Below are 47,970 nucleotides of genomic sequence, written 5' to 3' on the forward strand. Positions count from 1 at the left end.
TCGCCCCGCACTGCCCGACCACCTGTCCATCGACCCGCGCAGCCCGCACCATGTGGCCGCCGTGTTCGAGCACGACATCGGCATCCGCTTCAACGGCAACGAGCGCTTCGATGTGGAGGAGTACTGCGTGAGCGAGGGATGGATCAAGGTGCCGGCCGGCAAGACGGTGGACCGCAAGGGAAAGCCCCTGCTGATCAAGCTCAAGGGCGCCGTGGAAGCTTTCTACCGCTGATTTCCTGCGCCTGTGCCGCCACAGGCTTGACCGGCCGGTCGCAAGGCCGGCCGCAACCTCTTCAGGAATCAGCGGGCTTCAGCTCGCATCGGCCCGCGGCGCCGGCGGATTCCTGAACTTCTCCCGCAGCTCGGCGCAGTGGTCCTTGGCCGGCAGGGCATCCGTCTTCTGCAGCCAATCCACATCCGAGGCCTGCGCCACCGATGTCTCCCCCGCCTGCGCCACGGCCACCTTGGCGCCTGCGGCCTCGGGCAGCCAGGTGGGAATGCCCACGCCGCGCAGCACGTGGCCGCGTCCGGCCACCAGCAGCACGGTCTTGCCGGGCTTGACAGCGGCCCTGGCCACCTCGGCCATGCTGGCATCGCGGGCCAGCTGGATGCGGGCCATGGGCGCCAGCTGGGTGTCGGGCAGCAGGCCGCAGTGGCCTTCGCGGATGGCGTCGAGCTGGCGCTGCCAGCCCTCGGGCGGCAGGTGGGTGTCCAGGTTCTCGTTGCGCATGGCCTGCTTCATGTCGGCGCGCGGCAGGTTGCCGCCCAGCACGGGCACGCCCGCGCGCACGGCGGCCATGACCACGCCGCGGTAGCGCGGCCAGGGCCAGGCCGCGTCCTGCCATTGCAGGGCCTGCTGCACCGCGTCCTCGGAGGCATCGCGTGCCAGGCTGGCCGTGGAGCCCGTGCGCGGCGCCATCTCGATCACCAGCGCGGCCAGGCGCTCCTGTTTTGCCAACTGCTCCACCGTGGCCTGCTGCCAGGCCTGGTGGGCGACCGCATCGTGCTGCTCGCCCAGCAGCACGATGGGCGCGTCGGACCAGCGCTGCAACTGCTGCGTCCAGTCCCGCGCCGGGGCGGAGGAGCTGGCGCAGCCGGCAAGGGCTGCCGCCAGCAATGCGGCCGCAGCCAGGCCGGCAAGGCGCGGGGTGCGGATGAAGGGGCGGGGGATGGAGCGGACTTGCATGGCCCCATGCTAAACACTGGCCTCGCCCGGGGACGCCATAGGCCCTGTGGGCATTGGGGGCAGTTGAAAGGATCCTAGGAATCGGGGCGGGGCACGGCGCAAACGGGTGGCGCTTGATTCAGGTCAAGACGCGCAAATGTGCCGTGGCTACAGTGCAACCATGCATGGCAAGCCCTCGCTTTCGACCAAGCTGCTGCTCATGGGCGCAGCCTGCCTGCTCGCGGCCGTGGCCTCCATTGGTTTCACGCTGTGGGTGGCCTGGCAGCTGGAAGGCGGCGCGGCGGCGGTGAACGAGGCCGGGCGGCTGCGCATGAGCATGGTGCGCATGGCCATGGCGCGCCAGAACGAGGCGCCTGCGCAGTGGCAGGAGCGCGCACGACAGTTCGACGCCAGCCTGGACCTGCTGCGCAGCGGCGACATGTCGCGGCCGCTGTTCGTGCCCTGGAGCGATGCGGTCAGCGCGCGCTACGAGCGCATACGCGGCGACTGGAGTGCGCTGCGCACGCAGTGGCAGGCCGAGGACCATGTCGATGCGCAGGCCATCATGGGCAGCGCCGACGCCTTCGTGCGCGAGGTGGACGACTTTGTCGAGGCCATCGAGGACCGGCTCTCGCGCTGGACGGCCATCCTGCACCTGTTTCAGATGTGTCTGATGGCGCTGGCCATCATCGCGGCCGTGAGTTTCATGGCCACCAGCTACTGGCTGGTGCTGCATCCCGTGGGCCAGCTGCGCTCGGCGCTGGAGCGCATGCGCCGCGGACACCTGGACACGCGCATGAGCGTGGAGGTGGACGACGAGTTCGGCCAGCTGGCCGCAGGCTTCAACCTCATGGCCCAGTCGCTGCAAAGCTCGCACGCCGAGCTGGAGGACAAGGTGCGCGAGAAGACCGCCAGCCTCAACGTGCAGCACCAGCAGCTGCAGGCGCTGTACGCGGTCAGCGTGCAGGCGTCGGAGGCCGCCAGCCTGCAGTCCCTGGCCGAAGGCTTTGTGCGCCAGGTCCGCCTGGCGGCCCAGGCCGATGCGGCCACGGTGCGCTGGTCCGACGAGGCCAACGAGCGCTACGTGCTGCTGGCCGGCGACGGCCTGCCCCAGTCCATGTCGGTGCAGGAGCACTGCCTGCACACGGGCGCCTGCCTGTGCGGCCAGCCGCGCGAGCAGGCGCGGCTGCGCGTGATCCCCATCACGCCGGCCAGCGACCTGCAGCTGCCGCACTGCCGCGAGGCCGGCTTCCAGACCGTGGTCAGCATCCCCGTGCAACTGCAGCAGCGCCTGCTGGGTGAGGTCAACCTGTTCTTTCGCTCCACCGTGGTGCTCACGGACGACATGCGCGACCTGCTGTCCGCCATGGCGCGCCACCTGGCCAGCGCCATGGAAAGCCTGCGCGCCACGGCGCTGGAGCGCGAGGCCGCCGTGGCCGAGGAGCGCGGCCTGATCGCGCGCGAGCTGCATGACTCCATTGCCCAGTCGCTGGCCTTTCTCAAGATACAGACCCAGTTGCTGCGCGACGCCGTGGCCAAGGGCCGCGACGAGGCGCGCGACCGCAGCCTGGGCGAGCTGGAAGTGGGCGTGCGCGAATGCTATGCCGACGTGCGCGAGCTGCTGGTGCATTTCCGCACGCGCACCAGCGCCGAGGACATCGAGGCCGCGCTGCGCGCCACGCTGTCCAAGTTCGAGCACCAGACGGGCATTGCCACCTCGCTGAGCATGACGGGCCAGGGCCTGCCGCTGGCGCCCGACGTGCAGATCCAGGTGCTGCACATGGTGCAGGAGGCGCTGTCCAACGTGCGCAAGCACGCGGGTGCCAGGCATGTGGAGCTGCGCGTGGGACGCCACCCCTGGCGCTTCGAAGTCTGCGACGACGGCTGCGGCTTCGTCCCCGCCACCGTTGCGCCGGACTCGCTGCATGTGGGCCTGGGCATCATGCGCGAGCGCGCCCTGCTGGCCCAGGCGCTGGTCCATGTCCACTCCCGCCCCGGCGAGGGCACGCGCGTGCTGATCGAGCTGCCGCCGTCGGCCTCGGCCGGCGCGCCGGCGCAGGCCCTCCCCTCGAACGCGTGACACGCTCCCGGAAGAAAAAAGCCGCCCCATGTCCTTCTCCAGCCCCATCTCCGTCTTCGTCATCGACGACCACACGCTGTTCCGCCGCGGCCTGATCGCCCTCATCGCCCAGGACGCAGGCCTGCGCGTGGTCGGCGAGGCCGGCGACGCGGGCGAGGCCCTGCGCCTGGTGCCCGCGCTGGCGCCCCAGGTCATCCTGCTGGACAACCACCTGCCGGGCGTGCTGGGCGTCGATGCCATCGCAGGCCTGCGCGCGGCCTCGCCCGGCAGCCGCGTCGTCATGCTCACCGTGAGCGAGGACGGCCAGGACCTGGCGGCCGCGCTGCGCAACGGTGCCCAGGGCTATCTGCTCAAGACCATCGACGGCGACCTGCTGTCCGAGGCCCTGCGCCGCGCCGCGCGCGGCGAGCCCGTGGTCAGCCCCGAGATGATGGGCAAGCTGGTGGCGGCCTTCCAGTCCCAGGGCGCGCCCGAGCCCCAGGCGCCCGAGCCGGACGAGGCCCCGGCCTCGCCGCTGTCCCCGCGCGAGGAAGAGGTGCTGGTCCAGATCGCCCGAGGCGCCAGCAACAAGGAAATCGCCCGCACGCTGGACATTGCCGAGACCACGGTCAAGATCCACGTCCAGCACATCCTGCGCAAGCTGGGCCTGAGCTCGCGCGTGCAGGCGGCGGTGTATGCGTCGGAGCGGCAGCGGGATTAGCGGGCTACGCTGTGGCCGAAGCCCAACCATCCCCCGCACACCGCAGCGCCCACACCCAGGCCAGCGCGGCCGCCACCGTCAGCCCGGTGAGCATGGCTGCCGCGCCCATGGCGTCCAGTGCCATGCCGGCGGCCAGCGGCACCAGCATGCGGCTGGCGGCGAAGAGGCTGGCCTGCAGGCCGTAGTCGAAGGCCTGCCAGCGCGGGCGGGCGAATTGCATCATCAGTCCGAAGACGCAGGCCGAGGAGGCGCCCATGGCTGCTGCCACGCAGGCCACGGCCGCGACCAGGCCCGGGGCCGGGGCGCCGGCTGCGATGACGGCCGCCAGCAGCGCCAGCGCCGCCACATTGCAGCCCGCATACAGGGGCAGGGCGCGCCGGGTGCCCAGGCGGCGCGTGAGCAGGGGCGAGGCCGCGCCCGCCAGCGCGGCCACCACGCCGCCGCCCATGCCGGCCAGCAGGGCGGCCTGGGCGGGCGCGAAGCCGTGGTCCAACATCAGCGGCTTCAGGTAGAACCAGGCCGCGCCGATGAAGGGGAAGTAGCTGACCAGCACCAGGGTCCAGCGCCAGGCGCCGGGCTGGGCGCCATAGCCGCGGACCATGGCGGCCAGTCCAGCTTTGGGCGCAGGCAGCAGCACAGGCGAGGGCGCCTCCCCGGGCTCATGGCGCACCACCCAGGCCAGCAGCAGGGCGCCCAGGGCCAGCGCGCCGGCCAGGCAGAGGAAGGGCGCGCGCCAGCCCCATTTCGCCTGCATGAGCAGCATCATCCCGCCGCCCACGATGGCGCCCAGCGACAGCGCCGCTGCGCGCACGCCACCGGCGCGCATGCGCTCGGACGCGGGCAGCAGGCGGATGGCCAGGGCGCTGACGGGAATGTCGGCCCAGGTGGCGGCCAGCGCGGCCGCGAAGGCCAGGCCGAACAGCCACAGGCGCTCGGCCAGCAACTGCTGCCAGCCCAGGGCCAGCAGCACGGCCGCATAAGCCAGGCACAGGGCCAGCGCCCAGGCGCGGTAGCGCGGCTGGCCGTTCGCGCTGCGCGCTTCCACGGGCGCGGCCAGCGCGAACTTGATCAGCGCGGGCAGCCCCGCCAGCTGGAAGAGGCCGATGGCCGTGCCCGACCAGCCATGCTGGCGCATGACCAGGGGCAGGCCCAGCCACAGGTAGACGCTGGGCGCCGTGAGCGCCAGGTGCAGCCAGCCGAACAGGGCCTGGAGCAGCCAGACAGGGCGGGGAGCTGCGGCCTTCATGGCGCGGCCTTGCGGGCCACGAGCACGGCCAGCGGCGCCATCGGAAACTCGCGCGACTCGATGCGTTCGATGCGCTCGAAACCCGCGTGCGCCAGCAGCGCCTGCAGCTCGCCGCGCCGGGTTACGCTGCGGCCCAGCAGGCGCATGGGCAGGTAGTAGGGCAGGGTGCGCAGGGCCGATTCGGGCGCGTCGTCCACCTCCGCATGGGCGCAGACGAAGACGCCGCCGGGCGCCAGCGCGTCGAACACCTTGGCGACCACGGCTGCCGCATCGGGCACGAAATGCAGCACGGACGAGCACCAGACCAGGTCGTAGCCGCTGCCTATGCCGTCCGTGGCCAGGTTGCCGCCCAGGGCGGTGAAGCGGTCGGACAGGCGGGACTGGCGGGCGTTGTCCGCCGCCACGGCCACGGCCTCGGGCCAGTCGAAGACGCTGGCCTGCAGCGCGGGCTGCTGGCGCAGCAGGGCCAGCGCGATCCAGCCGGGGCCGCCGCCCAGGTCCAGCATGCGGCGCGCGGCGCCGGCCTCGGCAACCTGCTGCAGCAGGTTCAGCGCGGCAGGCACGCTGACGGCGCGCTGCTCCTGGCCGATCTGGGCGCGCGCGGCGGCGGCCCAGCCTTCGGCATTGCCCGTGGCCAAGGGGGCGCTGCAGGCCGAGCCGTCCCCGGCAGGGCCGTGCTCGACCAGGCCGCGCAGCAGCGTGGCGGAGTGGCGCAGCGAGCGCAGGCGGAACAGCCAGGCCGCGCCGCAGGACTCGGGCGATGCGCTGTGCAGGTAGCGCAGCGCATCGGTGGCCAGCAGGTAGCTCACGGGCTCGTGCTGGCCGCGCCGCAGGAGGCCCATGCTCCACAGCAATTCCAGCCAGTGGGAGGTATTGGCCTCGTTCCAGCCCTGGGCCTGGGCCAGCTCGGCCGGCGTCTGGGGCGTGGCCAGCCGGTCCAGAGCGCCCGATTCGAGTGCCAGCACCAGGGCCTCGGCCTGCACCTGGGCGGCGGCCAGGTCCCACAGCGGTTGCAGGGCGTGAGAGGGGGTGTGGGTAGGGGATTCACGGCGGGGTGTATTCATCGGAAGGTCCTTTTCACGAAAGGGAGTCACATGCGCCAGGTCAGCCGCACGCCGAACTCGCGCGGCGGGCTGTAGACCACGACCTGACCATTCAGGTAGCCCACGGCGTCGTAGCGGCGGTTGGCGGCATTGCGCAGGTAGGCGGCGATTTCCCAGGACCCCTGGGCATAGCCGGCCGACAGGTTGAGCAGCCCGTAGCCGGGGCGGCGGTAGGCGTTGGCGGCGTCCAGGTAGACCTTGCCCGTGCCCTGCACGGCGGCCTGCGCCCACCAGCGGCCGGGCGCGTCGTAGCGCAGCGCCACATGGGCCGTCATGTCGGGCGCAAACGGGTTGCGGTGGCCGTCGTAGACGGCGGCGCCGTCGCGGAACGTGCCGAATCGCGTGCGGTTCAGGCCCAGGGCGGTCTGCAGCTGCCAGCCGCCGCCGAACACATAGTCCAGCTCGAAGTCCGCACCCGTGGAGCGCGCCCGCGCCGCATTGGTGATGTAGACCACGCCCGGCAGGCCCATCTGCTGCACCTGCATGTCGCGCACCTGCTGGGTGTAGACCGAGGCCGCATAGCGCAGGCGCTGCCCCAGCAGCCGGCCCTTGGCGCCGATCTCCCAGGCGCGCACGGTCTCTGGCTCGTAGGCCGCATAGCCCATGGCCGGAGAGAACACGTTGAAGCCGCCCGCGCGGTAGCCCTCGCTGAGGCTGGTGTAGACCTGGCCCTGGGGCGACCACTGGTATTGCAGCGAGAGCTTGGGGCTCAAGCGCGACCAGTCGTCGCTGCGCGCCGCCGCGCCCATGGGGGCCAGTTCCACGCGGTTGCGCTCCGCGCGCGCGCCGGCCGCCAGCGTCCAGCGCTCGGACAGCGGGACGGTCCAGTGCGTGAACAGCGCCGCCGTGCTGCCCTTGAGTCCGGCCGTGGGCCGCATCAGCGCGGCGGGCAGCTTTTGCTCGTAGCGCAGGTCATGGTCGTCGCGGTCCAGGTACAGGCCGGCCAGCCAGCGCGCGTTCCACAGGCCTGCGGCCTCGCCTTCCAGGCGCAGTTCCTGCGAGGTCGTGGCCAGGCGGTAGTCGCGCCGCACGTGGAGCAGGTCGGCGCGCTGGAAGTCCGTGTCCTGCAGCACGCGGTCGTCGAAGACATTGCGTGCGGTGATGGAGCGCAGCCGCAGCCCCGAGGCAAAGCGGTGCGAGACATCGAGCGACAGCGTCTGCCCGCGCGAGCGGTTCCAGCTGTCCGTGCCCGAGTTCACCGTGGCGCGCGGCGCGGCAATGCTGCCCCATTGCGCGGCGCCGTCGTCCCAGCGCTGCTGGGCGTAGCGCAGCGTGGCCTCGGTCTCGGCCGTGGGCGTCCAGCGCACGGCCAGGCGGCCGCTGGCGCGCTCGCGGTCGTCCACGCGCGCTCCCGTCGCCTGCTGGCGAATGAAGCCGTCCTGCGCGCGCCACTCGCCCGACAGGCCGATGTAGAGCTGGCCCGGCACCAGCGCGCGGCCCAGCTCGAAGCTGCCCGCGCGCTGGCCGTGGTGGCCGGCCTCGGCGCTGATCGATGCATAGGGCGTGTCGCCGGGCTGGCGCGTGACGATGCTGACCACGCCCGCTTCGGCATTGCGGCCGTACAAGGTCGATTGCGGGCCGCGCAGCACCTCCACGCGGTCCACGCCCTGCAGGTTGTGCTCGAAGCCCTGGGCCATCAGCGTGGGCACGCCATCGACCAGCAGCAGCGTGGACGAGGAGAACGACACGAAGTTGGCCGTCAGCCCGCGCATCACGGGCGGCTGCACGCCCGACTGGCCGAAGGCCTGGAACACAAAGCCCGGCACCTGGGCGGACAGCGCGTCCAGCCCGCGCACGCCAGCCGCCTCCAGCGCCGCGCCGTCGAAGACGGAGACGCTGGCGGGCACGGCGTCCAGGCTCTCGGCCTGCTTGTTCACCGTGACCGTGATCTCGGGCAGGGTGGCTTCGGGCGCCTGGCCCTGGGCCGCCACCGTGAAGGGGGCCAGGGCCAGCGCGGCCGGCCAGCGAAGGGGGAATGCCATGGTTTTCTCGTCCTCTCCAAAAGGGAATCTCGTTGGAGACCGATGCTAGGGAAGATGAGAATCGCTATCATTTGAAAACGTATGCGCGCCGGAGCATTTCCTATGCGAAGCGCGCATCCATTCCTCTCCCATGACCTCCCGCATCCCTTCCTCGCTTGCCTTGCCCCAGCCCTGTGCGCCGGGCTGGACGCGGCATGCCCTGCCCGCCGAGCTGGGCGACTGCCATGCGGAGCGCTTCACGCTGGGCGACGGCATCGTGCTGGCGCGCTCGCACTACTGCCCGCTGCGCGACCTGGTGGAGGACAGCGTGCAGGCCGATGCCTCGGACCAGGGCCGCACCCTGGTCATCACGCTGGGGCTGGCGGGCGAATCGGGCTTTGTGGCGCGTACGGGTGCGGCGCTGCGCTTCGGCGCGGGGCAGACCACGCTGGCAGCCTTTCGCGGCAGCCAGGGCGAGCGCCGCTATGCGGCAGGCCAGACCGTGCGCCAGCTGCGCCTGCTGCTGTCGGGCTCGGCGCTGGACCGCTACCTGGGGGCCGAGCTTTCGCGGCGGCTGACCCAGGTGGACGGCGCGGCCGGTGTGCGGGCGCTGGACCACCGTGCCAGCCTGCCGGCCAGCCTGGCGCTGGCGCGGCGCCTGGCCCAGCCGCCCGGGCACCAGCCCACCGATGCGCTGGACCGCCACATCGCCATGCTGAGCCTGGCCGCGCTGGAGCTGCGGCACCTGGCGCCTGCGCCGCAGCCGGCCAAGGCGGCACTGCGCTGGTCGGCAGACGAACTGGCCCGGCTGGAGCAGGCGCGCGGACTGCTGTCCACCCAGATGGACCGAGCGCTGACCATGGCCTACCTGAGCGCCGCCGTGGGCCTGGGCGAGCACCGGCTCAAGCAGGGCTTTCGCGCCGTCTTCGGCACCACGCCCCAGGCCCTGCTGCTGGAGCTGCGCATGCGCCGCGCCTGGGCGTTGCTGGAGACCGGCTGCCAGGTCGCCCAGGCCGGCTGGCAGGTGGGCTATGCCCATCCGTCGAACTTCAGTGCCGCGTTCACGCGGTTCTATGGGCGCAGCCCGAAATCGGTCTTCGGCCGCCGCTCCTGATCTGCGTCAAGCCTTTTTGTCCCCGATAGTTCTTTGGAACTAGGCCCGCCTGCGCGCTCCTAGTTCTTCCGCCTTGTCCGAGCGTACGGCTGGCGGATGTGCGGCGCGGCCCTCGCGCGGGACCATGGATGCCATAGCCCCCACGAGGAAAACAAAATGGCAAACACAGCGCCCACCGCACAGGGCGACCCCCGAAAGAGCACCAGCACAGGCACACGCCACGACCGCCAGGCCTGGTCGGTCCTGGCCGTCAGCACCCTGGCCTTCACGGTCTGCTTCATGGTCTGGATGATGTTCGGCATCATCGGCATCCCCATCAAGAAGATGCTGGATCTGAACGCCACGCAGTTCGGCCTGCTCACGGCCATGCCCGTGCTCACGGGCTCGCTGGTGCGCGTGCCGCTGGGCATCTGGACCGACCGCTTCGGCGGGCGCATCGTGATGGCGGTGCTGATGGCCGTCACCGTGCCCGCGATCTGGGTGATGGGCTATGCCACCGAGTACTGGCACTTCCTGACCATCGGCCTGTTCGTGGGCCTGGCGGGCGGCTCGTTCTCGGTGGGCACGCCCTATGTGGCGCGCTGGTTTCCCAAGGAGCGCCAGGGCATGGCCATGGGCATCTATGGCGCGGGCAACTCGGGCGCGGCGGTCAACAAGTTCGTGGCGCCGGTGATCCTGGTGGCCTTCGGCTGGGCCGCCGTGCCGCATGCCTATGCGGCCATCATGCTGGGCGCGCTGGTGCTGTTCTGGCTGTTCAGCCACAGCGACCCGGCCCACCTGGTGCCCAGCAACGTGCGCTTCAGCGACCAGTTGAAGGCGCTCAAGGACCCGCGCGTGCTCAAGTACTGCCAGTACTACAGCATCGTCTTCGGCGGCTATGTGGCGCTGAGCCTGTGGATGGTGCAGTACTACGTGGGCGAGTACGGCCTGGACATCCGCGTGGCGGCCCTGCTGGCGGCCTGCTTTTCGCTGCCGGGAGGCGTGCTGCGCGCCATCGGCGGCTGGCTGTCGGACAAGTACGGCGCACACAGCGTGACCTGGTGGGTGCTGTGGGTGTGCTGGATCTGCCTGTTCCTGCTGTCCTATCCGCAGACGGATTTCACGGTGCTCACCACCGAGGGCAGCACCCGCTTTCACCTGGGTCTGAACGTCTATGCCTTCACCGCGCTGATGTTCGTGCTGGGCATTGCCATGGCCTTCGGCAAGGCCAGCGTCTTCAAGTACATCAGCGACGACTACCCCGGAAACATCGGCGCCATCAGCGGCATCGTGGGCCTGGCCGGCGGCATGGGCGGCTTCATCCTGCCCATCCTGTTCGGCGTGCTGCTGGACTGGACGGGCATCCGCTCCAGCGCCTTCATGCTGCTGTACGGCGTGGTCTGGGTGTCGCTGATCTGGATGTATTTCACCGAGGTGCGCCGCACCGACGTGCTCAACAGCCACGGCGGCCACAGCGATGTGCAGCCGGCCGCGCGCTGAACCGCAGGAGTTGCACATGCATGCGAACACCAAGACCGCCGCAAAGGCATCCGCGCGCAGCCGCCCCGGCAGCGTGCTGACCCTCTGGCGCCCCGAGGACAGGCAGTTCTGGGAGCGCGAGGGCGAGGCCATCGCCAGGATCAACCTCTGGATCTCGGTGCCCGCCCTGTTCCTGGCCTTTGCCATCTGGCAGGTCTGGAGCGTGGTGGCCGTGAACCTGCCCGCGCTGGGCTTCACCTACTCCACCAACCAGCTGTTCTGGCTGGCGGCGGCGCCCGCGCTGTCGGGCGCCACGCTGCGCATCTTCTATTCCTTCATGGTGCCGCTGATGGGCGGGCGCCGGTGGACGGCGCTGTCCACGGCCTCGCTGCTGATCCCGGCCATCGGCATCGGCTACGCCGTGCAGGACGCCAGCACCGGCTATCCGACCATGCTGATCCTGGCCCTGCTGTGCGGCCTGGGCGGGGGCAACTTCAGCTCCAGCATGGCCAACATCAGCTTCTTCTTTCCCAAGGAGCGCAAGGGCTCGGCCCTGGGCGTGAACGCGGGCCTGGGCAACCTGGGCGTGTCGGTGGTGCAGTTCCTGAGCCCGCTGGTGATCACGGCCGGCATCTTCGGCGTCTTCGGCGGCGATGCGCAGACCATCACCAAGGCCGGCGAGACCACCCGGGTCTGGGCGCAGAACGCGGCCTTCATCTGGGTGCCGTGGATCGCCATCGCCTCGCTGGCCGCCTGGTTCGGCATGAACGACATCGCCGACGCCAAGGCCAGCTTCGCGGCCCAGGCCGCCATCTTCCGGCGCAAGCACAACTGGGTGATGTGCCTGCTGTACCTGGGCACCTTCGGCTCGTTCATCGGCTTTGCCGCCGGCTTTCCACTGCTGATCAAGAGCCAGTTCCCGGCGGTCAATCCGCTGGCCTATGCCTGGCTGGGCCCGCTGCTGGGCGCGCTGTCGCGGCCCTTTGGCGGCTGGCTGGCCGACAAGGCGGGCGGCGCGCGCGTGACGTTCTGGAACTTCCTCGTCATGGCCGTGGCCGTGGTGGGCGTGCTGTATTTCCTGCCCAAGGGCAGCGGCGGCTACGCGCTGGGCTTCGGCCCTGCCGAGGGCAGCTTCATGGGCTTCTTCCTGATGTTCCTGGTGCTGTTCCTGACCACGGGCATCGGCAACGGATCGACCTTCAGCATGATCCCGGCAATTTTCCTGGCCCTCAAGCAGCGCGAGCTCGGCGCCCATCCCAGCGAGCAAGCGCAGGCCCATGCCCTCAAGGAGGGCAATACCGAAGGCGCGGCCGCCCTGGGCTTTGCGGGCGCGCTGGGAGCCTACGGCGGCTTCTTCATCCCCAAGAGCTACGGCAGCTCCATCGCCGCCACGGGCGGGCCCGAACTGGCGCTGTGGGTGTTTGCCGCCTTCTATGTGCTGTGCGTGGGCGTGACCTGGTGGTACTACGCGCGCAGGAACGCCGAGATGCCCTGCTGAGCCCCGGGCCGCAGGCACCAATGCACCGAACAGCAACGCACCGCAACGAACAACAAGGAGTCCCGCGATGAGCCATTTTCTGGACAAGCTTTCCTACTTCTCCCTGCCCCGGCAGGAATTCTCCAACGGCCATGGCCAGGTGACGGGCGAGGACCGCACCTGGGAAGACGCCTACCGCGACCGCTGGGCGCATGACAAGGTGGTGCGCTCCACGCACGGCGTGAACTGCACGGGCTCGTGCTCGTGGAAGATCTACGTCAAGGGCGGCATCGTGACCTGGGAGACCCAGCAGACCGACTACCCGCGCACGCGCGCCGACCTGCCCAACCACGAGCCGCGCGGCTGCGCGCGCGGCGCCAGCTACAGCTGGTACCTGTACAGCGCCAACCGCGTCAAATACCCCATGGTGCGCGGCCGGCTGCTCAAGCACTGGCGCGCTGCACTGGCCGTGGCCAGGAGCCCGGTCGATGCCTGGGCCGCCATCGTCGAGAACGCGGATGCGCGCAGCGAGTGGCAAAAGCAGCGCGGCCTGGGCGGCTTCGTGCGCAGCAGTTGGGACGAGGTCAACCGCATGATCGCGGCGGCCAACGTCTACACCATCAAGAAGCACGGGCCGGACCGCATCATCGGCTTCTCGCCGATTCCGGCCATGTCCATGATCTCGTATGCCGCAGGCAGCCGCTACCTGAGCCTGATCGGCGGCGTGTGCATGAGCTTCTACGACTGGTACTGCGACCTGCCGCCGGCCAGCCCCCAGACCTGGGGCGAGCAGACCGACGTGCCGGAGAGCGCGGACTGGTACAACTCCAACTTCATCATCGCCTGGGGCTCCAACGTGCCCCAGACGCGCACCCCCGACGCCCACTTCTTCACCGAGGTCCGCTACAAGGGCGCCAAGGTCGTGGCCGTCACGCCCGACTACTCCGAGGTCGCCAAGCTGGCCGACCTGTGGATGCACCCCAAGCAGGGCACGGACGCGGCCGTGGCCATGGCCATGGGCCACGTCATCCTCAAGGAGTTCTACTTCGGCGAGCGCGGCCGCCCGGCCTATTTCGAGGACTATGCGCGCCGCTACACCGACCTGCCGCTGCTGATCCGCCTCAAGCGCCAGCAACTGCCCGACGGCCGCACGGCCCTGGTGCCCGAGCGCTATGTGCGCGCCAGCGACTTCGACGGCCACCTGGGCCAGGACAGCAACCCCGAATGGAAGACCGTGGCCTACGGCGAGGACGGCGGCGTGGCCCTGCCCAACGGCTCCATCGGCTTTCGCTGGGGCGAGGCCGGCCGTGCCGACGAGGGCCTGTGGAACCTCGAATCCAAGGAGGCGCGCACGGGCAACGACGTGCAGCTCAAGCTCTCGGTGCTGGACGGCCAGGGCGTGGACAGTGAAGTGGCCGACGTGGCCTTCCCCTACTTCGGCGGCCTGCAGTCGCCGGGCTTTGATGCCAACGAGCAGGGCACGGATGTGCTGCTGCGCCGCGTGCCCGTCTCGCGCATGGTGCTGGACGGCGAGGAGGCCATCGTGGCCACCGTGTTCGACCTGCTGGCGGGCAACTACGGCATCCACCGCGGTCTGGAACGCGAGGGCGCTGATGGTGGCTATGACGCCGATGCGCCCTACACCCCGGCCTGGCAGGAAAAGATCACCGGCGTGCCGCGTGACCAGGTGATCGCCATTGCGCGCCAGTTCGCCGACAACGCCGAGAAGACGCGCGGCAAGTCCATGGTCATCATCGGCGCGGCCATGAACCACTGGTACCACTGCGACATGAACTACCGCGGCATCATCAACATGCTGATGCTGTGCGGCTGCATAGGCCAGAGCGGCGGCGGCTGGGCGCACTACGTGGGCCAGGAAAAGCTGCGCCCGCAGACCGGCTGGACCGCGCTGGCCTTTGCGCTGGACTGGCTGCGCCCGCCGCGCCAGATGAACTCCACCAGCTTCTTCTACGCCCACACCGACCAGTGGCGCTACGAGAAGCTGGGCGTGGAAGAGGTGCTGTCCCCGCTGGCCGACCGCAGCCAGTACGGCGGCGCCATGATCGACTACAACGTGCGCGCCGAGCGCATGGGCTGGCTGCCCAGCGCACCGCAGCTGCAGGCCAACCCGCTGCAGCTGGTGCGCGACGCCCAGGCCCAGGGCCTGGACGTGAAGGACCACGTGGTGCAGTCCCTGCAGGACGGCTCGCTGTCCATGAGCTGCGAGGACCCCGACCACCCGGCCAACTGGCCGCGCAACATGTTCGTGTGGCGCTCCAACATCCTGGGCAGCTCGGGCAAGGGCCACGAGTACTTCCTCAAGCACCTGCTGGGCACCACGCACGGCGTGCAAGGAAAAGACCTGGGCCACGATGAAGCCAAGCCGCAGGAAGTGCGCTGGCACGACAAGGCGCCCGAAGGCAAGCTGGACCTGCTGGTCACGCTGGACTTCCGCATGAGCACCACCTGCCTGTACTCGGACATCGTCCTGCCCACGGCCACCTGGTATGAGAAGAACGACCTCAACACCAGCGACATGCACCCCTTCATCCATCCGCTGTCGGCGGCCGTGGACCCGGCCTGGCAGGCCAGGAGCGACTGGGAGATCTACAAGGGTTTCGCCAAGTCCTTCAGCGAGGTCTGCGTGGGCCACCTGGGCGTGGAAAAGGACGTGGTGCTGACGCCGCTGATGCACGACACCCCCGCCGAGCTGGCCCAGCCCGATGGCGTGCGCGACTGGAAGAAGGGCGAGTGCGCCCTGATCCCCGGCAAGACCGCGCCGCAGATTGCCGTGGTCGAGCGCGACTATCCCAACCTCTACAAGCGCTTCACGGCCCTGGGCCCGCTGATGGACAGGCTGGGCAACGGCGGCAAGGGCATCGGCTGGAACACCGAGACCGAGGTGGAGCAGCTGGGCGAGCTCAACGGCCTGGTGCGCGAGGAAGGCGTGAGCCAGGGCCGCCCGCGCATCGTCACCGACATCGACGCCACCGAGGTGGTGATGATGCTGGCGCCCGAGACCAACGGCCACGTGGCCGTCAAGGCCTGGGAGGCGCTGTCGAAGCAGACGGGGCGCGAGCACGCCCACCTGGCCCTGCACCGCGAGGACGAGAAGATCCGCTTTCGCGACATCCAGGCCCAGCCGCGCAAGATCATCAGCTCGCCCACCTGGTCGGGCCTGGAAAGCGAGAAGGTCAGCTACAACGCCTGCTACACCAACGTGCATGAGCTGATCCCATGGCGCACCCTCACCGGCCGCCAGCAGTTCTACCAGGACCATCCGTGGATGCGCGACTTCGGCGAAGGCTTCGTCAGCTACCGCCCGCCCGTGCACATGAAGGCGCTGCAGGAAGTGCAGGGCCAAAAGCCCAACGGCCACCCCGAGATCGCGCTGAACTTCATCACGCCGCACCAGAAGTGGGGCATCCACTCCACCTATGGCGACAACCTGATGATGCTCACGCTGGCGCGTGGCGGCCCCATCGTCTGGCTCAGCGAGGACGACGCCAAGAGCGCCGGCATCGCCGACAACGACTGGGTGGAGCTGTACAACGCCAACGGCGCCATCGCGGCGCGGGCCGTGGTCAGCCAGCGCGTTAAGCCGGGCATGGTGATGATGTACCACGCGCAGGAGAAGACCATCAACACGCCGGGCTCGGAGATCACCGGCACGCGCGGCGGCATCCACAACTCGGTCACGCGCATCGTGCTCAAGCCCACCCACATGATCGGCGGCTACGCGCAGTACAGCTACGGCTTCAACTACTACGGAACCATCGGCACCAACCGCGACGAGTTCGTGCTGGTCCGAAAGATGCGCCGCATAGATTGGCTTGACGACGAAGCCGAGGCGGGCGCAGCCGCCCATGCCTGAACAACAAGGAGAAACACGATGAAAATCCGCGCACAGATCGGCATGGTGCTGAACCTGGACAAGTGCATCGGCTGCCACACCTGCTCCGTCACCTGCAAGAACGTCTGGACCAGCCGCCCGGGCGTCGAATACGCCTGGTTCAACAACGTCGAGACCAAGCCCGGCATCGGCTACCCGCGCGAGTGGGAAAACCAGGCCAAGTGGAACGGCGGCTGGATGCGCCGCACGGACGGCTCCATCGCGCCCCGCCAGGGTGGCAAGTGGAGCCTGTTGATGCGCATCTTCGCCAACCCCAACCTGCCCCAGATCGACGACTACTACGAACCCTTCACCTACGACTACGAGCACCTGCAGTCGGCCAGGGAAAGCAAGGCCGCGCCCACGGCGCGCGCACGCAGCCTGATCTCGGGCCAGCGCATGGAGAAGATCGAATGGGGTCCGAACTGGGAGGAAATCCTGGGCGGCGAATTCAGCAAGCGCAGCCATGACGTGAACTTCGAGCAGATCCAGAAGGACATCTACGGCCAGTTCGAGAACACCTTCATGATGTACCTGCCGCGCCTGTGCGAGCACTGCCTGAACCCGGCCTGCGTGGCGTCCTGCCCCTCGGGCTCGATCTACAAGCGCGAGGAGGACGGCATCGTCCTCATCGACCAGGACAAGTGCCGCGGCTGGCGCATGTGCGTCTCCGGCTGCCCCTACAAGAAGATCTACTACAACTGGCAAAGCGGCAAGGCCGAAAAATGCATCTTCTGCTACCCGCGCATCGAGGCCGGCCAGCCCACCGTCTGCTCCGAAACCTGCGTGGGCCGCATCCGCTACCTGGGCGTGCTGCTGTACGACGCCGACCGCATCGAGGAAGCGGCCAGCGTGGAGCGCGACCGCGACCTCTACCAGGCGCAGCTCGACATTTTCCTGGACCCCAATGACCCCGAGGTCATCCGCCAGGCCCGCATCGACGGCATCCCCGACGCCTGGATCGAGGCTGCCCAGTCCAGCCCCGTCTACAAGATGGCCGTGGACTGGAAGGTGGCCCTGCCGCTGCACCCCGAGTACCGCACCCTGCCCATGGTCTGGTATGTGCCGCCGCTGTCGCCCATCACCTCGGCGGCGAACGCCGGGCATCTCGACAGTGTTGGCCGCAGCCCCATCAATGGCGACCTGCCCGATGTCTCGCAGCTGCGCATCCCCGTGCAGTACCTGGCCAACCTGCTCACCGCCGGCGACACCACGCCCGTGGTGCGCGCGCTGGAGCGCATGCTGGCCATGCGCGCGTACCAGCGCAGCAAGCACGTGGACCAGGAACAGAACCTGGCCGTGCTCCAGTACGCGGGACTGACGGTGGACGAGGTCGAGGACATGTACCAGACCATGGCGATCGCCAACTACGAGGACCGCTTCGTCATCCCCTCGGCCCACCGCGAATACGCCGAAAGCGCGTTCGATTTGCGCGGCGGCTGCGGCTTCTCGTTCGGCAACGGCTGCTCCGACGGCAGCACCGACGCCAGCCTGTTCGGCGGCAAGAAGCCGCGCACCATCCCCATCCGCGCGCAAATGTGAGGACTGCCGCCATGTTCAATCACAACACCTCCACCCCCGTGCGCCTGACGCTGCGCGCGCTGGCCTGCCTCATCGGCTACCCCGGCGCCGAGCTGCGCGCCCTGCTGCCGGGCCTGATCGACGCCCTGCGCCTGGAGCAATCCGTGGCGCCCGCGCGGCTGCGCGAGTTGCAGCAGCTGGCCGAGCAGCTGCAGGCCATGGACCCCTTCGAGGCCGAGGCCCGCTACGTGGACACCTTCGACCGGGGCCACCAGACCTCGCTGCACCTGTTCGAGCATGTGCACGGCGACTCGGCCGACCGGGGCCCGGCGCTGATCGACCTGCAGCAGACCTACGAGCGCGCGGGCCTGGCCTTCGAGGCCGACGAGCTGCCCGACCACCTGGCCGTGGTGCTGGAGTTCGCCTCCACCCAGCCGCCGGCCATCGCCCGTGAATTCCTGGGCGAGATGGCCCACATCCTCAACGCCCTGTTCACGGCGCTGGCGCGGCGCGACAGCCCCTACGCCAGCGTGATCGCGGCCGTGCTGGAGATCACCGGCCACAGGGCCGAGCGCGTGGAAATCCGCCCCGAGCCCGCCATGGACGAGGCCTGGGCCGAACCCGCCGCCTTCGACGGCTGCAGCAGCCAGGGCAAATCCCGCCCCGGCGCCGAGCAGCCCGTGCATTTCGTGCGCCGCACGGCGGCGCCCCAAGCCCAAGGACCCCGCCAAAGGAGCCTGACATGACCCCCTCCTGGATAGACCACCTGCTCTTCGGCCTCTACCCCTACATCTGCCTGGCCGTGTTCTTCATCGGCAGCTGGCTGCGCTTCGACCGCGACCAGTACACCTGGAAGAGCGATTCATCGCAGCTGCTGCGCAGCGGCAGCCTGCGCTGGGGCAGCAACCTGTTCCACATCGGCGTGCTGTTCCTGTTCTTCGGCCACACCGTGGGCATGCTCACGCCGCACTTCGTCTACGAGCCCTTCATGGCCGCAGGCGCCAAGCAGCTGCTGGCCATGGTCAGCGGCGGCATCGCGGGCACGCTGGGCTTCATCGGCCTCACCATCTTGCTGCACCGCCGGCTGTCGGACGTGCGCATCCGCGCCAACTCCAGGTTCAGCGACATCGCCATCCTCTGGCTGCTGTGGCTGCAGCTGCTGCTGGGTCTGGCCACCATCCCGCTGTCGGCAAAGCACATGGACGGCTCCATGATGATGGCCCTGGCCGAATGGGCGCAGCGCATCGTCACCTTCCGTGGCGGCGCGGCCCAACTGCTGGCCGATGCCGGCTGGGTGTTCAAGGCCCACATGTTCCTGGGCATGAGCATCTTCCTGGTCTTCCCCTTCACGCGCCTGGTCCACGTCTGGAGCGGCTTCGGCACCCTGGTCTACCTGCTGCGCCCCTACCAGCTGGTGCGCTCGCGCCGCCTGGGCCTGCCCGCATCAGCGGCACGCCGTGACGCCAAGCCCGGCCATTGAGGAGATCGACATGGAACATGGATGCAACGGATCGGGCGGCGGCCACTGCGGCTGCGCGTCTTCAACCCCTTCTTCTTCTTCTACTTCTTCTACTTCTTCTACTTCTTCTACTTCTTCTGCCCCGATGGGGGATCTCCCGGCGATTCCCGAAGTGCCGGCCTTCCAGCCCGTGGGCGAGGCCGGTGCCGAGGTGGCCCGCATCAACAACACGCCGCTGCACGCACCCGGACAGCGCCCGCCCGAGCGCGAACTGCGCCAGCGCGCCTGCACCGAGCTGCTGCGCCAGGCGGCCCAGCGCGAAGGCCTGCTGGGCGCCGATGATGCGGCCGGCGACGACGGCGTCATCAGCGAGCGCGCCTCCCAGGCCATAGAGCAGCTGCTGGAGCAATCGCTGCACCTGCCCGAGCCCGGCGAGGACGCCTGCCGCCGCCACTTCGATGCCAACCCCGCGCGCTTCGCCCAGGGCGAGCGCGTGCGCCTGCGCCACGTGCTGTTTGCCGTCACGCCCGGCGTGGACGTGCGCGCCCTCACCCAGCGGGCCGAGGCCCTGCTGATCGAGCTGCGCTGCGCCGACGACGGCGGCCTGCGCTTTGCCGAGGCCGCGCGCCAATGGTCCAACTGCCCCAGCGGCCAGCATGGCGGCGAACTGGGCTGGCTGGGCCGCAGCGACTGCGCACCCGAATTCGCGCGCGATGTCTTTGCCTCCCAGGAAATCGGCGTGCTGCCGCGCCTGGTGCACAGCCGCTTCGGCCTGCACGTGGTCGAGGTCTGCGCGCGCGAGGCGGGCGTTCTGCCCGACTGGCAGCAGGCGCGCCCGGCCGTCGCCCAGGCCCTGCACCAGCAGACCTGGGTGAGCGCGCTCCACCAGTACCTGCAACTGCTGGCCGGCCAGTCCGAGGTGGTGGGCGTGCGCATCGCTGCGGCCGACTCGCCGCTGGTGCAATAGCCGGGGACGTGCCCATGCCCGACGATGAACTGCTGCTGCGCCTGCGGCGCTTCCACGAGCACGCCTTCCCGCAGTACCGCGCGCAGTTCCGCACCCTGGTCGACGAGGGCCAGCACCCGACCACGCTGTTCATCGGCTGCTCGGACTCGCGCCTCGTGCCCTACCTGCTCACGGGGGCGCCGCCGGGCGAGCTGTTCCTGGTGCGCAACGTGGGCGCCTTCGTGCCGCCGTACGATGGATCGCACGGCCACCACGGCACGGCGGCGGCCATCGAATTCGCCGTGCTCAACCTGCAGGTCAGCCGCATCGTGGTCTGCGGCCACAGCCACTGCGGGGCCATCAAGGCCCTGTATGGAGAAGTCTCGCCCGAGGCGCGCAACCTGCAGCGCTGGCTGGACCTGGGCCGCGAGGCCGTGCTGCCCGTGCAGGCCGGCCCCGAGGCGCTGCGCCGCACCGAGCAGCGCGCCGTCGTGCTGCAGCTCGAACGGCTGATGGACTATCCCATGGTGCGATCGCGGGTAGAGGCCGGGCAGCTCAGCCTGCACGGATGGCACTATGTCATCGAAGACGGCGAAGTCCACGTCTTCGATGTCCAGACCGGCCGCTTTGTTGCGGCATCTCAAGCTCCGCACAGCGGCACCGGGCCGTACCCGCCCTACGTGGAGCATGATGGACAAGTGCTTGTCGACTGAGGCCCGAGCAAGTGCCAGGGACGGCGGCAGGCAAGTCAACACGGGAGCCATGCCAATGCATCGCGAAAACCTGGGCCGCGCGCAGGACGCGGCGGATCTGCAGCCCATCAGCCTCGATGTGCTGCGCGAGAAATACCTCAAGGACGGCGAGACCGGCGTGGGCGAGCTCTACGCCCGCGTGGCCCGCGCCCTGGCCTCGGTCGAGCCCGAGGCGCGCCGCGCCGAATGCGAGGCCCTGTTCCTGGCCAACCTGCAGGCCGGCGCCATAGGCGCGGGGCGCATCATGAGCGCGGCCGGCACCGACCTGCAGGCCACGCTGATCAACTGCTTCGTGCAGCCCGTGGGCGACTGCATCCAGGGCGTGGACGACGGCGGCTACCCCGGCATCTACGAAGCCCTGCGCGAAGCCGCCGAAACCATGCGCCGCGGCGGCGGCGTGGGCTACGACTTCTCGCGCATCCGCCCCCGTGGCGCCGAGGTGCGCGCCACCGCCTCGCTGGCCTCGGGCCCGTGCAGCTACATCAACGTCTTCGACCAGTCCTGCGCCACCGTGGAAAGCGCGGGCGCGCGGCGCGGCGCCCAGATGGGCGTGCTGCGCATCGACCACCCCGACGTGCTCGAATTCATCACCGCCAAGCGCACGCCGGGCCGCTGGAACAACTTCAACGTCTCGGTCGGCGTCAGCGACGCCTTCATGCAAGCCGTGGCCGAAGACCAGCCCTGGCACCTGGTGCACCGCGCCCGCCCCGGCACCGCCCTGCTGGAGCAGGGTGCCCACCAGCGCGCCGACGGCCAGTGGGTCTACCAGACCCTGCCCGCCCGCACGCTGTGGGACACCATCATGCGCTCGGCCTACGACTTCGCCGAGCCCGGCATCCTCTTCCTGGACCACATCAACGACGACAACAACCTGCGCTACTGCGAGGAGATCGCGGCGACGAATCCTTGCGGTGAAGAACCCTTGCCGCCCTACGGCTGCTGCGACCTCGGCCCCGTCATCCTCACGCGCTTCGTGAGCCATCCGTTCGGCTTCGCGGGCGAGCCTGTGTTCGACTTCGAGGCCTTCGAGCGTGCCGTGGCCGTGCAGGTGCGTGCGCTGGACAACGTGCTGGAGCTGACCTGGTGGCCGCTGCCGCAGCAGCGCGAGGAAAGCGAGGCCAAGCGGCGCATCGGCGTGGGCTTCACCGGCATGGGCAATGCGCTGGCCATGCTGCGCCTGCGCTACGACGCGCCCGAGGGCCGGGCCATGGCCGCGCGCATTGCCGAGCGCATGCGCGATGCGGCCTACGGCGCCTCGGTGGAGCTGGCGCGCGAGAAGGGGGCCTTCCCCAAGTTCGACGCCGATGGCTACCTGGCCGAAGGCACCTTCGCCAGCCGCCTGCCCGAGGCGCTGCGCCAGCGCATACGCACGCACGGCATACGCAACAGCCACCTGCTGTCCATCGCGCCCACGGGCACGGTCAGCCTGGCCTTTGCCGACAACGCCTCCAACGGCATAGAGCCGCCGTTCTCCTGGACCTACAAGCGCAAGAAACGCACGGCCGATGGCGGCAGCGCCGAGTACGCGGTCGAGGACCATGCCTGGCGCCTGTACCGCTCGCTGGGCGGCGACGTGCAGCAGCTGCCCGACTACTTCGTCAGCGCGCTGCAGATGCCTGCGGCCGGCCACATCGCCATGATGCAGGCCGTGCAACCCTTCGTGGACACGGCGATCTCCAAGACCGTCAACGTGGCCGCCGACTATCCCTACGAGGACTTCAAGGACCTGTACCGCCAGGCCTGGAAGGCCGGCCTCAAGGGCCTGGCCACCTACCGGCCCAACACCATCCTGGGCGCCGTGCTCGAGACCCATGCGCCCGAATCTGCTGAAAAGCCGGCCTCCCCCGCGCCGGCAGGGGTAGCGGCTTCCGCACCCGACCCGCTGCGCACCGTGATAGAAAGCCGCCCCCAGGGCGCGCTGGACGCCGTGGCCGAGAAGATCGAATACTGGACCCAGCAAGGTCCCAAGCGCCTGTACCTGGTCGTCTCCTTCCTGCCCGTGGTCCTGCCCGATGGCCGCACGGTGGACCGCGCCATCGAATTCTTCATGCCCGTGGGCCAGAGCGGCGAGTCCCAGCAATGGGTGACCTCCAGCATGCGCCTGCTGTCACTGGCTGCGCGCGGCGGCTTCCTGGAGCGCGCCCTCAGCGACATGCGCAAGGTGGCCTGGGACCGGGGTCCCGTGCGCCTGGGCACCCACCAGCGCGACGACGGCACGCGCGTGCCCATGTGGCACGACTCCGAGGTGGCCGCCATCGCCTATGCGGTGCAGAACATCCTGGCCCGGCGCGGCAGCGGCGCACCGCCCGCGCCATCGCCGCTGCCCGAGCCCGAAGCTCTGGCCACCGACCCCATGGTCATGGCCGGCCGCAAATGCGAGGAATGCGGCGCCCATGCCGTGATCCGCAAGGACGGCTGCGAGTACTGCACGGCCTGCGGCCATCTGGGGAGCTGTGGGTGAAAGTTACCGGGTCCCCGCGCCCGCAGGGCGATGCCGTGCCCGGCTGGCGCGCGCCCGGCACGGGCTTCGACCAGCCCTTCGAGATGCTCGAAGCCTGCCACGAGCGCGTGCTGCGCATGCTGGCGCTGCTGGACCGGCTGCGTGTGCATCTCCAGACCAAAGGTTGCGACGACAGCGCACGCCAGGCGGCGCGCGACATCCTGCGCTACTTCGACCAGGCGGCGCCGCTGCACCATGAGGACGAGGAGCTGCATGTCTTCCCCCCGCTGCTGGAGCAGGGCGATGCGCAGACCGTGGCCCTGGTGCAGCGCCTGCAGCGCGAGCACGGCCTGATGAGCGCCGACTGGGCGCTGGCGCGCCAGCCGCTGCTGGACATGGCCGAGGGGCGTTGCCAGGGCTTTGGCGCGGCTGACGAGGCGGTGTTCGAACGCTTCGCGGCCTGCTATGCCAGCCATGTCGAGAATGAAGAGCGGCTGGCCTACCCGCAGGCGCGCGGCCTGCTGCCAGAGGCAACGCAGGCGGCCATGGGCCGTGAGATGGCCGTGCGCCGGGGCGCGGACCTGTCACGGAGATAGCGCCGCCGGCAGCGCGCGGGAGCCGGCGCGGCGATACTCGCAGGCTTTGAACCTGTCCCGCCTCGCCTGCCATGCCCGAGCGCCGCCCCATTTTCCTGCTTCGCATCGCACTGACCCTGCTGGGCGCCTTTGCCGCCGCCCAGCTGTGCCTGTGGCTGCGCACGCCGCTGCCCTGGATGCTGGGGCCGCTGATCGCCACTTCGCTGGCCTCCATCCTGGGCGCGCCCACGGCCAGTGCGGGCCGGCTGCGCAACGGCGGGCAGTGGATCATCGGCGCCTCGCTGGGCCTGTATTTCACGCCGGCCGTGGTGCAGTTGATCGCGGGGCTGTGGTGGGCGATTGCCGTGGCCATCGTCTGGGCGCTGCTGCTGGGCTGGGGCTTCGGCGCCTGGCTGTACCGCGTGCATGCGCCGCGCATGCCGCAGATACCGGCTGGCGAGATGCGCGCCACCACCTACTTCGCGGGCGCCATTGGCGCGGCCTCTGAAATGACGCTGCTGGCCGAGCGCGAGAACGCGCGCACCGACCTGGTGGCGGCCAGCCACAGCCTGCGCCTGGTCATCGTCACCGTGAGCATTCCGTTTGCGCTGCAGTGGAGCGGCCTGCATGGGCTGGAGGGGCTGACGCCGCCCAGCATCCGCATCGTCGAATGGCCGGGGCTGGCGCTGCTGGCCGTGCTCACGGGCCTGGGCGCCTGGGCCATGGACCGGCTCAAGCGGGCCAACCCCTGGTTCCTGGGCGCGCTGCTGGTGTCCATGCTGCTGACCATGTGCGGCCAGGAACTGTCGGCCGTGCCCCAGGCCCTGGTCAATGCGGCGCAGCTGGTGATCGGCATCAGCCTGGGCGTGCGCTTCAAGCGCGAATTCCTGCACACCGCGCCGCGCTGGCTGGGCTCCGTGGCCGTGGGCACCGTGGGGCTCATGGCGATCTGCGCGGGCTTTGCCTGGCTGCTGCACCTGGCCGTGGACCTGCCCTGGGTCACGCTGCTGCTGGGCACCTCGCCGGGCGGCATCACCGAGATGGCCATCACCGCCAAGGTGCTGCAACTGGGCGTGCCCGTGGTCACGGCCTTCCAGGTCTGCCGGTTGATCGCCGTGCTGCTGCTGGTGGCGCCGCTGTTCCGCTGGGTGGAGGCGCGCGGGCCGGCCGCGTCGCGCACGGCCTAGGACCCACCTCACCACAGCCCACTGTCGCTGGTAGACACCGCAATCGCACCACCGGCCAGCGCCTGCTGGACCTGCTCCTGGCTGCAGACGAAGCCCGAGGCCACCAGGGGCGGCAGGATGCGGCGCTCGGCCTCGGTGATGTGGGCCAGCATGGGGGCGGGCATGATCTGCACGAGGTTGGGGTCGCTCTGCTCCACGGCCTTGATGCTGCGCGGCCAGGTGGAGCGGTCGGTGACGAAGACCTTTTGCATGGTCAGCAGCCCGGCCTTGTTGGCGCGCTGGATGGTGGCCACGCGCGTGGACAGCAGGCTGCTGGCGCCCAGGTCCACAAGGTAGTCCACGCCGCCCTTGTCGGGCGAGATGCCGTCGCAGCTGTCGATGTTGACGATGGCGATCTTGCCCGCCCCGGTGATGGTGGAGATCACCGAGCGCAGGCGGCGCAGTTCGATGTTGGCGACGATGGCGACTTCGGCCTGGCTGGCCAGCAGCGCGTCCATCTGCTCGGCCCCGTACAGGGTGGCGATGACGGGGCGGCGCGCCAGCCGCGCGCCCAGGGAGTTGTCCGGGCGGCCCATGTCAGAGGTCCAGCCCCAGCTTGCCGGGGTTGAGCAGGTTCTTGGGGTCGAGCATGCGCTTGGTGGCCTCCAGCAGGGCAAAGGCCGGGCCCAGCGATTGCCGCATGTAGGGCGCGCGCAGCAGGCCCACGCCGTGGTGGTGGCTGAGCGTGGCGCCGTGGCGCAGCAGCACGGCGTTGGCCGCGTCCCAGGCCGCGCGGTACCACTGGGCGCGCTGGTCCACGGCCACCTCGCCGCGCAGCGAAAAGTACAGGCAGGCGCCATCCACATAGGCATGCGACTGGTGGGCCGAGCCGGCCAGGGTGCCGGGGATGGCCTGCAGGGCGGCGACCACTTCCTCGTAGATGGCCGGCAGGTCTTTCCAGGGGCCGCACATCTCCAGCGTGTCGGCGACGAAGCCCGGGCCTTTCTTGAAGCCCTCGGCGCTCTTGCCGGTCAGGTAGCGCGTGTCCAGCCAGCGCTCCAGGGTGGCGGCGCCGTCCAGCCGTTCACCCAAAGGTGCACACACGCGTTCGCAGATGGCCATGACGGCATTGACGATCTCGGGCGCACCTTCGTCGGCGATCAGCAGCACGTTGAGGTCGCTGCGGCCGAATTGCACGCCGCTTTCCAGCGCGTCGTACAGCCGCAGCGCGGCGGGGTTGGCGCCTTGCTGCAGGATCTGGCGGCAGGCCTCCAGGCCCTGGGCAAAGCTGGCGAAGCCATAGGCGATGGCGCGGCCGTGGTCGGGCAGGCGGTGCAGCTTGAAGCGGATGCGCACGATCACGCCCAGCGTGCCTTCCGAGCCGATGAACAGCTGCTGCAGGTCCGGCCCGATGGCCGCGCGCGCATAGCCACCCACGGTGACGAGGCGGCCATCGGCCAGCACCACGTCCATGCCGTGGACCATGTCCTCGATCTTTCCGTAGCGCGTGGACAACTGGCCCGCGCCCCGGCAGGCCACCCAGCCGCCCACGGTGCTGATGCCGAAGGACGAGGGCCAGTGGCCCATGGTCATGCCGTGGCGGCGCTGGATGGTTTCCTCGAACACGTCGCCGAACATGCCGGCCTCGACCTCGACGATCTGGCTTTGCTCGTCCATGGCGATGAAGCGATTGAGTTCGCACAGGTCCAGCACGATGCCGCCGCGCAGGGGCAGGGCCGCGCCCGTGACGTTGCTGCGCCCGGCCGAGACGGTGACGGGAATGGCGTGCGCATCGGCAATGCGCATCACGGCCTGCACCTGCTCCACGGTGGATGCATGGGCGATGACGGCCTGCGGCGTGGCCGGGTGGCCCGAGGTCTCGGCCACCATGGTGCGTGCCCACCAGTCGCGCGTGCCGGCAACGATGTCGGCGCGCTCGGTCTGCACGCGGTCGCAGGCGGCGCGCAGCGCGGCGAGCGCGGCCTCGGGCACGGCCACGGGCTCGTGCTGCAGGCCGCAGGCAGGACCTTCGGAGGCAGGGCGGTCGGCTGTGGGTGCGGCCTGCGCCGCCCAGCCTGGGGTCGTGGGGGCGCCCACCACGTAGTTGCGGCGGTTGTAGCCGCGGGCGATTGCGTCTTTGCTCAGCATTGGATGTCTCCCATCAAAATCTGTTTTTCGCGCTCCACGGTGCGGCGGTAGTCGTGGACCTGTTGCGCCACCTGCGCGGGTGTCAGTCCCAGTTCATCGGCCAGGATGTCGCCCACGCGCTGCGCGGCGTGGGCCGAGGCATCGCGCGCCATGAGGCGGGCGCGCAGGCGGCGCGAGAGCACGTCGTCCACGCTGGCCGCCATTTCGTGGCGCACGGCATAGAGGACCTCGGCCTCGGTATGGGGCAGGCCCTGCACGATGGGCCGGGCCAGTTCGGGGCGTGCGGCCAGCAGGTCGCTGACGAAGCGCGCCTCCGTGCCGTAGCGCTCGCCCAGGTGGGCCGAGAGGCCGCCCGTGGCCGTGATGGCCTGGGCGTCGTAGCCGGCCGCGCCCAGCACAAAGGCCGAGGTGGTGGTGCAGCGCGTGCGCCGGCCCAGCAGCTTTTCCACGGCGTCCACGGTCTGCTCGGCCATGTGGCGCGAGGTGGTGAGCTTTCCGCCCACGATGGTGACCAGGCCGTCGGCCGCCACATGGATTTCGTGGTTGCGCTTCATCTCCACGGTCTTGCCGCCGGGCGGGCCGACCAGGGGGCGGCAGCCAGCGATGGAGCCGACCACGTCCTCGGGCGACAGGTCCACCTTGAGCGCCGATCGGGCGCCTTCGAGCAGGAAGTCCAGCTCGGTGCGCGTGCAGTGCACGTCGTCCAGGCCGCCTGCGTAGTCCTCGTCGGTGGTGCCCAGGTAGGAGACATCGCCCCAGCGCGTGATGGTGGCGCGCCGGCTGCGGCCCGGCACGGGAATGGTGACGGTGCAGTCGTTGCGTATGCGCAGCCAGGGAATGGCCACGTGCACGCCCTTGGCGGGGCGCACGTGCAGCCGGGGCTCCTGGCCGGGCTTGCGGCCATCCCAGTCGCGCAGCCACACGCCCGTGGCCATGACCACGCTGCGCGCGCGCACCGTGATCTCGCGGCCATCGGCCTGGACGATGGCGCCATCCACGCGGCCGTGGGCGTTGCGCGTGACGGCGGTGGCCTGGCAGTGGTTGAGCACGGCCGCGCCATGGAAGGCCGCCGTGCGCGCCACGGCCAGCGTGAGCCGCGCATCGTCCACGCGCGCGTCGAAGTACATGTAGCCGCCCAGGAGCTGCTCTTCGCGAAAGCTCGGGCAGTGCGACAGCACCTCGGCCTTGCCGAGCTTGCGGTGCAGGATGCCTTCGCGCCAGCCGCCGGCCAGGTCATAGGTCCACAGCAGGCTGCCGAAGGCCTTGGCCAGCCGGGCGTCGAAGACGCCGTCGCGCTCCATCACGGGAAACAGGAAGGGCAGGCGCTGCACCAGGTGCCGCGCATTGCGGCGCAGGCGCTGGCGCTCCAGCAGCGAGTGCCGCACCAGTCCCAGGTTGCCCTGCTCGATGTAGCGCAGGCCGCCGTGCACCATCTTGGAGGACTTGGACGAGGTGCCCGAGGCGAAGTCGTCCTTCTCCACCAGCGCCACGCGCAGGCCGCGCAGGCTGGCGTCCAGCGCCGCATAGGCGCCCGTGATGCCTCCGCCGATGACCAGCAGGTCGAAGGCCTCGTCACCCAGCCGCGCGAGCTGGTCCGCGCGCTGCAGCTGCAGCGGCGCGGTCTGGGTCAGTGCGGCGCTGTCCCTGCGCTCCTTGCCAAAGGGCCATTGCATCATGCGCAGCCCTCCAGGGCGGCGCTGCGGCCGGGGGCCCGGGCGCGGGCCAGTTCGTCGCCCACGCGGGCGCGCCAGATGCGGCGGCGCTCGCCGCGCTCGTCGGCGGCCATGCGCGGGGTGAAGACCGCTTCGGTGCGCAGCGTGGCGCAGGCCTGTTCCAGCCCGTCCCACAGCAGGCCTGCGCTGCCGGCCATGAAGGCGATGCCGCGCAGGCTGGCCTTGTCGGTATCGGCCAGGCGGCGCACGGGCAGGCCGCCCAGGTCGGCCTGGATCTGCAGCAGCGCATCGCTGCCCGACAGGCCGCCGCCCACCAGCAGCTCTCCCACCTCGGTGCCCGAGGCCGCCTCGTCCGCCTGCACGCAGGAGGCCACGGAATGCGCAATGCCTTCGAGGATGGAGCGCGCCAGCTGCGGCCGCGAGGTGGCCATGGACACGCCCGAGATCGAGGCCCGCGCGCCCGGCTCCATGGCCGGCAGGCGCAGGCCGGTGAGCGCGGGGATGAAGACCAGGTCGGCCGGCGTCTCGGCCTCGCCCGCCAGGGTGCTGATCTGCTGCGGGTTGTCGAACCACTGCAGCTTCTCGCAGATCCAGTTGAGCGCCGAGCCCGTGGTGGGCACATAGGTCTCGATGGCATAGCGCGAGACACCGCCCATGCGCCGTGCCGTCATGGTCAGCGAGCTTTCATGGGCCGCGTCATGCGCGGGCAGCTTTGTTCCCGTGAGCACATCGACGAAGCTGCCCGTGCCATGCACGCACAGCGCCTGGCCCCGCTCCAGGCATCCCAGGCCCACGGCGGCCGCGTGCTGGTCGCCTGCGCAGGCCAGGATGGGCACGGCCAGGCCCAGCAGCTCGGTGCGCGTGCGGCCGAAGTCCTGCACGTCTTCGCACAGGCGGGGCAGCAGTTCGGCGGGAAACTCCAGCGCGTCCAGCCAGTCCTGCAGATAACGGTGATCGCCCAATGCATAGGCGTTGCCCGAGGTCACATTGGTGGGCGTGGTGACCACGGCGCGCGCATCCGACAGATGCCACAGCAGCCAGGAGTCGATGGTGCCGAAGGCCAGGCGGCGCTGCTGCCAGGCACGGGCCACGGCCGCATCCTCACGCAGCTTGCGCGCAGCCCACAGGTAGGGCGAACGCACGCCCACGGGCCGGCCCGCGTGGCGGATCAGCCGGGCATCCCAGTCGCCGGCCAGCAGGGCCAGTTCGTCGCGGTGGCGCGAGTCTTGCCAGACCATGATGGGCGCCAGCGACCGGCCCGTGGCCGTGTCCCAGAGCACGGCCGAGCAGCGCTGGTTGGCAATGGCCAGGGCCACGATCTGCTGGCCGCAGCCCTGTGCGCGGGCGATGGCGCGGCGGCACACGTCCAGCGTGCGCTCCAGCAGCAGGTCGGCGTCCTGCTCGACCACGCCGGGGCGCGGGCAGTGGATTTCCAGCGGCAGATAGTCCTGGGCGGACACCTGCCCGTCGCGTCCCACGACGGCGGCGCGCGTGCCCGAGGTGCCTTCGTCTATGCAAAGGATCACGGCTTCATGGTGCATGGGGTGGTCTCTTTCAGGCGGTGGTTTGAGCGACCTTGGCGGGCGGGGCGGCGTCGTCCGCGAACTGGGGCGCGCCGGGCTCGTCGTCGGGGTTCACGGTGGTGCGCGTGGGGTCCCAGCGGATGGAAAAGCAGACGATGCTGGCCAGCAGCGGCACCACGGACAGGATGAGGAAGGTGTTCTCCAGCCCGTACTGCTGGCGGAACAGCGGGAACACCAGCAGCCCCAGCGCCGCGCCCATGGCGCCCAACGCGCCGATCACGCCGTTGGCGCCCGCGCGCAGCTCGCTGCGGAACGACAGGGTGGACAGGCTCTTGCCGTTGGCGCCTGGCCCGCCCGAGTGAAAGAGGATGAACAGCGAGGGCACGGCCACGGCCAGCCAGATGGGCATACGGCCGTTGAACAGGCCCAGCACCAGCAGCATCAGGAACACCAGCGCAAAGCCGAAGGCCGAGGCTCGCCGCAGGCCCAGCCTGCGCCCGATGACGGGCGACAGGAAGCCGCCGACGATGCCGAACACGTTGAACACCAGCGCGCCCAGCGTGGCCTCGCGGAAGTCCTTGCCGAACAGCGAGGCGCTGATCAGCGGCAGGTACCAGCCCACGGCGAAGTACTGGATGGACTGGCCTATCTGCACCGTGGCCGCCAGCAGCGTGCGCGGCAGGTAGATGCCGCGAAAGATCAGCAGCACATTGGCCAGGCCGCGCCGGGCCGGGTTGAGCACGGGCAGGCGCTCGGCAAGGGGCGCTGCCCTGAAGGTCTGGCCATAGATGCGCGTCATGGCGCGGGCCGCGTCATCAAGCCGCTCCTTGCGTGCCAGCCAGGTGGGGCTTTCCACCAGCAGCGCGGCCTGCATGCCCAGGATGAACACGCCGAACACGGCCGTGGCCGCGACCGAGTAGCGCCACAGCGAATCGCCCACGTCCCAGGAGTGGAACCACAGCGCCAGCACCAGGTTGCTGCACACGGCCATGTACCACATGCCCTGCCAGACATTGAGCCGGCTCTTGAGGCGGGCGGGCGTGAACTCGGCCAGCACCGCCATGGCGATGGCGAAGTCGATGCCATAGGCCGCACCCACGAAGAAGCGGCCGAAGAGGATGGTGGCGTAGTCCGGCGCCATGCTGACCAGCAGCGCACCGGCCACGGCCAGCACCTTGGCGATGACCAGCGGGCGCATGCGGCCCCAGCGGTCGGCCATCCAGCCGCCGATGGGGTTGAAGGCGATGGACACCCAGGAGGCCAGCGACGTCATCCAGGCCACCTCGGCCGGCGTGAGCTGCTGGTCGCGCGTCATGGGCCCCAGGCCCACGCTGAGCGCGGAGTTGGAAAAGGCGTCGAGGAAAAGGCCGCCGAGTGCCAGCCACCAGATGGTGCCGGCGCGGCCTGAAATGCCCTGGCGTGCGTCGATGTACGAGATGACATCCTGAACGCCACGAATGCTGTGGCCTGTGGTTTGCATCGCTGCCTCCTGGTTGTCTGCAAGAGGCCGGCGCACACCACACAGGCGTGACAAGACCATCTCACAGATGGTCTTCAAATCTTGAACCTGTGCCCGGGATTCTAGGAAAGAGCAGGGGTTGCGCAGTATCGGTAGAAGCACCAGGGCGAAGGCGCCGGGCTATCAGGCGCGCTAATAGCAGGCGGCAGGCAGGGCCGGCAAGCATTGGTTTTTCCTGTGGCGCGAACGCTGCGCGTGTTTCACTCTGTTTCTTGAGCGATAGAAAAAGACAATAGGATTTTTCGATTAATTGTCTAAACAGATGAAATAGAGGGAGGGAACCCATGATGTCAATCAGACGATGGGCAAGGCTGTTGCTGTGTGCCAGCATGCTTTTGCTGGGCAGTCAGGCAATGGCGCAGAAGATGTTGATGCTGACCACGGACGCGGGCGGGGTGAACTCTTCCGTCGAGGAGTCCGAGTTCACCAATATGAGAACGGAATTCTCCAACGTGGTGGGCGCAGCCAACGTGACACGGGTGTCCACTCTGTTCACAGCCAATGGCATCAGCGCAGCCACCTTCAACCCGCCCGGCGGGCCCTACGACATGGTGGTGGTCGCCAGCCACTATCGGGCCATCCATCCCACGAACTGGGCAGTCCTGTCACAGGCCGTGGCCAATCGCTGGGCCAACAGCGTGCTGTTCTTCGTCGATGGCTATGACGACACGCTGACCAACGACGTGCAGATGCTGGAGCTGCTCAATGCCAATACCGGGCGGAATTTCACATTGGGCACGAAGGTGGGAGTCTTTCAGAGCTATCCGCTGAATGCCAACTCTGCCTATTCGGGCTCGTTCACCAGTCTCGACCCGGTCTACGGTGGATTTTTCGACTACATCAACAACGTCCCCGGAGAAAACGTTCTGTACCTGGCGAACGGAACACCCGTTGCCGGCTTCCCGCCTGCGGGCTCCACCGCCCTGGTCAATGGCGTCTACGCCTTGCTGGTGCCCGTCGCCCAGTCCAACAATGGCCAGGGCGCCTGCGTCTTTGCCACCGTGGATGTGTCCAGCTTCCGAGATGCGGACATGACCCTCGCCCGCAACGGCGGCAAGATCGCGCAGGCCTTTGTGCGCGCCGTGACTGATCCGGGTGGTGCCTGCGGCCTGCCCACGGTGACCAAGCGCTTTGACAAGACCGATGTGCTGCTGGGCGGCGCCGGCAACACGGCGCAGCTGACCATCGAATTCCAGAATGCCACGCTGCAGGACGTGGCCCATGCCAAGGTCACCGATGCCCTGCCCAGCCCCCTGCTGATCGGCAGCGGCCCCGTCACTCATACCTGCACGGGCGGCACGCTGACCGCGACTGCGGGCTCCAGCACGGTCAATCTGGATGACTTCGGTATTCCCCACACCACGGGCTGCTCCATCACCGTGCCCGTGGTCTGGCCCAATGACGCGGCAGGCCGCGCAGCCTGCGCGGACCCTGTGGCACGCACCGTGACCAACATCATCCGGCCCGGTGTGGACTTCACACCCGCAGGTTTGGGCAACAACGCCACGGCCACGCTGACCTGCCAGCCCGGCACGCTGGCCGTGGGCAAGACGGTGGCCTGGGCCGCAGGCAGTCAGGCCACGGATCTGACGGGCAGCAGCTTCCCCGTCAGCGTTTCCTGCACAGGAACGGACGGCATTGTGGTGCCGAGCATTGCCACCAGCGTGACGCTGAGCACGCCCACGGCGGGCGCCGTCTCTGTCACGCCCGTCATCTCCAGCGGCAGCTGCACGGTGACCGAAACCTCCCGCCCAGCGGCACCGGCCAATCACCAGTGGGTGGAGGTCAGCCCGCCCAGCGGCACCGTGGCCTTGCTGGCGCCACCTGGCAGTCCTGCCGTGGCCTTGACCAACACGCTGGCGCGCAGCGCCGCATCGATTGCGCTCACCAAGACCGTGGCGGGCGGCCCTGCAGCGGGCGTAACCGGCAACTTCGACTTCACTGCGAGCTGCGGCGTGGACGGCAACTACACCGGCGCCGTGGCGCTGAGCAATGCCTCGTCGGGAACGGGCGGCATCGCCGGTGTTCCGCAAGGCGCGAGCTGCGTGGTCACCGAGAACACGCCTTTGCCTACCGCGCCGGTCAACTACAGCTGGGGCGTCATGCCCGCTGCCGTGCCGGTGACGGTGGTGGCTTCCGGCAATGCGGCCGCTTTCACCAATACCCTGGTGCGCAGCACCGCTGCCATCAGCCTGACCAAGAACGTCACGGGCGCGCCTGCAGGCGGCGTGAGCGGCAGCTTTGCCTTCACGGCCAGCTGTGGTGCGAGTGGCAGTTTCACGGGGACCGTGGTGCTGGCCAATGCGACCACGGGCACAGGCACCATCACCAACGTGCCCCAAGGCGTGAGTTGCTCGGTCAGCGAAAGCACCACGCTGCCCTCGGCACCCGCAGGCCTGGCGTGGGGCAGGATGCCGGCGGCCGTCACGCTGACGGTGGCGGCCACGGGCAACGCAGCGGCTTTCACCAACGAGCTGACGGCGGCGGCTGGCAATGTGGCAGCCATCCCCACGTTGAGCCAGTGGGCGCTGATGATGCTGGCCCTGATGCTGGCCGGGATGGCGGCACTTTCGATCAGGGCTGCGTCCAGGGATTGACGGTGGAATGGGGCTGGGTCCGCCCAGCCCAAAGCCCAATGAAAAAGCCGGAAATGCTCATCGCATTCCCGGCTTTCTTATGGGTTGGAGGGAGGTGAAAAGCGCGGCGTCAGTGGACCACGACAGGCTGCTGGGCCAGGCCGGCGTAGCGATCCAGCGCGTCTTCCACCTCTTCCTCGGTGGGGGCGTCGAGCTGCCAGGCAATGATCTGCTTTTGGAACATCTCGGCCCAGGAACCGTCCAGGTAGACCTCCTTGCCCGAGCGCTTGTCCACGATCTCGAAGCCGTGGCGTGGCAGTTGGCGGGCGGTATCGACTGCCTCATTGCCAGCCGTTGCATCCGGATCCATGTCGGGACGCAGATGGAGCACCACAAAAGATTCGGAGTCGTAAAGCATTTGCATGGTGTTCCCTTTCTGGCCCGTTGCCGGGCGTCGCACAGCCTACATGGCTGCGAAGCGCCGGATTTCAAGAACCGTGGGGGTCCCGATCTATCACAGGCACTTGCATGCAGTATTCCACGGATTGGCATGCGCGGCGGCGTGCGCCGCAGGCCGCGCTGTGGTAGGCGGGCGGCAGCGGTGCCTGCAAGTGCCGGCCTACCCGCGATCAGGGTGCCTGGCGGCCCTTGAGCTGCAGGTCGGCGAAGTCGCCGTTGTCCTGCGCCAGCCGGATGCGCACGGGCAGGTATTGCATGGACGGCGCCAGCCACAGCGAGGCCTGCTGGTCATCGCCTGCCGCCGCGATCTTGTCCAGCCGCAGCGCCTGCGTGCTGCCCGAGGGAAGGTCCAGCGTTTCGGTCTCGCCCACGCGGAAGGTCCAGCGGTCGGCGCGCCGCGCGCTGACGGTGATGAAGCTGATCTGCGTGCCCGCCGGGTAGCGCTGCGGCGCAGCCGCCAGCAGGGCCGACAGTTGCAGGAACACGCTGAGCCGGTCCTGCGCGCCGGGCGCGATGGCGGCATCGGGCGCGCCCGTGCTGAAGTGCGCCAGGTTCTGGTCGAACGCCAGTTGCGCCGATTGCTCCTTGCGTGCCTTGTCGTTGAAGCGGCTGGGCTCCAGTCCCCTGTCGGTGATGCGGCCCTCGCTGGTCTGCGAGCGCGAGCCCAGCAGGAACAGGCTGACTTCCTGGCTGGCCTGGTATTGGCCGTTGGCATGGCGCCAGACCAGCTCGGCACTGGCCGAGTAGTTGAAGCGCTTGGCCTGGCCGGTGACGGCGAACGACAGCCGCGCGGGATCGGGCAGTTGCACGGGAACGGGGGCGTCGGAGGCCAGCGGCGTGCCGTCGGGCGAGGTGATGGCCATGCCCTGGGCCGGGCCGGCCGAGGGAGTGGGTGGTGTTTCGGGTTCGGGCCTGGGAGCAGGCGGCGCCGGCGGCGTGGCCGGGGTTGCCCCGCTGCCGGCATCGGCGGTTTCAGAGGCTTCCGATGCGGCAGGCTCCGGCGCTGCGGCCATCGGCAAGGGTTCGACGGTTTCGCGGATGGGCGTGTCCAGCGGCTCGGGCGCGGGTGCGGTGGGCGCCGCGGGTGCCGGGCGCTGGACCTTGGGGCGAGGCTGCTGCGGCTTGGGCGCAGGCGCCTTCGGTGCGGGTACGGGCGCTGCAGGCGGGGGGGCGGGTGGCTCGGGCAGGGACAGCGCCCGCGTCTGCATGGCCGCCACCTCGGTGTGTGGCGCCGATACCTGGCTCCACAGCGGCAGGCCCAGCAGGGCCAGCGCGTGCACGCCCAGCACCACGGCGGTGAGGGCGGGCAGGGCGCGCTGGCGCAGGTGCATTTCAGGCATTCCAGCCCAGGTCCTGGGACAGCTGGACGCAGGCCTCGCGCAGGGGCGCATCGATGGCGCCGCCGTATTCGGGGTCGAAGGTGGCAATCGAGCCCAGCGTGGTCAGGCCCAGCACGATATGGCCCGAGGAGTCGAAGACCGGCGTGCAAAAGGCCACGATGCCGGGCAGCACGGTATCGACCACGCGGGCGGTGCCGCGCTCGCGCACCTCGGCCAGCATGGCGTCTATGGCCTCGGGGGTGAGCGGCAGGTCCTTGCGCTGGATGCGGCGGGCCTTGTCCACTTCGGGCTCCAGCAGCGGGGCCGTGACCTCGCGCGGCAGCCAGGCCGCGAAGCAGCGCCCGGTGGCCGAGGCCAGCATGGGCATGACATCGCCCAGGCGCAGGTTGGCGGTGACCGACTGGGCGCTTTCCTCCCAGTGCACGATGGTCGGCCCGTGGTTGCCCCAGACGGCGATGGCCGCCGTGTGGTGGATGCGCTCCATGAGCGCGGGCATGCGTTCGCGCGCCAGCCGCACGGGGTCCAGCCGGGCCAGAGAGGCCAGGCCCAGCTTGAGCGAGGCCGGGCCCAGGTCGTAGCGGGAGGTGCGCGCGTCCTGGGTGACCAGGCCGATGCGCTGGAAGCTCACGAGGTAGCGGTGCGCCTTGGCGGCGCTCATGCCGGCGTCGGACGCCAGGTCCTTGAGCATCTGCGGGCCCCGGGCGCGCGTCAGCGCCTCCAGCAATGTAAAACCGACCTCGACCGATTGAATCCCTGCGCGTTCCTTGTCCATTGCAATAGAATTTGGTTTTGTTTAGTTAAATCAATTTAACTTATCGTAATTCGTGGCTGCGTCGCCATGGGTATCCAGGCCGCTGCCCGGATGCCGTGGCGCGCGGCGGCGGCACGGGGGAGCAGCATGAAACTTGCCACATACAAGGACGGATCGCGGGACGGGCAACTGGTCGTGGTGTCACGCGACCTGAGCCAGGCCCATTATGCGACCGGCATAGCGAGCCGCCTGCAGCAGGTGCTCGACGACTGGAGCTACATGGCGCCCCAGCTGCAGGACCTGTACCACCTGCTCAACAGCGGCAAGGCGGTCCATGCCTTTGCCTTCGATCCGCGCCAGTGCATGGCGCCGCTGCCGCGCGCCTACCAGTGGGCCGATGGCTCGGCCTACATCAACCATGTGGAGCTGGTGCGCCAGGCGCGCGGCGCCGAGGTGCCCGCCAATTTCTACACCGACCCGCTGATGTACCAGGGCGGCAGCGACGATTTCCTGGGCCCCTGCGACGATGTGGTGGTGCCCAGCGAGTCCATGGGCATCGACTTCGAGGCCGAGATCGCCGTCATCACCGCCGACGTGCCCATGGGCGCCACGCCCGAGCGTGCGCTGGGCGGCGTGCGCCTGGTCATGCTGGCCAACGACGTGAGCCTGCGCAACCTGATCCCCAATGAGCTGTCCAAGGGCTTCGGCTTCTTCCAGTCCAAGCCCGCCACCTCCTTCAGCCCCGTGGCCGTTACGCTGGACGAGCTGGGCGACGCCTGGAAGGGCGGCCGCCTGCACCTGACGCTGCAGTCCACCTGGAACGGCCGCAAGGTCGGCATGTGCGATGCGGGCGAGGACATGAGCTTTCACTTCGGCCAGCTCATCGCCCATATCTGCAAGACGCGCAATGTGCGAGCCGGCTCCATCGTGGGCAGCGGCACCGTGAGCAACAAGGGCGTGGAAAGCGGCAAGGGCAAGAACCGGCGCATGGAGTGGCCCAAGGGCTACAGCTGCATCGCAGAGAAGCGCTGCATAGAGACCATCCAGGACGGCGCGCCCAAGACCGAGTTCATGCGCTTTGGCGACACCATCCGCATCGAGATGAAGGGCAAGGACGGCCAGAGCATCTTCGGCGCCATCGACCAGAACATCGTCGAGCCTGCCGAATGAGCCGCGTCTGCGCACCCTGGTGGCGCCTGGCGGGCAGGTCGCTGCGCGCCGGCCTGGCCGCGCTGGCGCTGTCGCCGTTGGCCGCGGCATTCGCGGCGCCCCCGGCCGCGGACCCCGTCACCTGCCCGCCCGAGGCGCGCATGCCCGGCCCGGACGAGATCCGCGCCATGCAGCGCAAGGCGCAGGACCGTGGACTGCTGTGGCGCATCGAGCACCGGGGCCGCACCAGCTGGCTCTACGGGACCATGCACGCGGCCAAGCTCGACTGGAGCGTGCCCGGCCCCACGGTGGCGGACGCGCTGCGCGCCGCCGACAGCCTGGCGCTGGAGCTGAACATCCTCGATCCCGATGTCATGAAGGTCTTGTTCGCAGGCATGCAGGCGCGGCCCGATGCGCCGCCGCTGCGCGGCGATCTCCAGCGCCGGCTTGAGGAGCAGCGGCGCCTGGCCTGCGCCGGCCCCGAGCTGGCCGTGCTGCGCCCCGACGCCCAGGTGATCTCCCTGTTGTCGCTGGCCGGCCGCAGCGAGGGGCTGGACGCGTCCTATGGCATCGATTTTTCGCTGGCCGGCGTGGCGCTGGCCCTGGGCAAGCCCGTGCTGTCGCTGGAGACGCCCGAGCTGCAACTGCGCGAGCTGGTCTCGGACGACCCCGCGCGCGTGGCCGAGACGGTGGAGTCCGGCCTGCGCCAGCTGGAAAGCGGCATCGCCTCCCAGAAGCTGGGACTGATCGCACGCGTCTGGGCCGATGGCCGCATCCACCTGCTGGAGAGCCTGCCCGACTGGTGCGACTGCATGGCCAATGCCGCCGAGCGCGCCGACTATGACCGCATGGTCTATGGCCGCAACCCCGGCCTGGCGCGCGAAGTGGCGCGGCAGATCCGCTCCGGCCGCAGCGTGTTTGCCGCCGTGGGCGCCCTGCACATGGTGGGCACGCGCGGCCTGCCGGCGCTGCTGGCGGCACAGGGCTTCAAGGTGCAGCGCGTGGAGTTTCCCGCAGCCAGCCCGCCCTGAAACCACGGCCGCCGCCTCCATGAACAAGAGCAACAGGGCGCGGCCAGGACTCATCCACACCCATCCCACAGGAGACAACAATGGACCGTAGACAATTCCTGGCCGCCGTGGCGGCCTCATCCGCCGGCATGGCCGCGCCTTTTGCACAGGCGCAGGACTGGCCCGCCAGCAACATTCGCTGGGTCGTGCCCTATCCGCCCGGCGGCGGCACCGACGTGCTGGCGCGCACCGTGGCCGAGGCCATGCGCCAGACGCTGAACCAGACCATCGTGGTGGACAACCGCCCCGGCGCCTCCACCAACATCGGCGCCCAGATCGTGGCCACGGCCAAGCCCGACGGCTACACCATCATGTCGGCCGACAACGCCGTGCTGGCCTACAACGAGCACCTGTTCAGCAAGCTGTCCTTCAACCCCGAAAAGGACTTCACCTACATCGGCGGCATCAGCCGCTTCCCGATGGCGCTGGTGGTGAACCCGAACTTCGAGGCCAAGACCTTCAAGGAATTCCTGGCCTACGTGAAGGCGCATCCGGGCCAGGTCAACTACGCCTCGCCCGGCAACGGCTCGCCCCACCACCTGGCCATGGAGATGTTCAAGAACCGCACGGGCACCTTCCTGACGCACATCCCCTATCGCGGCGCGGCGCCTGCGCTGGCCGACGTGATGGGCGGCCAGGTGCCCTGCATGTTCCTGGACCTGGCCTCGGGCCTGCCCGTGATCCAGTCGGGCAAGGTGCGCGCCCTGGCCATCGGCACGGGCAAGCGCGTGCCCAGCCTGCCCGAGCTGCCCACGCTGGCCGAGGTCGGCGTGCCCGATACCGAGGTCTATGCCTTCCAGGGCATCCTGGGCCCGGCCAAGATGCCCCCCGCCGTGGTGCAGCGCCTGAACGCCGAACTCAACAAGGCGCTGGCCAACCCCGCCGTGGTCAAGCGCATGCAGGACTTCGGCATGGAGGCGCTGCCGGGCACGCCCGAGCAGTTCCTGGCCATGTCGCGCGCGGAATCCAAGCGCTGGGGGGCCATCATCAAGAGCGCGGGCGTCAAATTGGACTGACCCCCTGAGCGGCTGCGCCGCTTCCCCCTTCTCGCTTCGCGGAGGGGGACGACACCCTCGGTGCGGGGCGGCCCTTCCTCGGTGTCTCTGGGTTGGGCCGTGGCGGTTTTGGGGGCGGCGCCCGGCTTTGATCTGATGCGCTGGTGCTGCTTTTTTTTGGCGTTCCTGATCGCCAATCCAGCCATCAATCCAGCGCCTTCTGCCTGCGCATGGTGATGAACAGGACGGCCAGGCTGGCGGCGGCGCCGGCCACGCCCAGGGCGGCGAAGAGGGGGATGCCCCACAGGCGCGGGCCCATGGTCAGCAGGCCGGGGGCCAGGCCCAGGATGAAGGCGCCGGAGACCACGGCCAGGGCCAGGCGGGTGGCGGCGCGTTCCAGTGCCAGTGAAAGCCGGTCGATGTGGCGTATGTCCAGATCGGCCTGCAGCCGGCCCGAGCGCAGTCTTTGCATCACCAGCCGCAGGGTGTGCGGCGCGTCGTCGGCCAGTTCCAGCCACTGCGCCATGGCGGCGCGGCGCTGGCGCGCCAGGCTGCGCAGGGAGTAGCGCTGCAGCAGCTGGGCCTTGACCAGGGGCGTGGCCGTCTGCACCACGTCGAATTGCGGGTCCAGCTGCAGCAGCACCTGGTCGGCCGTGATCAGGGCCTTGAGCAGCAGCGCCATGTCGGCGGGCAGGGCCACGCCGGTTTCGCGGGCCAGGGCCATGAAGTCCTGCAGCGCGCGGGACATGACCAGGCGGCCATTGCTGGCGCCGGGGCCGTGGCGGGTCACGAAGCGGTCCACGGCGGCCTCGATGCGTGCGGCCGAGGGCGGGGCGCGGCCGGGCATTTCGCTTTCGGCCGCCCATTCCAGCAGCACGCCCGAGAGGCTGCGGCCCTGGCCCTCGACCAGGGCGCGCATCAGGCCCAGCACCTGGCGGCGGCGCTGGGGCGACAGCCGCCCGACCATGCCGAAGTCGATGAAGCCGACGCGGTTGCCGGGCAGGGCCAGCAGGTTGCCGGGGTGCGGGTCGGCGTGGAACAGGCCGTCGCGCAGCACCATCTGCAAAAACGCGCAGGCGCCACGGCGCGCCAGCAGCGGGCCGTCCAGCGCGGGGTCCGCACCCACGGCCGAGGCTGGCACGCCCGGCACGAAGTCCTGCACCAGCAGGCGCGGCCCGCTCAATGCCCAGTGGATGGCCGGCACGACGATCTCGGGCTGGGCCGCGAAGTGCCGCGCCACGGCGTCGCCGTTGTGGGCTTCGACGGTGAAATCCAGTTCCTCGCGCAGCGCCTGGCCCAACTGGCGCGTGACCTCGCGCGGGCGGTAGCGTGCCAGCTGCGGCCATTGTTCCTGGGCCAGCAGCGCCAGGTGCTCGAGCAGGCGCAGGTCGGCCTCGATCTGGGGGCGCAGGCCGGGGCGCTGGACCTTGACCACGACTTCGATGTCGGCAGCGCTGGCCGCAGGGGTGCTGTCGCTGTCGCTGCCGTCTTTCTGGTCTTGCCGGTCATCCCGGTCTTCAGCCGCAGGCAGCCGCGCGCGGTACACCTGGGCCATGGAGGCCGAGGCCAGCGGCACGGGATCGAAATGCGTGAACACCTGCTCCACGGGCAGGCCCAGCGACTGCTCGATCAAAGGCTGGGCCGTCTCCCAGGGCAGCGGGGCGGCGTGGCTGTGCAGTTGCTGCAGTGCGGCCGTCCATTCGGGCGCGAGCAGGTCCGAGCGCGTGGCCATGATCTGGCCCAGCTTGACGAAGCTGGGGCCCAGGTGTTCGAGGGCCATGCGCAGGCGCTCCGGGCGGCTGGCATCCAGCGGATGCTCGGGATGGGGCTGGCTGCCGCGCGGCGCGAAGCGGGCCAGGCCCAGCGTGTCGACCAGGTCGGCCAGCCCGAAGCGCAGCAGCACGCCGACGATTTCCTGCAGCCGGGCACGGTCGCGCACGGCGACCACGGCGGTTTGCAGCATGGGCATCTCCTGTCGGTGGTGGCAATGCGGTCCATTGTGCCGATGCGCCGGACGCCATTGCGCAGGAATCGCCCGTCTCCGGGGCGGGGCTCAGGCCAGCCGCTGCACCTGCACCGCGCAGTCGTAGAAGCTGGGCGCGCGGCCCAGGTCGGTCAGGCGCTGGTGGGTGAGCTCGTTGACATTGGTGCCGTTGTCGCCATGCTTGCGCCACCAGATGCCCAGGCCGTTGACCACGCCACGGCGCGCGCGGCCGTTGAGGGTGGCGTGGCATTCGTAGCTGCCCCGGTCGTTGAAGACGCGCACCCGGTCGCCCTCGGCCACGCCGCGCGGGGCGGCGTCGTCGGGGTGCAGCTCCACCAGCGGGCGGCCTTCCATGGTGCGCAGGCTCTTGACGTTGACGAAGCTGCTGTTGAGAAAGTTGCGTGCCGGCGGCGAGATCATGGCCAGCGGGTAGCGCGCATCCGTTTCGGCGGTTTCGTAGTTGGGCAGGTAGTCAGGCAGCGGGTCCATGCCGCGCCGCGCCAGCTCGGCGCTGGTGAATTCGCAGCGGCCCGAGGGCGTGGCGAAGCCGCCCTCGGCAAAGGGGGCCTCGGGCAGGGCCAGGGTGGCAAAGCCCTTGTCCATCAGCTCGTTGAAGTCCACGCCGCGCCCCTCGAAGGCTTCGCGGCACAGTTGCTCGTCTCCCGTCTGGAAATGGGCGGCGGCAAAGGCGGCGTCATGCCGCGCCATGTGCGCGGCCAGGTCGCGGAAGATCTGGCCGTTGCTGCGCGCCTGGCCCAGCGGCGCGATGGCGGGGCGGTTGAGCAGCACGTCGGTATGGCCGTAGCTGCCGTGGATGTCCCAGTGCTCGATCTGCGTGGTGGCCGGCAGCACGTAGTCGGCCAGGTCGGCCGTGTCGGTCATGAACTGCTCCAGCACCACGGTGAACAGGTCCTCGCGCGCAAAGCCGGCCACGACCTTGGCCGACTCGGGCGCCACGGCCACGGGATTGCTGTTGTAGACCACGATGGCGTCCACGCGCGGGCCGAAGCCATTGCCGCCTTCGTGCAGCAAGGCGTCGCCGATGGTGCTCATGTTGATGGTGCGCGGGCGGCGCTCGCCCAGCAGGTGCGGCATCTGCAGTCGGGCGCGCTGCGTGGGCAGGGCGCCCGAGGCGGACAGCAGCAGGCCGCCCGCACGGTGGCGCCAGGCGCCCACCAGGGCCGGCAGGCAGGCGATGGCGCGCACGGCATTGCCGCCGCCGCGCGCGCGCTGCACGCCGTAGTTCAGGCGGATGGCGGCGGGCGTGGTGGTGCCGTAGTCGCGCGCCAGCTGGCGGATCTGCTCCACGGGCAGGCCGCAGACCTGGGCCGCGCGCTCGGGCGGCCACTGCAGGGCGCGGGCCTTGAGTTCCTCCCAGCCCAGCGTGTGGCGCGCAATGTAGTCATGGTCCAGCCAGCCGTGCGTGATCAGCTCGTGCATCAGGGCCAGTGCCAGGGCGGCATCGGTGCCGGGCAGCAGCTGCAGGTGCTCGTGGCACTTGTCGGCGGTCTCGGTCTTGCGCGGGTCGATGCACACCAGGCGTGCGCCGTTGCGCTTGGCCTCCAGCGCATAGCGCCAGAAATGCAGGCTGCTGCCGATGCTGTTGCTGCCCCAGATGAGGATGAGCCGGCTTTCGGTGAAATGCTCCACGCGCATGCCCAGCTTGCCGCCATAGGTCAGGTTCAGGGCCTCGCCCCCGGCGCTGGAGCAGATGGTGCGGTCCAGCAGCGAGGCGCCGAGCTGGTGGAAGAAGCGCCGGTCCATGCTCTCGCCCTGCACCAGGCCCATGGTGCCTGCGTAGCTGTAGGGCAGGATGGCTTCGGGATCGCGCGCCGCCAGCGCGTGCAGCCGGGCGGCGATGTCGGCCAGCGCCTCGTCCCAGCCCACGGGCTCGAACTGCCCGGAACCCTTGGTCCCCACGCGGCGCAGCGGGGTGAGCACGCGCTCGGGGTGGTAGCTGCGCTCGGTGTATTTGCTGACCTTGGCGCAGAGCACGCCGCCCGTGTGCGGATGGGCGGGGTTGCCCTGGACTCTTTTGGCGATGCCGTCTTCGACCGTGGTCACCAGCGAGCAAGTATCGGGGCAGTCATGGGGGCAGGCGCCCAGCACCTGTGAGGTGGCCTGGAGTGGGGGCGTGGCGGAGGACATGGTGGCAGCGGTCTCGGACAGGGTGGGTACTTTGCGAAAAAACCGTGAAAGCCGGGAAAACGGGAAAAGGCCGTCACGGGCAAGGGGCGGTGCCGGTCTTGCATGCCGCAATCGCCGCTTGTCTTTATTATGCGGACCCTTGCAGCCGGCTGCACGCAGCAACGGCGCCGATTCCAGTGACAAAAACAGGCAAGTTCATGCTCCGACCCAAGACGGCGTTCAGCCGCAGACAGTTCATCGCAGCCAGCACGGCTGCTGCCGCCACCTGGACCGGCGCAGTGCGCGCCCAGGACGCGGGAGGCACCATCGTGCTGGGCCAGTCCTGCCCGATGACGGGCCCCGCGGCACAGATCGGCCAGCCCTTCCATGAAGGCGCCAAGCTGTACTTCGAACAGCTCAACGCGCAGGGGGGCATTGCCCGGCGCAACATCGAATTGCGCGTGATGGACGACGGCTACGAGCCCGAGCGCTGCGCGGCCAATACCCAGCGCTTCCTGTCCGACGACGTGTTCGCCCTCTTCGGCTACGTGGGCACCTCCACCAGCATGGCCGCGCTGCCGCTGCTGCAAAAGGCGCGCGTGCCCCTGTTCGCGCCGCTGACGGGCGCCGACGCGCTGCGCCAGCCCCAGCTGGCCCAACTGGTCTTCAACGTGCGCGCCTCCTATGCCGACGAGACGGCGCTGATGGTGCGGCACCTCACCGGGCTGGGCCTGAAGAAGGTGGCCGTGCTGCACCAGAACGATGCCTATGGCGAATCGGGCCTGGCCGGCGTCAAGGCGGCGCTGGCCGCCAAGGGGCTGGAGCCCGTGGGCGCGGCCACGGTGGAGCGCAACTCGAACAATGTGGCCGCCGCCGTCAAGACGCTGGTGCCGCTGGGCGCCGATGTCATCGTGCAGATCGTCACCTACTCGGCCAGCGCGGCCTTTGTGCGCGCGGCGCGCCAGGCGGGCTTTGGCGGGCAGTTCTACAACGTCTCCTTCGTCGGCTCCCAGGCACTGGCGCAGACGCTGGGCAAGGATGCCGAAGGCGTGGTGGTCACCCAGGTCGTGCCCTCGCCCTTCCAGACCTCGCGCCAGATCACGCGCGATTTCCTGGCGGCCATCCAGAAGGGCGGCGGCAAGCTGACGCCCAACTATTCCAGCATGGAAGGCTATCTGGCGGCGCGCGTGTTCGCCGATGCGCTGCGCCAGGCCTCGGCCTCGGGCAAGCCCACGCGCGACGGACTGGTCGCGGCGCTCGACGCCATGCACGGCCAGCAGGTGGCCGGCTTTCCGCTGGCCTTCAAGCCGCAATCGGCCAAGCCGCGCTTCGTGGAGTTGTCCATGCTGACCGGCGACGGCAAGGTCCGGGTGTAGGCTTTCCCTTCGGGTTGGCTCTGCGCGCAGGCGCTCGCGGCATTGCAGCGCTTGCCAAGGCTTCAGCCTTGGCGGCACACTGCGCCTTGCGATCACCAGCGCGCAGAGCCAACGCGGGTACTTAAAAGTGCATAACACGCTCTAGAAGGAGAACCCCATGGCCTTGCTGCAGGAACTGCTGGACCGCGCACCCGAGATCACCGCGCTGCGCCGCGACATACATGCCCATCCCGAACTGTGCTTCGAGGAGATCCGCACCGCCGACCTCGTGGCCCGGCAATTGGAGGGATGGGGCATTGCCGTGCACCGCGGCCTGGGCCGCACGGGCGTGGTGGGCACCATCCACGGCCGTGACGGCGGCGCCAGCGGCCGCGCCGTCGGCCTGCGCGCCGACATGGATGCCCTGCCCATGCAGGAGTTCAACACCTTCGAGCACGCCAGCCGCCATGCCGGAAAAATGCATGCCTGCGGACATGACGGCCATGTCGCCATGCTGCTGGCTGCCGCGCAGTACCTGGCCGCGCACCGCGACAGCTTCGAGGGCACGGTGCACCTGATCTTCCAGCCGGCCGAAGAGGGCGGCGGCGGCGCGCGCGAGATGGTCGAGGACGGCCTGTTCACGCAGTTCCCCATGCAGGCCGTGTTCGGCATGCACAACTGGCCCGGCATGAAGGCCGGCACCATGGCCGTGGGCCCGGGCCCGGCAATGGCGTCCAGCAACGAGTTCCGCATCGTCGTGCGCGGCAAGGGCGGCCACGCGGCCATGCCGCACATGGTGATCGACCCCCTGCCCGTGGCGGCCCAGCTCATCCTGGGCCTGCAGACCATCGTCAGCCGCAACGTCAAGCCCATCGAGGCGGGCGTGGTCTCGGTCACCATGGTCCATGCGGGCGAGGCCACGAACGTGGTGCCCGACAGCGTGGAGCTGCAGGGCACGGTGCGCACCTTCACGCTGGAGGTGCTGGACCTGATCGAGCGGCGCATGAAGACCCTGGCCGAGAGCATCTGCGCGGCGCATGACACGCGCTGCGAGTTCGAGTTCGTGCGCAACTACCCGCCCACCATCAACTCCGCCCCCGAGGCCGAGTTCGCACGCCGCGTCATGGCCGAGGTGGTGGGCGAGGCCAATGTGCTGCCCCAGGAGCCCTCGATGGGCGCCGAGGACTTTGCCTTCATGCTGCTGGAAAAGCCCGGCGCCTACTGCTTCATCGCCAATGGCGACGGCGACCACCGCGCCATCGGCCACGGCGGCGGTCCCTGCACGCTGCACAACCCCAGCTACGACTTCAACGACCAGCTGATTCCCCAGGGCGCCACGTTCTGGGTGAAGCTGGCCCAGCGCTGGCTGAGCGAGCCCACGCGCTGAGGCCCTTGCAGGGTCCGGCCGACACCGGCATGTCACACACCGCACCTAGCATGCGGTCCCTGTGACCTCCATCGAATCCTCCACGGCCGCCGCGCAGGGCGTGGCCGTCCAAGCCCGGCAGCTCAAGCGCATCGACGGCGGGCGTGCCGTGCTCCAGGACATCAGCCTGCAGATCGCCCCCGGCGAGGTGCTGGCCCTGCTGGGTCCTTCGGGCTGCGGCAAGACCACCCTGCTCAAGATCCTGGCCGGGCTGGAGCAGCCCAGCCGCGGCGAAGTCTGGATGGGCGGGCAGTGCGTGGCCAGCGCCTCGCAGTCCCTGCCGCCCGAGCGGCGCGACCTGGGCCTGGTGCTCCAGGACCATGCGCTCTGGCCCCACATGAGCCTGCAGGCCAACGTGGCCTTCGCGCTGGAAATGCGCGGCCTGCCTCGCGCGCAGATCCACGAGCGGGTGCAGCAGACCCTGGGCCTGGTCGGGCTGCAGGGCATGGGCGAGCGCCTTCCCGGCAGCCTGTCGGGTGGACAGCAGCAGCGTGCGGCGCTGGCCTGCGCCGTGGTGGAGCGCCCGCGCCTGGTGCTGCTTGACGAACCCCTGTCCGGCCTCGACGACAACCTGCGCGAGCGCCTGTGCGAGGAAATTCCCCGGCTGCTGCGCAGCCTGGGTTGTACGGCCGTCTATGCGACCCAGGACCGCCAGCAGGCCTTCGCCGTCGCCGACCGCGTGGTCGTGATGGAGCACGGCCGCATCCTGCAACCGGGCAGCGCCCGGGACCAGGCGCCGACCCCCGTGCCTTGCGAGGCCGACCGATGGCCCATGGCCGGGCACCTGTGCAGCGCGGCGTAGGAACGGCATGGGAGCGAC

General features: G+C 69.7%; 37 protein-coding genes (1 of these 37 cut by a window edge). 22 read left to right on the plus strand and 15 right to left on the minus strand.

Going from position 1 to position 47,970, the window contains the following annotated elements:
- A protein-coding gene (locus LGR64_RS23290; RefSeq protein WP_013804396.1) for a DUF3297 family protein crosses the window boundary here: on the plus strand, positions 1–232 show its 3' portion. The gene continues 26 nt to the left of window position 1, outside the view; the window shows 232 of its 258 coding nt (coding positions 27–258); its start codon lies off the left edge, out of view; the stop codon is at positions 230–232.
- A gap of 78 nt (positions 233–310) precedes the next feature.
- Here LGR64_RS23290 and LGR64_RS23295 read toward each other — a convergent pair whose 3' ends face one another.
- Positions 311–1,186: a ChaN family lipoprotein gene (locus LGR64_RS23295; protein ID WP_141830620.1), complete on the minus strand. Its 876-nt coding sequence runs from the start codon at positions 1,184–1,186 to the stop codon at positions 311–313.
- Positions 1,187–1,346: 160 nt separating this feature from the next.
- Here LGR64_RS23295 and LGR64_RS23300 point away from each other — a divergent pair, with 160 nt between their 5' ends.
- Both LGR64_RS23300 and LGR64_RS23305 read left to right on the plus strand, forming a co-directional pair.
- Positions 1,347–3,245 carry a type IV pili methyl-accepting chemotaxis transducer N-terminal domain-containing protein gene (locus tag LGR64_RS23300; RefSeq protein WP_230357092.1) on the plus strand — a complete coding sequence of 633 codons (1,899 nt, stop codon included), beginning with the start codon at positions 1,347–1,349 and terminating at the stop codon, positions 3,243–3,245.
- Between the two features lie 28 nt (positions 3,246–3,273).
- Positions 3,274–3,945, plus strand: coding sequence for a response regulator (locus LGR64_RS23305; protein WP_012203037.1), 672 nt, complete (start codon positions 3,274–3,276; stop codon positions 3,943–3,945).
- 4 nt (positions 3,946–3,949) lie between these two features.
- On the opposite strand, the gene LGR64_RS23310 is transcribed toward LGR64_RS23305, so the two are convergent.
- Genes LGR64_RS23310 through LGR64_RS23320 form a run of 3 tightly spaced genes read right to left on the minus strand, consistent with a single transcriptional unit; the run spans position 3,950 to position 8,276 of the window.
- Complete coding sequence (locus LGR64_RS23310; protein WP_230357094.1) at positions 3,950–5,191, minus strand: MFS transporter; 1,242 nt, start codon at positions 5,189–5,191, stop codon at positions 3,950–3,952.
- The gene (locus tag LGR64_RS23315) at positions 5,188–6,255 is read right to left on the minus strand and encodes a class I SAM-dependent methyltransferase (RefSeq protein ID WP_230357096.1); all 1,068 of its coding nucleotides are present in this window, start codon (positions 6,253–6,255) and stop codon (positions 5,188–5,190) included. Before LGR64_RS23315 ends, LGR64_RS23310 begins: the two co-directional genes overlap by 4 nt.
- A gap of 26 nt (positions 6,256–6,281) precedes the next feature.
- A complete protein-coding gene (locus LGR64_RS23320; protein WP_230357098.1) occupies positions 6,282–8,276 on the minus strand; it encodes a TonB-dependent receptor in 1,995 nt (664 codons plus the stop codon).
- Positions 8,277–8,406: 130 nt separating this feature from the next.
- On the opposite strand from LGR64_RS23320, the gene LGR64_RS23325 reads away from it, so the two are divergent.
- The 12 genes from LGR64_RS23325 (at position 8,407) to LGR64_RS23380 (ending at position 25,076) form a co-directional block, all read left to right on the plus strand.
- A complete protein-coding gene (locus LGR64_RS23325) occupies positions 8,407–9,369 on the plus strand; it encodes a helix-turn-helix transcriptional regulator (RefSeq protein ID WP_230357099.1) in 963 nt (320 codons plus the stop codon).
- A 156-nt stretch (positions 9,370–9,525) separates the two neighbouring features.
- Complete coding sequence (locus tag LGR64_RS23330) at positions 9,526–10,848, plus strand: MFS transporter (protein ID WP_012203038.1); 1,323 nt, start codon at positions 9,526–9,528, stop codon at positions 10,846–10,848.
- A 16-nt stretch (positions 10,849–10,864) separates the two neighbouring features.
- A complete protein-coding gene (locus LGR64_RS23335) occupies positions 10,865–12,325 on the plus strand; it encodes an MFS transporter (protein WP_012203039.1) in 1,461 nt (486 codons plus the stop codon).
- A 67-nt stretch (positions 12,326–12,392) separates the two neighbouring features.
- The gene (locus LGR64_RS23340) at positions 12,393–16,178 is read left to right on the plus strand and encodes a nitrate reductase subunit alpha (RefSeq protein WP_230357102.1); all 3,786 of its coding nucleotides are present in this window, start codon (positions 12,393–12,395) and stop codon (positions 16,176–16,178) included.
- 18 nt (positions 16,179–16,196) lie between these two features.
- Positions 16,197–17,738: a nitrate reductase subunit beta gene (narH, locus tag LGR64_RS23345; RefSeq protein WP_012203041.1), complete on the plus strand. Its 1,542-nt coding sequence runs from the start codon at positions 16,197–16,199 to the stop codon at positions 17,736–17,738.
- Between the two features lie 11 nt (positions 17,739–17,749).
- A complete protein-coding gene (narJ, locus tag LGR64_RS23350) occupies positions 17,750–18,463 on the plus strand; it encodes a nitrate reductase molybdenum cofactor assembly chaperone (protein ID WP_047326399.1) in 714 nt (237 codons plus the stop codon).
- On the plus strand, positions 18,460–19,197 hold the full coding sequence (gene narI, locus LGR64_RS23355) for a respiratory nitrate reductase subunit gamma (protein WP_043820328.1): 738 nt from the start codon (positions 18,460–18,462) through the stop codon (positions 19,195–19,197). The genes narJ and narI overlap by 4 nt, the downstream gene beginning before the upstream one ends.
- 124 nt (positions 19,198–19,321) lie before the next feature.
- Positions 19,322–20,143, plus strand: coding sequence for a peptidylprolyl isomerase (locus tag LGR64_RS23360; RefSeq protein WP_017405246.1), 822 nt, complete (start codon positions 19,322–19,324; stop codon positions 20,141–20,143).
- Between the two features lie 14 nt (positions 20,144–20,157).
- A complete protein-coding gene (locus tag LGR64_RS23365; protein WP_013804384.1) occupies positions 20,158–20,835 on the plus strand; it encodes a carbonic anhydrase in 678 nt (225 codons plus the stop codon).
- Positions 20,836–20,890: 55 nt separating this feature from the next.
- Positions 20,891–23,335, plus strand: coding sequence for an adenosylcobalamin-dependent ribonucleoside-diphosphate reductase (locus LGR64_RS23370; RefSeq protein ID WP_230357104.1), 2,445 nt, complete (start codon positions 20,891–20,893; stop codon positions 23,333–23,335).
- On the plus strand, positions 23,332–23,910 hold the full coding sequence (locus tag LGR64_RS23375; protein ID WP_230357106.1) for a hemerythrin domain-containing protein: 579 nt from the start codon (positions 23,332–23,334) through the stop codon (positions 23,908–23,910). The genes LGR64_RS23370 and LGR64_RS23375 overlap by 4 nt, the downstream gene beginning before the upstream one ends.
- 71 nt (positions 23,911–23,981) lie before the next feature.
- Entirely contained in the window at positions 23,982–25,076 is a 1,095-nt protein-coding gene (locus LGR64_RS23380; RefSeq protein ID WP_043820322.1) for an AbrB family transcriptional regulator, read from the plus strand.
- 8 nt (positions 25,077–25,084) lie between these two features.
- On the opposite strand, the gene LGR64_RS23385 is transcribed toward LGR64_RS23380, so the two are convergent.
- The 6 genes from LGR64_RS23385 to LGR64_RS23410 all read right to left on the minus strand — a co-directional run bounded on the left by LGR64_RS23385 (position 25,085) and on the right by LGR64_RS23410 (position 32,249).
- Positions 25,085–25,651 (minus strand): glycerol-3-phosphate responsive antiterminator, encoded by a 567-nt coding sequence (locus LGR64_RS23385; protein ID WP_012203049.1) that lies wholly within the window; start codon positions 25,649–25,651, stop codon positions 25,085–25,087.
- A 1-nt stretch (position 25,652) separates the two neighbouring features.
- Positions 25,653–27,203: an FAD-binding oxidoreductase gene (locus LGR64_RS23390; protein WP_230357108.1), complete on the minus strand. Its 1,551-nt coding sequence runs from the start codon at positions 27,201–27,203 to the stop codon at positions 25,653–25,655.
- The gene (locus LGR64_RS23395) at positions 27,197–28,879 is read right to left on the minus strand and encodes a glycerol-3-phosphate dehydrogenase/oxidase (protein WP_230357110.1); all 1,683 of its coding nucleotides are present in this window, start codon (positions 28,877–28,879) and stop codon (positions 27,197–27,199) included. The genes LGR64_RS23390 and LGR64_RS23395 overlap by 7 nt, the downstream gene beginning before the upstream one ends.
- Positions 28,876–30,417, minus strand: coding sequence for an FGGY family carbohydrate kinase (locus LGR64_RS23400; RefSeq protein WP_141830596.1), 1,542 nt, complete (start codon positions 30,415–30,417; stop codon positions 28,876–28,878). Before LGR64_RS23400 ends, LGR64_RS23395 begins: the two co-directional genes overlap by 4 nt.
- A gap of 13 nt (positions 30,418–30,430) precedes the next feature.
- Positions 30,431–31,879: an MFS transporter gene (locus LGR64_RS23405; RefSeq protein ID WP_034390051.1), complete on the minus strand. Its 1,449-nt coding sequence runs from the start codon at positions 31,877–31,879 to the stop codon at positions 30,431–30,433.
- A gap of 61 nt (positions 31,880–31,940) precedes the next feature.
- On the minus strand, positions 31,941–32,249 hold the full coding sequence (locus tag LGR64_RS23410) for a hypothetical protein (protein ID WP_179217943.1): 309 nt from the start codon (positions 32,247–32,249) through the stop codon (positions 31,941–31,943).
- Between the two features lie 40 nt (positions 32,250–32,289).
- Between LGR64_RS23410 and LGR64_RS23415 the strand changes: the two genes are divergently transcribed.
- Positions 32,290–34,515, plus strand: coding sequence for an IPTL-CTERM sorting domain-containing protein (locus LGR64_RS23415; protein ID WP_230357112.1), 2,226 nt, complete (start codon positions 32,290–32,292; stop codon positions 34,513–34,515).
- 109 nt (positions 34,516–34,624) lie between these two features.
- Here LGR64_RS23415 and LGR64_RS23420 read toward each other — a convergent pair whose 3' ends face one another.
- From LGR64_RS23420 to LGR64_RS23430, 3 genes are all read right to left on the minus strand, one after another.
- On the minus strand, positions 34,625–34,918 hold the full coding sequence (locus LGR64_RS23420; protein ID WP_012203054.1) for a BTH_I0359 family protein: 294 nt from the start codon (positions 34,916–34,918) through the stop codon (positions 34,625–34,627).
- A 205-nt stretch (positions 34,919–35,123) separates the two neighbouring features.
- Positions 35,124–36,293: a DUF3108 domain-containing protein gene (locus LGR64_RS23425; RefSeq protein WP_230357114.1), complete on the minus strand. Its 1,170-nt coding sequence runs from the start codon at positions 36,291–36,293 to the stop codon at positions 35,124–35,126.
- Positions 36,286–37,065 carry an IclR family transcriptional regulator gene (locus tag LGR64_RS23430; RefSeq protein WP_012203056.1) on the minus strand — a complete coding sequence of 260 codons (780 nt, stop codon included), beginning with the start codon at positions 37,063–37,065 and terminating at the stop codon, positions 36,286–36,288. The genes LGR64_RS23425 and LGR64_RS23430 overlap by 8 nt, the downstream gene beginning before the upstream one ends.
- Positions 37,066–37,191: 126 nt before the next feature.
- Here LGR64_RS23430 and LGR64_RS23435 point away from each other — a divergent pair, with 126 nt between their 5' ends.
- The 3 genes from LGR64_RS23435 to LGR64_RS23445 all read left to right on the plus strand — a co-directional run bounded on the left by LGR64_RS23435 (position 37,192) and on the right by LGR64_RS23445 (position 40,279).
- Complete coding sequence (locus LGR64_RS23435) at positions 37,192–38,214, plus strand: fumarylacetoacetate hydrolase family protein (protein ID WP_034390060.1); 1,023 nt, start codon at positions 37,192–37,194, stop codon at positions 38,212–38,214.
- Positions 38,211–39,224 (plus strand): TraB/GumN family protein, encoded by a 1,014-nt coding sequence (locus LGR64_RS23440; RefSeq protein ID WP_230357116.1) that lies wholly within the window; start codon positions 38,211–38,213, stop codon positions 39,222–39,224. Before LGR64_RS23435 ends, LGR64_RS23440 begins: the two co-directional genes overlap by 4 nt.
- An 80-nt stretch (positions 39,225–39,304) precedes the next feature.
- Entirely contained in the window at positions 39,305–40,279 is a 975-nt protein-coding gene (locus LGR64_RS23445; protein WP_016446620.1) for a Bug family tripartite tricarboxylate transporter substrate binding protein, read from the plus strand.
- A 184-nt stretch (positions 40,280–40,463) separates the two neighbouring features.
- On the opposite strand, the gene LGR64_RS23450 is transcribed toward LGR64_RS23445, so the two are convergent.
- Positions 40,464–42,221, minus strand: a complete 1,758-nt coding sequence (locus LGR64_RS23450; RefSeq protein ID WP_141830584.1) for an ABC1 kinase family protein — start codon at positions 42,219–42,221, stop codon at positions 40,464–40,466.
- Positions 42,222–42,311: 90 nt separating this feature from the next.
- Positions 42,312–44,390, minus strand: a complete 2,079-nt coding sequence (locus LGR64_RS23455) for a molybdopterin-containing oxidoreductase family protein (protein ID WP_141830582.1) — start codon at positions 44,388–44,390, stop codon at positions 42,312–42,314.
- A gap of 197 nt (positions 44,391–44,587) precedes the next feature.
- Here LGR64_RS23455 and LGR64_RS23460 point away from each other — a divergent pair, with 197 nt between their 5' ends.
- The 3 genes from LGR64_RS23460 to LGR64_RS23470 all read left to right on the plus strand — a co-directional run bounded on the left by LGR64_RS23460 (position 44,588) and on the right by LGR64_RS23470 (position 47,952).
- Positions 44,588–45,745 (plus strand): ABC transporter substrate-binding protein, encoded by a 1,158-nt coding sequence (locus LGR64_RS23460; protein WP_016446617.1) that lies wholly within the window; start codon positions 44,588–44,590, stop codon positions 45,743–45,745.
- A 157-nt stretch (positions 45,746–45,902) separates the two neighbouring features.
- A complete protein-coding gene (locus tag LGR64_RS23465; protein ID WP_043825815.1) occupies positions 45,903–47,111 on the plus strand; it encodes a M20 aminoacylase family protein in 1,209 nt (402 codons plus the stop codon).
- Between the two features lie 61 nt (positions 47,112–47,172).
- Positions 47,173–47,952, plus strand: a complete 780-nt coding sequence (locus LGR64_RS23470) for an ABC transporter ATP-binding protein (RefSeq protein WP_141830579.1) — start codon at positions 47,173–47,175, stop codon at positions 47,950–47,952.
- The last annotated feature ends 18 nt before the right edge of the window (positions 47,953–47,970 follow it).

The organism is Delftia sp. Lp-1 (genome assembly GCF_020523835.1).
Lineage (GTDB): Bacteria > Pseudomonadota > Gammaproteobacteria > Burkholderiales > Burkholderiaceae_C > Comamonas > Comamonas acidovorans.

What these genes read in the sequence shown, in the direction of transcription:
- LGR64_RS23410 (WP_179217943.1), bottom strand. Translation starts at nt 32,249, where the DNA reads ATGCTGGCACACAGCAACAGCCTTGCCCATCGTCTGATTGACATCATG.
- LGR64_RS23430 (WP_012203056.1), bottom strand. Translation starts at nt 37,065, where the DNA reads ATGGACAAGGAACGCGCAGGGATTCAATCGGTCGAGGTCGGTTTTACA.
- LGR64_RS23340 (WP_230357102.1), top strand. Translation starts at nt 12,393, where the DNA reads ATGAGCCATTTTCTGGACAAGCTTTCCTACTTCTCCCTGCCCCGGCAG.
- LGR64_RS23330 (WP_012203038.1), top strand. Translation starts at nt 9,526, where the DNA reads ATGGCAAACACAGCGCCCACCGCACAGGGCGACCCCCGAAAGAGCACC.
- LGR64_RS23365 (WP_013804384.1), top strand. Translation starts at nt 20,158, where the DNA reads ATGCCCGACGATGAACTGCTGCTGCGCCTGCGGCGCTTCCACGAGCAC.
- LGR64_RS23465 (WP_043825815.1), top strand. Translation starts at nt 45,903, where the DNA reads ATGGCCTTGCTGCAGGAACTGCTGGACCGCGCACCCGAGATCACCGCG.
- LGR64_RS23455 (WP_141830582.1), bottom strand. Translation starts at nt 44,390, where the DNA reads ATGTCCTCCGCCACGCCCCCACTCCAGGCCACCTCACAGGTGCTGGGC.
- LGR64_RS23315 (WP_230357096.1), bottom strand. Translation starts at nt 6,255, where the DNA reads ATGAATACACCCCGCCGTGAATCCCCTACCCACACCCCCTCTCACGCC.
- LGR64_RS23440 (WP_230357116.1), top strand. Translation starts at nt 38,211, where the DNA reads ATGAGCCGCGTCTGCGCACCCTGGTGGCGCCTGGCGGGCAGGTCGCTG.
- LGR64_RS23435 (WP_034390060.1), top strand. Translation starts at nt 37,192, where the DNA reads ATGAAACTTGCCACATACAAGGACGGATCGCGGGACGGGCAACTGGTC.
- LGR64_RS23335 (WP_012203039.1), top strand. Translation starts at nt 10,865, where the DNA reads ATGCATGCGAACACCAAGACCGCCGCAAAGGCATCCGCGCGCAGCCGC.
- LGR64_RS23445 (WP_016446620.1), top strand. Translation starts at nt 39,305, where the DNA reads ATGGACCGTAGACAATTCCTGGCCGCCGTGGCGGCCTCATCCGCCGGC.
- LGR64_RS23385 (WP_012203049.1), bottom strand. Translation starts at nt 25,651, where the DNA reads ATGGGCCGCCCGGACAACTCCCTGGGCGCGCGGCTGGCGCGCCGCCCC.
- LGR64_RS23395 (WP_230357110.1), bottom strand. Translation starts at nt 28,879, where the DNA reads ATGATGCAATGGCCCTTTGGCAAGGAGCGCAGGGACAGCGCCGCACTG.
- LGR64_RS23390 (WP_230357108.1), bottom strand. Translation starts at nt 27,203, where the DNA reads ATGCTGAGCAAAGACGCAATCGCCCGCGGCTACAACCGCCGCAACTAC.
- LGR64_RS23415 (WP_230357112.1), top strand. Translation starts at nt 32,290, where the DNA reads ATGCTGACCACGGACGCGGGCGGGGTGAACTCTTCCGTCGAGGAGTCC.
- LGR64_RS23380 (WP_043820322.1), top strand. Translation starts at nt 23,982, where the DNA reads ATGCCCGAGCGCCGCCCCATTTTCCTGCTTCGCATCGCACTGACCCTG.
- narI (WP_043820328.1), top strand. Translation starts at nt 18,460, where the DNA reads ATGACCCCCTCCTGGATAGACCACCTGCTCTTCGGCCTCTACCCCTAC.
- LGR64_RS23320 (WP_230357098.1), bottom strand. Translation starts at nt 8,276, where the DNA reads ATGGCATTCCCCCTTCGCTGGCCGGCCGCGCTGGCCCTGGCCCCCTTC.
- narH (WP_012203041.1), top strand. Translation starts at nt 16,197, where the DNA reads ATGAAAATCCGCGCACAGATCGGCATGGTGCTGAACCTGGACAAGTGC.
- LGR64_RS23425 (WP_230357114.1), bottom strand. Translation starts at nt 36,293, where the DNA reads ATGCCTGAAATGCACCTGCGCCAGCGCGCCCTGCCCGCCCTCACCGCC.
- LGR64_RS23305 (WP_012203037.1), top strand. Translation starts at nt 3,274, where the DNA reads ATGTCCTTCTCCAGCCCCATCTCCGTCTTCGTCATCGACGACCACACG.
- LGR64_RS23405 (WP_034390051.1), bottom strand. Translation starts at nt 31,879, where the DNA reads ATGCAAACCACAGGCCACAGCATTCGTGGCGTTCAGGATGTCATCTCG.
- narJ (WP_047326399.1), top strand. Translation starts at nt 17,750, where the DNA reads ATGTTCAATCACAACACCTCCACCCCCGTGCGCCTGACGCTGCGCGCG.
- LGR64_RS23420 (WP_012203054.1), bottom strand. Translation starts at nt 34,918, where the DNA reads ATGCAAATGCTTTACGACTCCGAATCTTTTGTGGTGCTCCATCTGCGT.
- LGR64_RS23450 (WP_141830584.1), bottom strand. Translation starts at nt 42,221, where the DNA reads ATGCTGCAAACCGCCGTGGTCGCCGTGCGCGACCGTGCCCGGCTGCAG.
- LGR64_RS23460 (WP_016446617.1), top strand. Translation starts at nt 44,588, where the DNA reads ATGCTCCGACCCAAGACGGCGTTCAGCCGCAGACAGTTCATCGCAGCC.
- LGR64_RS23360 (WP_017405246.1), top strand. Translation starts at nt 19,322, where the DNA reads ATGGGGGATCTCCCGGCGATTCCCGAAGTGCCGGCCTTCCAGCCCGTG.
- LGR64_RS23370 (WP_230357104.1), top strand. Translation starts at nt 20,891, where the DNA reads ATGCATCGCGAAAACCTGGGCCGCGCGCAGGACGCGGCGGATCTGCAG.
- LGR64_RS23400 (WP_141830596.1), bottom strand. Translation starts at nt 30,417, where the DNA reads ATGCACCATGAAGCCGTGATCCTTTGCATAGACGAAGGCACCTCGGGC.
- LGR64_RS23325 (WP_230357099.1), top strand. Translation starts at nt 8,407, where the DNA reads ATGACCTCCCGCATCCCTTCCTCGCTTGCCTTGCCCCAGCCCTGTGCG.
- LGR64_RS23295 (WP_141830620.1), bottom strand. Translation starts at nt 1,186, where the DNA reads ATGCAAGTCCGCTCCATCCCCCGCCCCTTCATCCGCACCCCGCGCCTT.
- LGR64_RS23300 (WP_230357092.1), top strand. Translation starts at nt 1,347, where the DNA reads ATGCATGGCAAGCCCTCGCTTTCGACCAAGCTGCTGCTCATGGGCGCA.
- LGR64_RS23310 (WP_230357094.1), bottom strand. Translation starts at nt 5,191, where the DNA reads ATGAAGGCCGCAGCTCCCCGCCCTGTCTGGCTGCTCCAGGCCCTGTTC.